This is a genomic window from Salinivibrio sp. ML198, assembly GCF_001996015.1.
GTDB lineage: Bacteria > Pseudomonadota > Gammaproteobacteria > Enterobacterales > Vibrionaceae > Salinivibrio > Salinivibrio siamensis.
This window is the reverse complement of the sequence record NZ_MUEZ01000002.1, coordinates 1-56,191: the sequence shown is the minus strand read 5'-3', so window position 1 is coordinate 56,191 and position 56,191 is coordinate 1. Positions and strand designations below refer to the sequence as shown.

At 49.5% G+C, this 56,191-nt stretch carries 58 protein-coding genes and 1 riboswitch (1 of these 59 cut by a window edge); of the genes, 26 read left to right on the top strand and 32 right to left on the bottom strand.

What is annotated here, in order from left to right:
• From BZG25_RS01665 to BZG25_RS01625, 9 genes are all read left to right on the top strand, one after another.
• Positions 1-312 carry the end of an iron ABC transporter permease gene (locus BZG25_RS01665; protein WP_077638465.1) on the top strand. It extends 723 nt beyond the left edge of the window, so the window shows 312 of its 1,035 coding nt (coding positions 724-1,035); the start codon falls outside the window, past its left edge; its stop codon occupies positions 310-312.
• Positions 312-1,088, top strand: coding sequence for a heme ABC transporter ATP-binding protein (locus BZG25_RS01660; RefSeq protein ID WP_077606242.1), 777 nt, complete (start codon positions 312-314; stop codon positions 1,086-1,088). The genes BZG25_RS01665 and BZG25_RS01660 overlap by 1 nt, the downstream gene beginning before the upstream one ends.
• Before the next feature lie 293 nt (positions 1,089-1,381).
• Entirely contained in the window at positions 1,382-2,386 is a 1,005-nt protein-coding gene (locus BZG25_RS01655) for a substrate-binding domain-containing protein (protein ID WP_077577851.1), read from the top strand.
• A 177-nt stretch (positions 2,387-2,563) separates the two neighbouring features.
• Positions 2,564-2,666, top strand: a riboswitch (cyclic di-GMP riboswitch).
• A 146-nt stretch (positions 2,667-2,812) separates the two neighbouring features.
• A complete protein-coding gene (locus tag BZG25_RS01650) occupies positions 2,813-3,406 on the top strand; it encodes a TfoX/Sxy family DNA transformation protein (RefSeq protein WP_077577852.1) in 594 nt (197 codons plus the stop codon).
• A gap of 282 nt (positions 3,407-3,688) precedes the next feature.
• Positions 3,689-5,824, top strand: coding sequence for a dihydrolipoyl dehydrogenase (gene lpdA, locus BZG25_RS01645; protein WP_077638464.1), 2,136 nt, complete (start codon positions 3,689-3,691; stop codon positions 5,822-5,824).
• A 12-nt stretch (positions 5,825-5,836) separates the two neighbouring features.
• On the top strand, positions 5,837-6,991 hold the full coding sequence (locus BZG25_RS01640) for an ABC transporter substrate-binding protein (protein WP_077638463.1): 1,155 nt from the start codon (positions 5,837-5,839) through the stop codon (positions 6,989-6,991).
• A 12-nt stretch (positions 6,992-7,003) separates the two neighbouring features.
• The gene (locus BZG25_RS01635; protein WP_077638462.1) at positions 7,004-8,713 is read left to right on the top strand and encodes an ABC transporter permease; all 1,710 of its coding nucleotides are present in this window, start codon (positions 7,004-7,006) and stop codon (positions 8,711-8,713) included.
• On the top strand, positions 8,673-9,344 hold the full coding sequence (locus tag BZG25_RS01630; RefSeq protein ID WP_077638461.1) for an ATP-binding cassette domain-containing protein: 672 nt from the start codon (positions 8,673-8,675) through the stop codon (positions 9,342-9,344). Before BZG25_RS01635 ends, BZG25_RS01630 begins: the two co-directional genes overlap by 41 nt.
• Entirely contained in the window at positions 9,337-9,963 is a 627-nt protein-coding gene (locus tag BZG25_RS01625) for a CDP-alcohol phosphatidyltransferase family protein (protein ID WP_077638460.1), read from the top strand. The genes BZG25_RS01630 and BZG25_RS01625 overlap by 8 nt, the downstream gene beginning before the upstream one ends.
• A gap of 1 nt (position 9,964) precedes the next feature.
• Here BZG25_RS01625 and punR read toward each other — a convergent pair whose 3' ends face one another.
• Complete coding sequence (punR, locus tag BZG25_RS01620) at positions 9,965-10,864, bottom strand: DNA-binding transcriptional activator PunR (protein WP_077638459.1); 900 nt, start codon at positions 10,862-10,864, stop codon at positions 9,965-9,967.
• Between the two features lie 106 nt (positions 10,865-10,970).
• Between punR and punC the strand changes: the two genes are divergently transcribed.
• Positions 10,971-12,176: a purine nucleoside transporter PunC gene (punC, locus tag BZG25_RS01615; protein WP_077638458.1), complete on the top strand. Its 1,206-nt coding sequence runs from the start codon at positions 10,971-10,973 to the stop codon at positions 12,174-12,176.
• A 62-nt stretch (positions 12,177-12,238) separates the two neighbouring features.
• On the opposite strand, the gene BZG25_RS01610 is transcribed toward punC, so the two are convergent.
• The 5 genes from BZG25_RS01610 to BZG25_RS01590 form a co-directional block, all read right to left on the bottom strand.
• A complete protein-coding gene (locus BZG25_RS01610) occupies positions 12,239-12,808 on the bottom strand; it encodes an O-methyltransferase (RefSeq protein WP_158010250.1) in 570 nt (189 codons plus the stop codon).
• Positions 12,809-12,813: 5 nt separating this feature from the next.
• Entirely contained in the window at positions 12,814-13,242 is a 429-nt protein-coding gene (locus BZG25_RS01605) for a VOC family protein (protein ID WP_046073317.1), read from the bottom strand.
• A gap of 16 nt (positions 13,243-13,258) precedes the next feature.
• A complete protein-coding gene (locus BZG25_RS01600) occupies positions 13,259-13,969 on the bottom strand; it encodes a DUF4336 domain-containing protein (protein ID WP_077638456.1) in 711 nt (236 codons plus the stop codon).
• A gap of 72 nt (positions 13,970-14,041) precedes the next feature.
• A complete protein-coding gene (locus tag BZG25_RS01595) occupies positions 14,042-14,335 on the bottom strand; it encodes a hypothetical protein (RefSeq protein ID WP_077577859.1) in 294 nt (97 codons plus the stop codon).
• 12 nt (positions 14,336-14,347) lie between these two features.
• Positions 14,348-14,896, bottom strand: a complete 549-nt coding sequence (locus BZG25_RS01590; RefSeq protein WP_077638455.1) for a lipocalin family protein — start codon at positions 14,894-14,896, stop codon at positions 14,348-14,350.
• 227 nt (positions 14,897-15,123) lie between these two features.
• Between BZG25_RS01590 and BZG25_RS01585 the strand changes: the two genes are divergently transcribed.
• Entirely contained in the window at positions 15,124-15,903 is a 780-nt protein-coding gene (locus BZG25_RS01585; RefSeq protein ID WP_077638454.1) for a TerC family protein, read from the top strand.
• Here the strand turns inward: BZG25_RS01585 and BZG25_RS01580 are convergent.
• Complete coding sequence (locus BZG25_RS01580) at positions 15,900-16,226, bottom strand: DUF4144 family protein (protein ID WP_077638453.1); 327 nt, start codon at positions 16,224-16,226, stop codon at positions 15,900-15,902. The genes BZG25_RS01585 and BZG25_RS01580 overlap by 4 nt on opposite strands.
• Entirely contained in the window at positions 16,223-16,585 is a 363-nt protein-coding gene (locus tag BZG25_RS01575; protein ID WP_077638452.1) for a DOPA 4,5-dioxygenase family protein, read from the bottom strand. The genes BZG25_RS01580 and BZG25_RS01575 overlap by 4 nt, the downstream gene beginning before the upstream one ends.
• Positions 16,586-16,753: 168 nt before the next feature.
• Here BZG25_RS01575 and BZG25_RS01570 point away from each other — a divergent pair, with 168 nt between their 5' ends.
• Positions 16,754-17,227 (top strand): peroxiredoxin, encoded by a 474-nt coding sequence (locus tag BZG25_RS01570; protein ID WP_077638451.1) that lies wholly within the window; start codon positions 16,754-16,756, stop codon positions 17,225-17,227.
• Positions 17,228-17,267: 40 nt separating this feature from the next.
• On the opposite strand, the gene BZG25_RS01565 is transcribed toward BZG25_RS01570, so the two are convergent.
• A complete protein-coding gene (locus BZG25_RS01565) occupies positions 17,268-17,783 on the bottom strand; it encodes a YbaK/EbsC family protein (protein WP_077638450.1) in 516 nt (171 codons plus the stop codon).
• A 279-nt stretch (positions 17,784-18,062) separates the two neighbouring features.
• A complete protein-coding gene (locus BZG25_RS01560) occupies positions 18,063-18,965 on the bottom strand; it encodes a LysR substrate-binding domain-containing protein (protein ID WP_197075722.1) in 903 nt (300 codons plus the stop codon).
• Between the two features lie 259 nt (positions 18,966-19,224).
• Between BZG25_RS01560 and BZG25_RS01555 the strand changes: the two genes are divergently transcribed.
• Positions 19,225-21,240 carry a choline BCCT transporter BetT gene (locus BZG25_RS01555; protein WP_077638449.1) on the top strand — a complete coding sequence of 672 codons (2,016 nt, stop codon included), beginning with the start codon at positions 19,225-19,227 and terminating at the stop codon, positions 21,238-21,240.
• A gap of 43 nt (positions 21,241-21,283) precedes the next feature.
• On the opposite strand, the gene BZG25_RS01550 is transcribed toward BZG25_RS01555, so the two are convergent.
• Complete coding sequence (locus tag BZG25_RS01550) at positions 21,284-21,859, bottom strand: nucleoside deaminase (RefSeq protein ID WP_077638448.1); 576 nt, start codon at positions 21,857-21,859, stop codon at positions 21,284-21,286.
• A gap of 205 nt (positions 21,860-22,064) precedes the next feature.
• On the opposite strand from BZG25_RS01550, the gene BZG25_RS01545 reads away from it, so the two are divergent.
• Together BZG25_RS01545 and BZG25_RS01540 are read left to right on the top strand one after the other, a co-directional pair.
• Complete coding sequence (locus tag BZG25_RS01545) at positions 22,065-23,186, top strand: efflux RND transporter periplasmic adaptor subunit (RefSeq protein WP_077638447.1); 1,122 nt, start codon at positions 22,065-22,067, stop codon at positions 23,184-23,186.
• A gap of 10 nt (positions 23,187-23,196) precedes the next feature.
• Positions 23,197-26,289, top strand: coding sequence for an efflux RND transporter permease subunit (locus tag BZG25_RS01540; RefSeq protein ID WP_077638446.1), 3,093 nt, complete (start codon positions 23,197-23,199; stop codon positions 26,287-26,289).
• An 80-nt stretch (positions 26,290-26,369) separates the two neighbouring features.
• Here BZG25_RS01540 and BZG25_RS01535 read toward each other — a convergent pair whose 3' ends face one another.
• The gene (locus BZG25_RS01535; RefSeq protein WP_077638445.1) at positions 26,370-27,263 is read right to left on the bottom strand and encodes a LysR family transcriptional regulator; all 894 of its coding nucleotides are present in this window, start codon (positions 27,261-27,263) and stop codon (positions 26,370-26,372) included.
• Between the two features lie 90 nt (positions 27,264-27,353).
• Here BZG25_RS01535 and BZG25_RS01530 point away from each other — a divergent pair, with 90 nt between their 5' ends.
• Positions 27,354-28,283 (top strand): DMT family transporter, encoded by a 930-nt coding sequence (locus tag BZG25_RS01530; protein ID WP_077638444.1) that lies wholly within the window; start codon positions 27,354-27,356, stop codon positions 28,281-28,283.
• Positions 28,284-28,370: 87 nt separating this feature from the next.
• Here the strand turns inward: BZG25_RS01530 and BZG25_RS01525 are convergent, their stop codons facing one another.
• Positions 28,371-29,618 (bottom strand): FAD-binding oxidoreductase, encoded by a 1,248-nt coding sequence (locus BZG25_RS01525; protein WP_077638443.1) that lies wholly within the window; start codon positions 29,616-29,618, stop codon positions 28,371-28,373.
• Between the two features lie 325 nt (positions 29,619-29,943).
• Here BZG25_RS01525 and BZG25_RS01520 point away from each other — a divergent pair, with 325 nt between their 5' ends.
• The 4 genes from BZG25_RS01520 (at position 29,944) to BZG25_RS01505 (ending at position 34,954) form a co-directional block, all read left to right on the top strand.
• The gene (locus BZG25_RS01520; RefSeq protein WP_077638442.1) at positions 29,944-31,170 is read left to right on the top strand and encodes an acetyl-CoA carboxylase biotin carboxylase subunit family protein; all 1,227 of its coding nucleotides are present in this window, start codon (positions 29,944-29,946) and stop codon (positions 31,168-31,170) included.
• The gene (locus tag BZG25_RS01515; RefSeq protein WP_077638441.1) at positions 31,163-33,142 is read left to right on the top strand and encodes a hypothetical protein; all 1,980 of its coding nucleotides are present in this window, start codon (positions 31,163-31,165) and stop codon (positions 33,140-33,142) included. Before BZG25_RS01520 ends, BZG25_RS01515 begins: the two co-directional genes overlap by 8 nt.
• 130 nt (positions 33,143-33,272) lie before the next feature.
• Entirely contained in the window at positions 33,273-34,280 is a 1,008-nt protein-coding gene (locus BZG25_RS01510; RefSeq protein WP_077577876.1) for an amidoligase family protein, read from the top strand.
• Positions 34,256-34,954 carry a gamma-glutamyl-gamma-aminobutyrate hydrolase family protein gene (locus tag BZG25_RS01505; protein ID WP_077638440.1) on the top strand — a complete coding sequence of 233 codons (699 nt, stop codon included), beginning with the start codon at positions 34,256-34,258 and terminating at the stop codon, positions 34,952-34,954. The genes BZG25_RS01510 and BZG25_RS01505 overlap by 25 nt, the downstream gene beginning before the upstream one ends.
• A 67-nt stretch (positions 34,955-35,021) precedes the next feature.
• Here the strand turns inward: BZG25_RS01505 and BZG25_RS01500 are convergent, their stop codons facing one another.
• The 8 genes from BZG25_RS01500 to BZG25_RS01465 form a co-directional block, all read right to left on the bottom strand.
• Complete coding sequence (locus BZG25_RS01500; RefSeq protein ID WP_077638439.1) at positions 35,022-35,495, bottom strand: 2TM domain-containing protein; 474 nt, start codon at positions 35,493-35,495, stop codon at positions 35,022-35,024.
• Between the two features lie 148 nt (positions 35,496-35,643).
• Positions 35,644-35,859: a VF530 family DNA-binding protein gene (locus BZG25_RS01495; protein ID WP_046073336.1), complete on the bottom strand. Its 216-nt coding sequence runs from the start codon at positions 35,857-35,859 to the stop codon at positions 35,644-35,646.
• Positions 35,860-35,935: 76 nt separating this feature from the next.
• Positions 35,936-36,544 carry a GNAT family N-acetyltransferase gene (locus BZG25_RS01490; RefSeq protein ID WP_077638438.1) on the bottom strand — a complete coding sequence of 203 codons (609 nt, stop codon included), beginning with the start codon at positions 36,542-36,544 and terminating at the stop codon, positions 35,936-35,938.
• A gap of 20 nt (positions 36,545-36,564) precedes the next feature.
• Positions 36,565-37,122: a GNAT family N-acetyltransferase gene (locus tag BZG25_RS01485; protein WP_235606018.1), complete on the bottom strand. Its 558-nt coding sequence runs from the start codon at positions 37,120-37,122 to the stop codon at positions 36,565-36,567.
• Complete coding sequence (locus BZG25_RS01480) at positions 37,115-37,636, bottom strand: GNAT family N-acetyltransferase (protein ID WP_046073338.1); 522 nt, start codon at positions 37,634-37,636, stop codon at positions 37,115-37,117. The genes BZG25_RS01485 and BZG25_RS01480 overlap by 8 nt, the downstream gene beginning before the upstream one ends.
• A 140-nt stretch (positions 37,637-37,776) precedes the next feature.
• Positions 37,777-38,325: a hypothetical protein gene (locus BZG25_RS01475; protein ID WP_077638488.1), complete on the bottom strand. Its 549-nt coding sequence runs from the start codon at positions 38,323-38,325 to the stop codon at positions 37,777-37,779.
• The gene (locus tag BZG25_RS01470) at positions 38,325-38,861 is read right to left on the bottom strand and encodes a GNAT family N-acetyltransferase (RefSeq protein WP_077577879.1); all 537 of its coding nucleotides are present in this window, start codon (positions 38,859-38,861) and stop codon (positions 38,325-38,327) included. The genes BZG25_RS01475 and BZG25_RS01470 overlap by 1 nt, the downstream gene beginning before the upstream one ends.
• A gap of 19 nt (positions 38,862-38,880) precedes the next feature.
• The gene (locus tag BZG25_RS01465) at positions 38,881-39,468 is read right to left on the bottom strand and encodes an N-acetyltransferase (RefSeq protein ID WP_077638437.1); all 588 of its coding nucleotides are present in this window, start codon (positions 39,466-39,468) and stop codon (positions 38,881-38,883) included.
• Positions 39,469-39,679: 211 nt separating this feature from the next.
• Between BZG25_RS01465 and BZG25_RS01460 the strand changes: the two genes are divergently transcribed.
• Positions 39,680-40,324 carry an NAD(P)-dependent oxidoreductase gene (locus tag BZG25_RS01460; RefSeq protein ID WP_077638487.1) on the top strand — a complete coding sequence of 215 codons (645 nt, stop codon included), beginning with the start codon at positions 39,680-39,682 and terminating at the stop codon, positions 40,322-40,324.
• A gap of 59 nt (positions 40,325-40,383) precedes the next feature.
• On the opposite strand, the gene lhgO is transcribed toward BZG25_RS01460, so the two are convergent.
• The 4 genes from lhgO to BZG25_RS01440 form a co-directional block, all read right to left on the bottom strand.
• Positions 40,384-41,619, bottom strand: coding sequence for an L-2-hydroxyglutarate oxidase (lhgO, locus tag BZG25_RS01455; RefSeq protein WP_077638436.1), 1,236 nt, complete (start codon positions 41,617-41,619; stop codon positions 40,384-40,386).
• A gap of 7 nt (positions 41,620-41,626) precedes the next feature.
• Entirely contained in the window at positions 41,627-43,780 is a 2,154-nt protein-coding gene (locus tag BZG25_RS01450; RefSeq protein WP_077638435.1) for a TRAP transporter permease, read from the bottom strand.
• Positions 43,781-43,863: 83 nt separating this feature from the next.
• Entirely contained in the window at positions 43,864-44,874 is a 1,011-nt protein-coding gene (locus BZG25_RS01445) for a TAXI family TRAP transporter solute-binding subunit (RefSeq protein ID WP_077606274.1), read from the bottom strand.
• Positions 44,875-45,168: 294 nt separating this feature from the next.
• The gene (locus BZG25_RS01440; protein WP_077638434.1) at positions 45,169-46,518 is read right to left on the bottom strand and encodes a sigma-54 dependent transcriptional regulator; all 1,350 of its coding nucleotides are present in this window, start codon (positions 46,516-46,518) and stop codon (positions 45,169-45,171) included.
• Positions 46,519-46,662: 144 nt separating this feature from the next.
• On the opposite strand from BZG25_RS01440, the gene BZG25_RS01435 reads away from it, so the two are divergent.
• Positions 46,663-48,867, top strand: coding sequence for a sensor histidine kinase (locus tag BZG25_RS01435; RefSeq protein ID WP_077638433.1), 2,205 nt, complete (start codon positions 46,663-46,665; stop codon positions 48,865-48,867).
• A 21-nt stretch (positions 48,868-48,888) separates the two neighbouring features.
• Here the strand turns inward: BZG25_RS01435 and BZG25_RS01430 are convergent, their stop codons facing one another.
• Complete coding sequence (locus BZG25_RS01430) at positions 48,889-49,383, bottom strand: GNAT family N-acetyltransferase (RefSeq protein ID WP_108744004.1); 495 nt, start codon at positions 49,381-49,383, stop codon at positions 48,889-48,891.
• Positions 49,384-49,571: 188 nt separating this feature from the next.
• Positions 49,572-50,000, bottom strand: coding sequence for an organic hydroperoxide resistance protein (locus BZG25_RS01425; protein ID WP_077638431.1), 429 nt, complete (start codon positions 49,998-50,000; stop codon positions 49,572-49,574).
• A 181-nt stretch (positions 50,001-50,181) separates the two neighbouring features.
• On the opposite strand from BZG25_RS01425, the gene BZG25_RS01420 reads away from it, so the two are divergent.
• Both BZG25_RS01420 and BZG25_RS01415 read left to right on the top strand, forming a co-directional pair.
• Positions 50,182-50,625 (top strand): MarR family winged helix-turn-helix transcriptional regulator, encoded by a 444-nt coding sequence (locus BZG25_RS01420; protein WP_077638430.1) that lies wholly within the window; start codon positions 50,182-50,184, stop codon positions 50,623-50,625.
• Positions 50,626-50,742: 117 nt separating this feature from the next.
• Complete coding sequence (locus tag BZG25_RS01415; RefSeq protein ID WP_077638429.1) at positions 50,743-50,979, top strand: RNA recognition motif containing protein; 237 nt, start codon at positions 50,743-50,745, stop codon at positions 50,977-50,979.
• 57 nt (positions 50,980-51,036) lie between these two features.
• Here BZG25_RS01415 and BZG25_RS01410 read toward each other — a convergent pair whose 3' ends face one another.
• The gene (locus BZG25_RS01410) at positions 51,037-51,357 is read right to left on the bottom strand and encodes a HigA family addiction module antitoxin (protein ID WP_077606279.1); all 321 of its coding nucleotides are present in this window, start codon (positions 51,355-51,357) and stop codon (positions 51,037-51,039) included.
• Between the two features lie 183 nt (positions 51,358-51,540).
• Here BZG25_RS01410 and BZG25_RS01405 point away from each other — a divergent pair, with 183 nt between their 5' ends.
• Both BZG25_RS01405 and BZG25_RS01400 read left to right on the top strand, forming a co-directional pair.
• Entirely contained in the window at positions 51,541-51,792 is a 252-nt protein-coding gene (locus tag BZG25_RS01405; RefSeq protein ID WP_025739952.1) for a hypothetical protein, read from the top strand.
• On the top strand, positions 51,789-52,616 hold the full coding sequence (locus BZG25_RS01400) for a TauD/TfdA family dioxygenase (RefSeq protein ID WP_077638428.1): 828 nt from the start codon (positions 51,789-51,791) through the stop codon (positions 52,614-52,616). The genes BZG25_RS01405 and BZG25_RS01400 overlap by 4 nt, the downstream gene beginning before the upstream one ends.
• Positions 52,617-52,629: 13 nt before the next feature.
• Here the strand turns inward: BZG25_RS01400 and BZG25_RS01395 are convergent, their stop codons facing one another.
• The 4 genes from BZG25_RS01395 to BZG25_RS01380 form a co-directional block, all read right to left on the bottom strand.
• The gene (locus BZG25_RS01395) at positions 52,630-53,139 is read right to left on the bottom strand and encodes a GNAT family N-acetyltransferase (protein ID WP_077638427.1); all 510 of its coding nucleotides are present in this window, start codon (positions 53,137-53,139) and stop codon (positions 52,630-52,632) included.
• Between the two features lie 62 nt (positions 53,140-53,201).
• Positions 53,202-53,681, bottom strand: coding sequence for a GNAT family N-acetyltransferase (locus BZG25_RS01390; protein WP_077638426.1), 480 nt, complete (start codon positions 53,679-53,681; stop codon positions 53,202-53,204).
• 60 nt (positions 53,682-53,741) lie between these two features.
• Positions 53,742-54,017, bottom strand: coding sequence for a putative quinol monooxygenase (locus tag BZG25_RS01385; protein ID WP_077638425.1), 276 nt, complete (start codon positions 54,015-54,017; stop codon positions 53,742-53,744).
• A 113-nt stretch (positions 54,018-54,130) separates the two neighbouring features.
• On the bottom strand, positions 54,131-55,996 hold the full coding sequence (locus BZG25_RS01380) for a P-loop NTPase fold protein (protein ID WP_077638424.1): 1,866 nt from the start codon (positions 55,994-55,996) through the stop codon (positions 54,131-54,133).
• Between the last annotated feature and the right edge of the window lie 195 nt (positions 55,997-56,191).

Below are 56,191 nucleotides of genomic sequence, written 5' to 3'. Positions count from 1 at the left end.
ATTCACCGCCTAAAACGTTTGCTGATCATTGCAACCGCTGCCGGGATGGGCGTATCCGTTAGTGCTGCGGGATTGATTGGGTTTATTGGCTTAGTGGTACCGCATATTGGCCGCCTGATCGTTGGGCCCGACCACCGTATGCTCATCCCTTTATCTGCAGTATTGGGGGCACTTTTACTCACGCTTGCCGATATTATTGCTCGAGTGATTGTCGCACCTGCGGAGTTGCCCGTAGGCATTATTACCGCTTTGATGGGCGCACCTTTTTTTATCTGGCTTCTTATTCAGCAACGACAAACGATGGTGCACTAATGTCTCGTACGGCGCTTCATGTTCAACACCTTCATTACACCCTTGGTCAACGCCCACTGCTTCGCGACATCAATGTCGCGTTTCAAAGTGGACAGTTACATGTCTTACTCGGTCCGAACGGAGCGGGTAAAAGTACCTTGCTCAAACAGCTGATGAGTGAGCAACACCAACAAGGCGACGTATTGTTTTGGTCAGCGTCAAGAGCGACATGGCCTCGTGATACATTCGCGAGACAGGTTGCCTTTTTGCCGCAAACCAGCGGGTTAACCTTTGCGTTTACGGTTAAAGACGTCGTCGAAATGGGCGGCACACCATTAAAAGCAAACCGTAAACAAATCCGAGCGTTAGCCGAAGAGCAGCTACATCAATGGCATGTATCTCATCTTGCACATCGTGCCTACCCCACTCTGTCGGGCGGTGAAAAACAGCGTGTGCATATGGCGCGTATTTCCATGCAATTAGCGCACACTGAACCGACTCGTGCCATGATGATGCTTGATGAGCCGACATCTGCCCTTGATATTAGTCACCAACACCAAACGCTCATGCAGTGCCGGGCACTGGTTGATCAAGGAATGACAGTGATCATCGTCCTACACGACCTTAACCTTGCCAGTCGCTACGCGGATTATCTTTATTTTATGAAACAAGGCGAAATGGTTCTCTCGGGAACGCCTTGGCAATGCTTTACGCACCACCAGATGACTGAGATTTATCAACACCCACTGACAGTAATGACACACCCAACGCATGCTTGCCCACTGATAGTGACGTAATGACAATTTTGCCGACTGTGAAGAAAATGAGATCACGCTGCAAGAGCATAGCTGGGTCACAAAACCACCTGTTGGTGATGGCTTGCTCATCAGACCAATTGCGACTGAGCAGCAACCTAAGTAAACTGAGACCGCAACCGATTAACTATGAGAATGGATGAAATCGGATTCGTTACCTTCGCAACCCTCTGATGAGCCGGGATTGTGAAAGACAACGCCGCTGCGTTACAGCGGCGTTTTTCTGTAAGGTCGCGAGTAACGATCCCAAGGCTTCACAATATAGAAGAATTAAGATGGCAACGATTAAAGATGTCGCGCGTCTCGCGGGCGTTTCAACCACCACGGTTTCACACGTTATCAATAAGACCCGCTTTGTCGCAGAGAAAACAACCGAGAAGGTTTGGCAAGCCGTTGAAGACCTTAATTATGCGCCAAGTGCGGTCGCGCGTAGTTTAAAGTGTAATACGACGCGCACGCTTGGTATGTTGGTGACCAAATCAACCAACCCTTTTTTCGCTGAACTGGTTCACGGTGTAGAAGATTATTGCTATGAGCAAGGTTATACCCTGATCTTATGTAATACCGAGGGTAACCTAGAAAAACAGCGTGACTATTTACGCATGTTGTCAGAAAAACGTGTCGATGGTTTGATTGTGGTGTGCTCGGATCTCAATGAAGATCTCATGCTGCTGTTAGAAAAGAAACGCGATCTCCCGATGGTGGTAATGGATTGGGGGAGTCATCATATCAACACCGATCGCATCGAAGACAATGCCGAGTTAGGCGGATACTTGGCAACCAAACACTTTATTGACAATGGCCATACCCAAATAGGCTGTATTTCCGGTCAAATGGATAAAAATACCTGTAAACAACGACTAGCAGGATTTTACCGTGCACTGGATGAAGCCAATATAACAGCGAACCCTGACTGGATCGTAGAGGCTGATTTCGAGGCAGAACAGGCCAAAGTCGCTGCGCAACAGTTCATTGATATGAATCATCGTCCCACGGGCGTGTTTTGCTTCAACGATATTATGGCGCTCGCCGCAATTAGCACCTTTAACCAAGCGGGGTTGCAGGTACCTGAAGATATTTCTGTGATTGGTTATGACAATATTGATCTGACCGAGTATTACTCACCACCACTGACAACCGTCCACCAACCTAAGCGGCGACTCGGTAAGACCGCTGTTAAACTCTTGCTTGCACGCATTAACGATAATGATACGCAACAGCAAGTATTTGAAATGGATCTCGAGCTCATTAGTCGGGAATCTGTAAAAACGATAACTTAGTGTTTTATAATAACTTTTTAAGCTGCCATACCATTGGGTATGGTGGCTTTTTCCCCTTTCTTGAGCCAAAAAGAGCCTTTACTCTAACTTGTCAATTACAAACTTTTTGAACCAAAATCACACTTTGTGTGGTTAGTGAGGGCGACATCACTGTCTAATTATTATATGCTTATCCCTGTTTGAACAAGGCAAACCATGGCGAAAGCATGGGACGCAAAGCCACCGGCCTATGGACGCTGATAAAATTCAATCAGTTAGTTACGGTAGCGGGGTTGCCAGCATCATTGTTATAAAGCTGAAGATAGCGTCAAAACTTACGATGTATCATCGTTGAGATTTTGATAACTCGCTGACAATTCTGCCTGTTTGCCTTGTTACACTACGGTACTATTTTTTAGGCATTTGCATTCATCGAGATTGTTATTAATGGATAAACCAGCTTTAAAAGACGCGATGCGTTTATTTGCCGATTTTGGCAATATCAAATCCCGATCCATGTTCGGCGGATTTGGCTTATTTTGCGAAGACACCATGTTCGCCCTTGTCGTCAATAACACCCTTCATCTACGCGCCGGCAAAGAAAACGAAGCTTTACTTAAACAACAGGGCCTCGCTCCCTATGTATACAAGAAACGTGGTTTCCCGGTGGTCACCAAGTACTTTGCCATTCCTGATACTTGGTGGGACAATCACCAAAAACTCATCAGTGAAGCTAAAAGTGCACTCGATGTTGCCATTCGCGATCGTTCGCTAAAAACCGAAACCAGTCCGTCACGATTGAAAGATCTCCCAAACCTTCGACTCGCCACCGAAAGAATGCTGAAAAAGGCAGGGATCGACTCGCCTGAATCCCTTCATCAACAGGGAGCAGTCAACGCCTACAAAGCACTCGTCTCTGCACATGATAAAGACCTAAGCTTGGAGCTATTATGGTCACTAGAAGGCGCGATTACTGGCAAACACTGGTCAGTTGTCCCACCCCAACGCCGCCAAGAGTTATTACAACATCTAGAGAAATAACACCTCACAATAACACTCTCTACTCTGACTCTACTTTTTCTGTGAGCAATGTTCGCGTCCAACACCGCCTTAGGGCGGTGTCGCTTCTCTCTTTTCGCTCAAAAAAGCGTCAACCACACTTTTTTTACACTCCATGTGAAAGTCTCCTGCGATCGATCAGGTCTGATTCAAGGTACGATTAAGAGCACAGTTTCTTAATGCAACAGAAAAATCAGCCAGTTAATTAATCTACAGCACCTAATGTTATAACTGGATCCTATTTGCTACCTGACGAGATACCGTATGCCAATAAAAAAGCTCTTACTTGGCTTTGCGATTGCTGCATTTATTACCCTCTGGTTTAGTTTTGATCTCAGCCAATGGCTGACACTTGAAAACGCCAAGGCGCAACAAGCGGCATTGAACGATTACATTATTGAAAATGCGACCACCGCGAGCTTGGTGTTTTTCGCCGGCTATGTGGTGATGACCGCCCTGTCGTTGCCGGGAGCGGCCGTAGCCAGTCTATTGGGCGCGGCACTCTTTGGCTTTTGGTGGGCATTGGTGTTGGTCTCCTTTGCTAGCTCGATTGGCGCCACCCTCGCCTTCTTGGTGAGTCGCTTTATGCTGCGTGACTGGGTCCAAGCCAAATTTGGCAATAAGCTCGATACCATTAATCGTGGCATTGAGAAAGACGGCAGCTTGTATTTGTTGACCCTCCGCCTGATCCCTATTTTCCCGTTTTTTCTGATTAACTTGGTGATGGGGCTAACCTCGTTCAAAACCCGCACCTTCTATTGGGTCAGTCAGCTCGGTATGTTGCCGGGTACCGCAGTCTACGTGAATGCAGGGACCCAACTGGCCCAAATCGACGCACTCGGCGATGTGGTGTCTCCCTCGGTGCTTGGCTCTCTCGCATTACTGGGTGTCTTCCCACTGCTGGCAAAATGGGTCATGGCTTGGATCACGCGTCGTAAACGCTATCAAGGTTGGAACAAGCCCCATCAGTTTGACCGCAATATGGTAGTGATTGGTGCCGGTGCAGGCGGCTTGGTATCAAGTTATATCGCGGCGGTAGTGAAAGCGAAGGTTACGCTGGTCGAAAAAGGTTCGATGGGAGGAGACTGCCTAAACACCGGATGTGTTCCCTCAAAAGCGCTGATCCGTGCGGCGAAAACCATGCGAGAAATTGGCAAGGCTAAGGCCTTTGGCATTCATACCCAAGCGCCAGCGGTTGATTTTCCGGCGGTCATGGCGCGGGTTAAGCAAGTGATTACCCACATTGAGCCTCACGATTCGGTCGAGCGTTACACCAAACTCGGCGTGGGATGTGTGCAAGGCGAAGCGCACATCATTTCGCCATGGGAAGTTGAGGTGAATGGCGAGCGACTGACTACCCGCAACATCGTGATTGCCACAGGCGCACGCCCCATGCTTCCCCCCATTCCTGGTTTGGCAGAGGTGACACATTACACCTCCGATACAATTTGGTCCCTGAATGAACTACCGCCGCGGTTGTTGGTTTTGGGCGGGGGTCCCATTGGCGCAGAATTGGCACAAAGTTTTGCGTGTTTAGGCAGCCAGGTAACGCTCGCGGAAATGGCCGACCAACTTCTCAGCCGCGAAGATAAAGATGCCGCCCAGCTAGTTGAGCAGGCGTTAGAGCGTGACGGTGTCACGGTTTTAACACAGCACAAAGTCAAAGCATTTGAACACAGTGATAATGAGCAAATCGCGTTACTCGATGGCCCTGACGGTGAGAAGTCTGTCTCATTTGATGCGGTGCTAGTCGCGTTAGGGCGCAGTGCAAACACCAAAGGATTTGGTCTCGAAAAGCTCGATATTCCCGTAACCGAGCGTGGCACTATCCAAGTCAATGAGTATCTGCAAACCGTCTATCCGAATATCTATGCGGTAGGTGATGTAGCGGGTCCGTTTCAACTCACCCACGCCAGTGCCCACCAAGCGTGGTATGCCGCGGTGAATGCACTATTCGGTCAATTCAAACGCTTTCGTGCTGATTATTCAGTGATGCCTGCCGCGACTTACACCTCGCCAGAAGTGGCGCGTGTGGGCATCAATGAAAAAGAAGCCAAAGCCAATCAGCAAGAGGTGGAAGTGACCTATTACGGCATTGATGATCTGGATCGCGCGATTGCTGATGGCAATGATCACGGTTTTATTAAGGTGCTGACACCGAAAGGAAAAGATACCATTCTGGGGGTGACTATTGTTGGCGAGCATGCGGGCGACTTGCTCGCAGAATTTACTCTCGCCATGCGGCACGGGTTAGGACTAAATAAAATTTTGGGCACCGTCCATCCGTATCCCACCATGAGTGAAGCGGTGAAGTATACCGCTGGGATGTGGAAACAAGCCCATGCACCCGAGAAGCTGCTTAACTGGGTCGCAAAATATCATCGTTGGATGCGTCACTAATTGAAAAGGAAGATGACAATGAAACACTGGATAGCGGCGTTAACACTGGCAATTGCGAGTACTGCCAGTTTTACTGCCTCTGCAAGCGCGGAAAACAATAGTTGGGAAAGTATTGAGCAACAAGCCAAAGGTCAAACTGTTTACTTTAACGCATGGGGCGGCAATCAAGAGATCAATGCTTACCTGCGCTGGGCAAGCCGCGAGTTACAACGCGATTACGGTGTCACACTTAAACATGTCAAAGTGGCGGATATCGCTGAAACCGTCAATCGCCTGCTTGCCGAAAAGACCGCCGGTAAGGATAGCGGCGGCAGTGTCGATATGGTTTGGATTAACGGCGAAAACTTCAAATCGATGAAGGAAAATGATTTGCTGTACGGCCCTTTTGTCAGCACGCTCCCCAATTGGCAAATTGTCGATAAAAGCTTACCGGTTGAAGAAGACTTCACGGAGCCAACAGACGGCCTCGAAGCGCCTTGGGGGGTGGGACAGCTGGTGTTTATCCATGATCAGAAAACCTTGGCTAATCCGCCTCGATCATTTGCCGAGCTGCTAGATCTAGCTAAAGCATTCCCTGGCCGTATCAGCTATCCCAAACCCCCTGAGTTCCACGGCACCAGTTTTCTGAAAGCGGCGTTACTCGAGCTCACGGACAGCCGCGAGGCACTTTACTTGCCGGTTGATGAGGTGGATTTTGACACCGTGACCGCACCATTGTGGCGCTATCTCGACCAACTGCACCAAGTCGCTTGGCGCGAAGGCGCGCAGTTCCCATCGGGTAGTGCTGAAACTATCCAATTGTTGGACGATGGTGAGCTTCTCGTCGCGATAGCGTTTAACCCCAATGCAGCAAAAGCGGCGGTGGCCTCTGGAAAACTTGCCCCATCAGCGCGTGCGTTTGCCTTTGACCAAGGCGCGCTGTCTAACATTCACTTTATGGCGATTCCATACAACGCTAATGCCAAAGCCGGCGCCATGGTTGCCATCAACTTCTTAATGAGCGAAAAGGCACAGCTGCGCAAAGCCGATACCCAAGTATGGGGCGATCCACCCGTGGTGAAGCTGCCTGACACCGCCGAAGTCAGCCGCTTTAACACCCAACCCGAGCCACACCCAAGCTGGCAAACCGCGCTTGAGCGCGCTTGGCTGAAACGCTACGGCCAATAGAAAGAGGTTGATATGGCACGTTTGCTGTTTGCCATTACCCTAACGGTGTGCTGCCTACCCTTGTTGCCAGGGGTGGGCGGCTTATTCGCGACCGCCTTTGCATTCTTACCCACACTAGGGCTGACAGAGGCTAATTTTAGCGGCTGGCAAGCTGTCATGGCATGGCCGGGGCTATCACAATCTATTCAGCTAACGCTCATCTCGGGGTTAGGCAGTAGCCTGCTCGCGGTAGCACTTAGCTTTATGATTTTACAGGCTACTTGGCACACGCCTATTTGGCAAAAGATCAGTGCACGCTTGCCTGCGCTACTGGCATTACCACACGTCGCGTTTGCGATTGGTCTGGTTTTGCTGCTATCCCCGTCGGGTTGGCTATTTCGCCTGTTAACTCCCCTTCTCGGCGATCAACCCGTGACTTGGGCGCTGGTACAAGACCCTTATGTTATTGGGCTCACCTTGGCGCTGACGATAAAAGAAACTCCGTTTTTACTATTGATGAGTCTATCGGTGCTGCGTCAAATTGATGTCTCTCGGCTGACGATGGTATCAACCAGCCTCGGGTATAACCGCACCGCAACCTGGTTAAAAGTCATTCTTCCGCTTTGGCTGACCAAAATGCGTTTCCCGATTTTTGCCGTCATCGCCTACAGCCTTTCAGTGGTTGATGTGGCGATGATCCTTGGGCCGAATACGCCGCCCACCTATGCGGTATTGGTATGGCAGTGGTTTAATGACCCTGATTTAGCGCTATTGCCTAGAGCCTCAGCCGGTGCCTTGCTGTTGTTTGCTCTGTGTGGCTTGGCCTTATTGCTATTTCGCTTTTTGGTGTGGCTTGGTTGCCAATGTCTCAATCGCTGGCAATACACGGGGCGCCGCCACGCATGGTTACCCGGCAAATCACTCTGGTGGCCGGTGTTTATCACTCCCCTTGCAATTATGCCTGTGTTGCTGATGTGGTCATTCGCGCTGCGCTGGTCATTTCCCGATTGGCTACCCAGCCGATATAGCTTACGGTTTTGGGAGCAAGAGCTTAGCTATGTGTGGTCATTGGCGGGGAACAGTATTGTTCTGGCGGTGATCAGCGCCAGTGTCGCCTTGCTATTTGCCATCGGATGTCTGGAACGGTCAGTCAATCAGCAACGCTCAGTGCCGAGAGCGGTCATCGCTATTCCATTATTGGTTCCTCAACTCTCTATCTTGTTCGGTATTCAGGTGGCGGTGTATAGCCTTCCCGGCCAGTGGCACGTGCCGGCAACCCTTTGGGCTCACATTTTTTTCGCGTTTCCTTACGTGTACCTCGCACTCGATGGGCCGTGGCAGCAATTTGATATGCGTCTTATGCAAACCGCCAGAAGCCTCGGTGTCAGCGCCACGCTTGCATGGTGGCGAGTGAAACTGCCACTCCTTTTGCCCGCCATTATCTTGGCATGGGCGGTCGGCGCAAGCGTTAGCTTAGCGCAATACCTACCCACACAATTGCTGGGCGCGGGACGCATTAATACCCTGACCACAGAGGCGGTTAGCTTATCGAGCGGCCTTGATCGCCGTATCAGTGGCCTGTATGGGCTGATGCAAGCGATGCTTCCACTTGTCGTTTTCGCCTTAGCCACTGTGCTGAGCCGCATCGCTGAACGTCGCCTTTTACCTAAACCCACACCGACTTATTCAGGAGCTGAACACCATGACACTGTGTGTCAACCAACTCACCATAAACGCGCCTGATCAATGTTTGGTGCGTGAGCTGTCCTTTTCGGTCGCTCCGGGAGAAATACTCACCGTGATGGGACCCAGTGGCTGCGGAAAATCGAGTCTGCTGAGTGTATTGGCGGGACACATCCAACCGCCGATGCATTACAGCGGTCAACTGACGTTAAATGGTGAGCCCTTTGATCACTTACCGCCGGAGCAGCGCCGTATCGGGATTCTGTTTCAAGATGATTTACTGTTTCCACATTTAAATGTGTGGCAAAACTTGGCGTTTGCGTTGCCATCCTCGATGAACAAAGCACAAAAACGTGATCAAGCTATCGCAACATTAGGGTCAGTCAATTTGGCGGAGTTTGCCGATTATGCCCCCAGCCAGCTTTCGGGCGGACAGCGTGCGCGAATCAGTGTGTTGCGTGCATTACTTGCCGCGCCCGATACCATCTTGCTTGATGAACCCTTTAGCAAGCTGGATAAGCCGCTGCGACGGGATTTTCGGGCCTTTGTGTTTGAGCAAATTGCGCAGCGAAACATTCCTGCGTTGATTGTGACGCATGATGCCGAGGATATTGCGGATCAGAGCCGCTGTTTAAATTGGCCGGCTCGCCCGACTGACCCCGCACCGCACGAGGAGATGCAGAATGCTTGATCGTTACACCATCGCGATAATCCGCTGGCCATTGAAGCAGGCAGCGGTGCAGCTTACAAAATGGAGGGTAAAACCCGATACCATCACGCTCTCAGGCTTTTTGATTGGCTTGCTGGCCGTGCCCGCTCTCGCGCTACAAATCTATTGGCTGGCGCTTGTGTTTATTATCATCAACCGACTTTTCGATGGCCTTGATGGTGCGCTCGCCCGCGAGCAAGGGCTCACGGACGCAGGGGGATTTTTAGACATCACCCTCGATTTTATCTTCTACGCGGCCATTCCTTTTGGCTTTGCGCTGGCCGATCCGACCAATAACGCCATCGCCGCCAGTTTTTTGCTGTTTTGCTTTATGGGGACAGGCGCAAGTTTTTTAGCGTTTGCAATTATGGCCAGCAAACACCAGATTGATAACCCGGTTTACGCCAATAAGTCGATGTATTATATCGGCGGGATCACCGAAGGGACGGAGACCATTGCAAGCTTTGTGTTGATGTGCCTTTTCCCAACATACATGGCGTGGATTGCCGGCATCTTTGGCGCAGCCTGTTTAATTACGGCAGCAACACGAGTCTGGGCGGGGTACCAAACGTTGCGTACGCTCGATACGCCCTCCTCCTAGCTTATAGCCACTGGTGCTGCAGCTGCTCTTTATCGCCTAAGTAATCGAGCAGCCAGCGCACCGGTGGTGATTCTTTATCCGAGCGCCATGCAATGCAGCACGGACTGCTTAATAGCGGCTCTTCAAGCACAAGCTCCACCAGCTCTCCTCTCGCAATCGCATCTTCTGCCATGTGTGAAGGCATCACACCAATGCCTAACCCCGCCTTAAAACATTGCATGGCACTGTGCCAATTCGGTACCGTGAGGCGGCGCTGATTATCCAATAGCCAAGTGGTACGGCGCGGTAAACGGCGCGAAGTGTCTTCCAAACAGATAGCCGAATACGGCGCGAGCTGATCATTAGCCAGTGGCTGGGCACACTGGACGAGTGGATGCGAGGGGCTCACCACAAACCGCCAACGCAGGGTGCCCATTTCCCGATAGCGAAACGCGCCGCTCACTGGCACGGCAGCCGTGGCACCAATCGCAATATCGGCTCTATCATCCGCCAACGCATCCCATACGCCGTTAAACACTTCCATGGTTAGTAACAGCTCGACATCAGGAAACGCATCGTAGAAATCCCGCACCAGCGTATTGACGCTATCTTCGCGCACGACGTTGTCCAGCGCTAACGCGACACTTTGTGTCCAACCATTGGCCACACGTTGTGTTTGCTGGCGAATAGTTTCCATGTTCTTAATCATCTCACGCGATTGAGAGACAAAAAACTCCCCCGCCGCCGTCAACCGAACCTGACGATGAAGCCGCTCAAACAGGGTAACCGCCAGTTTGTCTTCAATCTGGCGCACCGTGTAGCTCACCGCACTCGGCACTTTGTGCAATTCATCGGCCGCCGCGGAAAAGCTTCCTCGCCGTGCGACCACGTCAATCACTTGAAAATCTTGGTAAGAAAACATTCAAATCAATTTTTTTGAAAGCAATGTTCAAATCATAGCGTTTCACAGCATAGATTGTTAGTCATAAACTGCTTGTTACACTATTCTTTACATCAAGAGATAAAAAATGAACAAAGAAGTGCCGTTTATCACTCTGTTCTGGCTAGCAGGGCTAAGTATGCTGGGCTTTTTAGCCACTGATATGTATCTGCCCGCTTTTGAAGCCATGCAAGTCGATTTTGCTACATCGTCCGCAAATATTGGGTTGACCTTAAGTATATTTTTGCTTGGTATGGCTTGCGGTCAACTGGTTTATGGTCCGCTTTCCGACCGCGTTGGCCGTAAGCCTGCGCTATTGATCGGCTTGCTTCTTTATATTGTCGCGACTGTCGTATGCCTTTTCGCGAGTAATATTTATCTACTACTCGGTGCACGTCTTGTTCAAGCATTGGGCGCATGTAGCGCGATTGTGATTTGGCAAGCGGTGGTCATTGATCGCTATGAGGGTAAACTAGGTCAGAAAGTGTTCGCCACTATCATGCCATTAGTTGCCTTATCTCCAGCTCTAGCACCATTATTAGGTGCCTACTTACTCCAGCATTTTGATTGGCGCAGTATTTTTGTGGTTTTATTTGCACTAGGACTTGTTTTCGTTGCTCTTACTCTACGTGAAAAAGAAAGCTTAGCTAAGCCAGTACAAGACACTAAAATTATTGATAAACTTAAAAGTGACTACCAACAAGTTTTTAAATCAAAAAAATTCATCGGTAATATGCTCATTTTCGCGGGTTGTTCCGCTGCATTTTTTGCCTATCTGACAGGGTCACCGTTCGTGATGTCCGCCATGGGTTATACCGAAGCGGATATTGGTCTGAGCTATATTCCACAAACCATTGCTTTTGTCGTCGGTGGTTATGCCTGTCGTCATGCCCTCAACAAGCTTAAAGATCACAGTATCTTGCCTTGGCTGCTTAAGCTGTTTGTCATCAGTGTCGTGGTTATCTTTTTGATCAGCTGGCGCACCGACGTCACCAACATCTGGGCAATTTTAGGTCCGTTTTGTTTCCTTGCAGCGGCGAACGGTGCCATCTACCCACTGGTCGTCAATCGCGCCTTGGAAGATTTCAAATCCTGTAGCGCGACCGCTGCGGGGCTGTTGAACTTCTTACAAATGATGGTCTGCTTCGTGGCGAGCGCCGTGGTGTCTGCGTTTGCAGCCTCCGGCTTGATCGCCGTCACTACCGTAATGCTGTCAACCTGTGCGGTGGTGATTATTGGCTTTGGCTTGGTCTGGCATGCAAATCGTCAAACACAAACGCTAGCAGCCGCGTAAGGAAACGGGGTTTAGAGACTAAAAAGGCGTCTTTCGGGACGCCTTTTTTATCGTGCCAACTTTCACTCACGCAAATAGGCAACAAGCTCACCTTTGCCAATGGGAAGTACACCCACATCGAATTCGGGCTGTTGCTCAAGCCATCGCTTAAAAGGGGCAACCTCGTCAGCATGGGATAAAGCATTATCGACCACTAACAGGCCCTGAGGCTTGAGAAGTTGGAATAAACGTGGCGCAAAGGAGAGGTACTGACTTCGATCGGCATCGAGAAAAATGAGCTCAAACTGTCCCTCAAAGCGAGCAATCCAGTCACTTGCATCACCCAATTTAGCATCTATCCGTTTATCCATGCCGGCTTGTCTAAAGTGCTGTTGCGCTTGTTGATGTTTTGTTTCATCGCACTCAATCGTTACCACTTGCACGCTATTGCCGCCCGCGCGTGCAAGCCATAACGTTGAATACCCCATTGATGTACCAATTTCTAATATGCGAGTAGGCTGAATTTCATCCACTAACAGCGCTAAGAATTTTCCGGTTCCAGGCGTGATATTCAGCCACTTCTTACTTTTATCGTGTTGCAGGGCATCATTCTCTGTCCCCTGCATTTGCAACTGCTCCAAAAAGACGTCCATGGTCATTAATCCAAGACAAGGCTGCCGTTATCATCAAACTGCCAACAATCGCCATAAGCGACTTCCCAAAGGTAGTTATCCGGATCGGCAAAGTAGCCGCTGTAGCCTCCCCAAAAAACGTCTTGTGCGGGTTTAACAATACGACCGCCACATCGCTCTGCCAACGCCAACACCTCATCCACTTCCTCTTTGGACCGCGTATTATGCGCCAACGTAATGCCACCAAAACCCGTCTCCGCCACAGCTGTGCCAGGTTTAATGTCATCAGCCAAGGCATCAATGGGGTACAGCGCCAAGCGTGTGCCTGCCGTACTAAAAAACACAATCCCCTCTTCGGGATGACTATGCGTGGGGAATCCCAACTGGCGATAGAAATCATAAGAGTGAGAGAGATCTGCAACCCCCAATGTGATGATACTAATTCGTGCTTCCATACCGTTGCTCCTTGGTTTAATCCGTTGGGGCGGTCAGTTTGTCTTTCCCTAACCATGAAAAAGCGCGCAATAAATGGGGCACCGCCTCATCAATGATTTCGCCATGTGCCATGACAAGACGCTGTGGTGCCCAATGAATCAAGGTGCGAATGTGTGTTGCTAATTCGTCTTTGTGAAACCAAAAGCTTAATCGCCAATCAAGTGGTGTCTTACCATTGGGGGCTGTCACACCTGACCACTCGGCAATTTTGCGTTTAAAAGGTGAAAATGCCTCTGGACGAAAATTTTCGATAAGATCAGTGACAATCAGCGTTTGGCTTTGCCGATGAAAAAACACGCATTCTGTCATCACTGGAGACCCTGTAACCAAACACTGGGCAATGTCATCTTGCCAAGCGGGCTCAAGCAGATCTTCAAAATGATAATCAAATCGTAAATCTTTTCGCTTTTTCGCCACTTGTTGGGTGCCAATAAGTTGCGCCTCGGGAAAGGCCTCAACCCATTCGGCTAAGTAGAGGTGGTGCAACTGGTTAGGGGCGATTAAATAGCGAACGGCCCCTAACGACGCCAGTTCACTGCGCAATGCGCCAGTGAGCTTTATCGGGCTGTGAATCCATAGGGACTGATCGGCAAGCCTCACCACCACCATACGTGTGGTGTAGGGCAGCGTGAAAAAGGGAACAGCCTCGCCATCAGCTATCCAAATTGACGTATCGAGTTGATACACAGCACTCTCCTCATGACCGACTTTACACTGTAGCGTGTCAGCCAACCGGTAAGTGTGCGAATAATCACAGCCTTACAGAGTGCCTAACTGGACATGGCGCGTAATGTTTTTCAGTGTGACCCCTGCAGCTGCAAGGCGAGATTGCATATCATCCAGTGCGCGCTGGTAGTCATCACTTTGCTCAAAGCTAGCTAGCGTTTGCCTGTCTTTAAACATCAGCCGCACGGTTAAGCTTTGTGGAAAGCGTTGATAATTCACCTCATGCGTGAGCCATTCAAACCCCTCGACCTTTTCCATTGTCAACTCACAGACGTCAGTCAGTGCTTCTCGAATCGCTTTGTCATACTTCTTGTCTGTTTTTCGCATGATGCTTCTCTTTTACTGCTCATTGGTCTTGCGTTTGGGATCCGTGCGGGTGTGCTCGACAAAAATCAGCTCTTCGGTGGCAAAGCCTCGCTGTTTCGCCGCTGCAATAAACTGCTCCTTCACGGACTCCGAGACAGTTGGCGTGCGCGATAACAGCCATAGGTAATCGTGGTCAGGACCCGAAATAAAGGCATATTGGTAATCATCATCCAAATCAAACACCACATAGGAGCCATAGAAAGGACCAAAGAACGATACCTTTAGGTACCCCGTCTTATCGTTTTCAACGAAGTACGCCTTGCCTTCTGCCTCTTGCCATTGACCCTCTTCACGGCTGTAGCCACGATTAATCACTTTGACGCCGCCGTCTTCACGTAAGCTGTATGTTGCGGTGACATCCGATAAACCCCGCTCAAAAGAGTGATCCAGTCGCGCGACTTCATACCAAGTGCCTAAATAGCGGTTAAGCTCAAAGTCGTTGACGGGAGTGACTTGTTTCGGCATGCCTAAGCATCCGGACAATATTAAGGACAATAACCCAATTATCCAGCCTCTTTTCATTGTTATTCCCTCTTTAAATCCAACATGATGAGTTTTACTCAGCAACAGGTTTGATCGTTTACATGCTTTGTCAATTTTTGGTCAACTCGCTGTTTGTCTGCTTGCCAAGGTGTCAAGTGAGTGCTTTTATAAGCCCTCTTTAGTCACAGAGGTAATCAAAAATCCATGGACAGCGACCGATGTCGTGTTATGCCCTCCCCCGCTTCCTTTAATGAGGAGGCAATCGTATGTTAACACTCTTTATGGAACCCCAAACTTGGGTGATCTTTTTTACCCTTCTGACCCTTGAAGTGGTGTTGGGTGTCGATAACTTAGTCTTTATCTCCGTATTGTGTGAGCGTCTTCCCAAAGGGAAACGCCGCTTCGCGCGTACCTTGGGTATTGGTCTTGCCGTGATCAGCCGGATTGGCTTGTTGTTCTCCATCGCTTGGGTCATGTCGTTGACCGCGCCACTGTTTACGATTGGTACGGAACCGGTTACCGGTAAAGACCTTATCATGCTGTTTGGTGGTGGCTTTTTGCTGCTAAAAAGTACCAAAGAGCTGTGGGCATGGTTGGGCCATGGCGAACCCATTACCCACTCGACACAAGTGCGCACCGGTATGGCAGTGATTTTGCTGCAAATCGTTGCGGTAGATGCGGTATTTTCAATGGACTCAGTGATCACTGCGGTGGGTCTTACCCAAGATGTGCCCGTGATGGTCGCCGCCATTATTACCGCCGCCATCATTATGATGATCGCGGCAGAACCCGTAAATAATCTGGTCAGCCGTTATCCTGGGTTTAAAACCTTGGCCTTGCTGTTCTTGGTGCTACTCGGCGTGCTGCTGATGGCCGAAGGTGCTGGCATTCATATCAACAAAGGCTACGTGTATGTTGCGATGGCATTTGGTTTGATACTTGAGCTTTGCCACATTCGATTGCGCCACAAGCAGCGCTTGAACATCAAGCGTATTGGTCCGCACTTTTCGTTAAAAGTGTCACGTCGCATTGCTGACAGCCGTTAATTCTCAGGGACCGTCGCCACACTCTTGATGGCGGCGGCCCTATCTTTGAATTGAATTTTTCCCACACAGCATTGACCCAATTGCGCATAGTGCGCTTGGACATGTGCCACGAGCTGCTCAAGTGGCATGATTTGCCCACTCGGCTGCCAGTGCTGACCGCCGTCTTGGTTCAACCAGCATACGCCTTGGCTATCCACCAGCCGGTCGTCTTCTGTGATCACGTTTTCGCACAGCGCCTCAAGGGACGCCAGATCGGATACAAACGAGAGTTCGTCATCGCCATGCCAAATCAGGAGCGCCGGATACTCAAGAAACGTATTCATTGCTTGGGCTTAAACATGGCCAGATTGAGTTCAACAGGCGAACCCATCCAACCGACATGGTCAGTATGATCTATGTAGTCATCGCCCGTCACGCCATGCAAGAACACGGTTAAATCGCCCCGGTGCGCCTCAAGCCATGTCATCACCTCATCGAACGCGGCTTTGTCAAAAGCGATCTGAAAACTCCACTTTGGATGTGGGCCAACGCATTTGCGATGAAAGCGGCCAAGGTCGAAGGGCAGTGACGATGCAGCGGCTGCTTGATAGATAATATCCGCCTGCGCTTCGGTATCAGCCTCATAGTAGACATGCGCGTGGTAAGCCTGATGGACATTGGGAAAAGAGTAAGAAGATGACATAAACGCAATGTAAATTAACAGAATGAGGTGAACGATAGTTTACTCTAAGCACACAATGATAAACAGACGATACCGATAAAGAGACTCGGATGGGGACGAATATGTTTGCTTACGAATACGCATGTTATGCTGAGAATGAACAATCATACAACGATTAAAGGAGTCATCATGATTCAGCAAGGACAACCTTTACCTAGCGCGACGCTCAGTGAACTCACCGCAGATGGCATGCAAACCCACGACATCCCTGCCCTTTTTGCCAACAAGAAGGTTGTGCTGTTCGCAGTGCCGGGTGCCTTTACCCCAACCTGTTCCGAGTCCCACTTACCGGGTTTTGTGGTGAAGGCGGATGAGATTAAAGCAAAAGGCGTCGATATGATTGCTTGCGTCTCCGTCAACGATGCCTTTGTGATGCAGGCGTGGGGCGAAGCACAAAACGCCAATCAGATTCATATGCTGGCCGACGGCGATGGCAGCTTTACCCAAGAGCTGGGCCTAGAAATGGACTCAGGGAAGTTTGGGGGTATTCGCTCACAGCGTTATGCGATGGTGATTGATAATGGCATCGTCACGCATTTGAACGTTGAAGCGCCAAAAAGCTTTGACGTCTCCAGTGCCGAGGCGATTCTCGCCCTGCTGTAGCAGTTAGTTAGCGATGGCTGCCAACAGCCATCGCTATCGTTTAAGCGACATGCTCCACCGTTTGATAGTCTCGACCTATAGCGCGTAACCAGCGGGCGAGATCTTGGGTGGCAATAACCCAAGTTTGATCGTGACAAAAAGGCTGGCATTCCACCGCTTGGACTTGCCATATCGCATTCGCGATCACCAAACTGACGCGATGCTCAGGATCGTTCATTACATCAATTACCGATACGGCACCTGATTGTGCCTGTAAATAGGTTTCAAGTTGCTGCGACGACGCAAACGATAGGCGAGACGTGCCCAAGGCTTCACTCAATCCGGCTAAATTGACGGTGGCTTTGCCCTGTAACACCACCAAGAAAAACTGTTTTCCTTTTCTGTCTTTCAACAGCAAATTCTTGGTCGGATTTGCATCAGTATGCAAACCGAGCGCGTCTGCTTGTTCACACGTATAGACAGGCTGATGGCGGTATATATTTACTGAAATACCGTGCGCATTGAGGCTTTGAAACAGCGCCGCCTGTTGACTAGATAGCGGAGGATTACCCGTCATAACGCTCCTGTTTGAAAATAATGTTGACGAAGTTTTTCGATCTCGCCGCGTTCCGCAGCGGACGCTATTTGAGCGGCTCAGAGGTTGCCGACCAAACTTGAAAAGAAAGCATGGTCAGCCAAACGATGGTTAGCCTTCGTACCCAGTTGGTCATTAAGCAGCATTTCACGTTGGTTAATTCGTAATCAGTATAACCGAATGTATTGTCATGTCAGCGCAGTAAAACGTCCATGTTTGCGATACGTCATACCCTCAAACATCAAACCGAGACACGCTCTTCTATTTATTGACGAGCGCATCTTGATGTGGCTTGAAAATGACACTGTCACGCAACTGTTGTATGAGTGCAATCGCAGCCCCCGATAAGTCACCTTGACGCTGATGTAACGTAATTTCAGTATTGGGGAGTTTCGGTAACCCTTCCTCTTCACCAAGTACTCTAAGCCCTTCCCCCATCATCGATGGCGTTAACACCGTAATCGCCAGCCCTGCACGAACGGCTGACGAAAGCCCTGACAAACTTGCACTCGAATACGCAATTCGATGGGTAATACCGGCTGATGTTAAGGCCGCCAGTGCACGCTCTCGGAAAATACACACCCCTTGCTTAGACAGCGCCAAAGGTAGGGGTTGGCGCTGATGCGTATCGTGCCCTACACCCGTGACCCACGTCATTGGCTCGGCGCGCAATACTTCGCCACCCGGGCTGTTAGGCTGACGTGTTGTTATCGCGATATCTAGCGCACCGGCTTTTACTTCTTGTACCAGTTCGACACTCAAACCACAGCTCACCTCAAGCTCTACTCCTGGGTAACGAGCCTCAAACATAGAGAGCGCCTCAGGAAGATAGATTAAGTAATCATCAGGGATCCCTAAACGAACGACGCCGTCTAGCCGTTGGTCGGTCATCTCTTGCCAAGCGAGTGCATTTTGCCTAAGTAGCTGTCTGGCATGCGCCAATAAACGCTCACCTGCAGGAGTAGGCAGTACAGCAGTTTGCCCTCGTTGCAACAACGGTTTTTCGAATAGTGCCTCGAGCCGTTTCATATGTGCACTCACGGTAGATTGCGCAAGGTATAAGCTCTCTCCAGCTCGGGTAAAGCTACCCTTTTCTACCACGGCGACAAAGGTTTTAAGAACCACGAGATCGAGCTCTCGCACAGCGCCTGACTCACGCATCATAATTTGTGATGACCCTATTATAAAAATTCGTTTTCATGATTGTAGCGTTTTCGCCAAAGTACACCAACACATTCACTGAAAACAGAGATAAGGAGAGACGCGATGAATCAGAAAAAATCGCCTCAATATCAGTCATCTCGAGATTCGTTTCCCGCACTGTATATGCCTGCGATGCCACCAATGGCTTGGATTAACGGTCGCTCGAAAAAAAGAACACGTTAACCCGATAATTTCTCACTCACAGGCAAATAAACTCATTATGCGTCACGAACACTCATCAATAAGCGCGGGCATTAACCCGCCGGTATTTTATCCTGCCGCCGCTTTAATCGCGGCTTTTGTTATTTTTACCATTAGCGTGCCAGATACCGCCGGCGCGCTATTTGGTAGCGCGCAAGCTTGGATCATCGACACCTTTGGCTGGTTTTACTTACTCGCGATGGGGCTATACCTTGGCCTGGCCTTGATTTTTGCACTGAGCCGCTATGGCCAATTTAAGCTGGGCCCGGATCACAGTGAGCCCGAGTTCAGCTACCACTCATGGTTTGCGATGCTTTTTTCTGCTGGCATGGGGATCGGGTTAATTTTTTACGGGGTCGCCGAGCCAGTATTTCACTATGCGACCCCAGTAGTTGGCGAAGGCAATACCGCAGAAGCGGCTAAAGCAGCAATGCGCATGACCTTTTTCCATTGGGGATTACACGCATGGGGCGTTTATGCGATTGTCGCCCTTGCCCTCGCCTATTTTAGTTTTCGCCATCGTTTACCACTCCGCATTAGCTCAGCGCTTTATCCTCTAATTGGTAAACGTATTCATGGTCCACTTGGTTATACCGTCGACGTATTTGCTGTTTTTGGCACCATGTTTGGTATTGCTACTTCTTTGGGCTTGGGCGTGATGCAGATAAACGCAGGCTTGAACTATTTATTTGATATTCCGACAACAACCAGCGTGCAGTTAATACTGATTGCTTGTGTGACGGGACTCGCCACCATCTCAGTCGTACTGGGGCTCGATGGAGGCATCCGTCGATTGTCTGATTTAAATCTCTGGCTAGCGATTGCCTTACTGCTCTTTGTCGTGGCGGTGGGTCCTACCCTCTTTATTTTCGAAACATTGGGGCAAAATATTGGCACCTATTTGTCATCAATGGTTGATATGACATTTAATGCCTACGCCTATACGGGTGATGAAAGTACAGATGGTTTTTTAGGGGGATGGACACTCTTTTACTGGGCGTGGTTTATCGCTTGGTCACCGTTTGTAGGGATGTTTATCGCAAGGATATCTCGCGGCCGGACGATCCGCGAGTTCATTCTTGGCGTCATTTTTGTCCCTGTCGGTGTCACCTTTATTTGGCTAACTGTGTTTGGCGATACCGCGCTACACGGTATTCTTACCAACACCATGCCAAACTTGGTAGACCAAGTGTTTGCCAACAGTTCAACATCGTTATTCCACTTTTTGGATAGTTTCCCATTGGCAGGTGTCTCCTCCGTGATTGCAACTTTATTGGTGATCACCTTTTTTGTCACCTCATCCGATTCGGGCTCATTAGTGATCGATACCTTAACGTCCAAGGATGATGGCGAGTCGCCGGTAAAATTGCGTATTTTCTGGGCGCTTGCCGAAGGTTTAGTCGCCTCAGCGTTGGTCGTGGCTGGCGGTAGCAATGTCCTATCTGCACTGCAAGCAGCCTCTCTGACCTCGGCACTGCCTTTTGCGGTCATTTTACTCGCGGTTGGCTTTGGTTTGCTTAAAGCGTTAAAAATGGAGGCTCTCAAACGCGATAGTCTCCAACATCTAGCGACGATACCGGGCAATGTGACGCGCCATAGTCCACATTACGCAGAAAACTGGCAAAATCGCCTACAAACCTTGGTGGCTTCACCTGAGTGGCAGGAAATCGCTGTAATGTTGGATAAAACCATTGAGCCCGCGATGCGTGCGGTCGCCGAAGAGCTTGAGAAGCAGGCGCTGGATGTCAGTATCAACCGCGAACACGATCGCTGCTATCTGCGAGTTCACCACGGCAATGACCCTGATTTTATTTACGGAGTACGAGCCCGTGCCTATGCCAGCCACACGTTTAACCTAAAAACCTTAGCGGATAATGAGACATTGGATACGCCACACCATTATCGTGCAGAGGTATTCTTACGGGAAGGCGGCCAGCAATACAATATTGCGGGCTACAATCAAGCGCAAGTGATTGAAGATATGCTGGATCACTACGAAAAGCATCTACACTTTCTTCACGTGATCAATAGCTAAATCTTATTTTGTCGAGTAACTAGCGCCGCCTTTGCGCGGCGCTTCATCCTTGTCGAGCGTTTACGGCACTCACACCTTGCCAATCTTCCAACTCTTGTTCGGGGTGCTCGGCTCTAAATTGCTGATACAGCGCAATGCCCTGCGGATCTTCCAACACATCGACCGTCACCCCTTTCTCTTGCAGCGCCGTCTCGTTACCGCTCGCACTGGTGATATCCCCTACCACCACTCGAGAGAAACCGCGCATGCCGATCAATGCCGCGCACACATCGCATGGGCTTAAACTGGTAAACAAAGTTGTTTGGCTGAAGTCGATTCGCCCGGCATCACGTATCGCAGCCGTTTCACCGTGGTTGTAGGGATGATTTTCTTGCACCAAGGTGTTGTGTCCTTTACCCACTATATGACGTGTTTCATTGTCAATAATCACCGCGCCGATGGGGCATCCTCCTTCCTCAGCGCTTTTTTGGGCTAGCAGCACCGCAATGCGCATCAAGTCCGCATCCGTTAGTTTTTGGCTGAAGCTGTTATCCACCAGCACCGGCAAACTGCGCGTTGGCATATGCGCCATGGCACGCAGCGCCGCTTCGTTCACCGTACTGTTTGCATTTAATAGCATCCGCTCTCTCCTTATTCCATCTGACAGATAACGTTAAGCTGCGTCATACCACAAGATCATCAATTTACTCGCAATTAATGAACCAAACAGTGATAAGGTTTGTATTGGTCAATTCGATATTTGTTATTGGTTTAATCGACCTTTTGCGCCTTCGTCTGTACTTGTTAGCCAAGGGTGGTGATAGCAACTCTGTTCAGGGATTTTTATGATAAAACGTTTGATTATTATGTTAGTCGCATGTGGTCTCCTTTTTGGGGGAATTTTTGCTTACAAAGCGGTAGGCAACCATTTTATGAACCAATTCTTTGACAACATGCCTGCCCCTACGGTCACCGTGATGGCCACTACAGTCACAACCCACCCTTGGCGTGAACAACAGACCACTATTGGCAGTTTTGCGGCCATTAATGAAACCCAGCTAACCACCGAGGCAAGCGGCATTGTCAACGATATTATGTTCGATAACGCGACATCGGTGAAAAAGGGACAATTGCTCCTCACGCTAGATGCCAGCGTTGATGAGGCAGAATTACGTCGACTCGAGTCCGTGGCAGAACTGGCACAACTTGAACTGCGGCGTTATCAGCGGCTATTTAGAGATAAAAACATCTCCGAGTCAGAGCTAAAGCGCAAAGAAAGCGAAGCCAAACAAGCAATTGCCGCTGTCGACAGCCAAAAAGCGCGCATTGAGCAAAAGTCATTAACCGCGCCTTTCGACGGCATCATTGGCATCCGAGAAGTCAGTCTTGGCCAATTAATGTCCCCGGGGACAGCGGTTGCGACACTCACGTCAGTGACCCCGATTCACCTCAACTTTACCTTGCCGGAACAGCAACTCAGCACGTTGAAAAATGGTCAAACCGTTTCTGCCACGATTAGCGCACAGCCTGATGAGGTCTTTGCCGGCACAGTGACTGCAATTTCGCCGGTGGTGACGCCGTCGAGTCGCAGTGTCGATATTCAAGCCACCTTTGACAACCCAGATGCCGTTTTACGGTCAGGTATGTTCGCACGCGTGAGCCTTGATCAAGGTGAAGAAACGCAAAATGTCTTGCTGGCACCACAAAGCGCGATTCAATTTAATCCGTATGGCAACGCGGTATTCGTGATCCAAGAGCAAGACGATGCATTGACGGTACAACAGCGCTTTGTACAAACGGGCGCGCGCCGCGGTGACATGATTGTGATTAAAGACGGCCTTCAACCCGGTGACCGTATCGTTACCTCCGGCCTCCTCAAGCTCCGTAACGGCAGCAACATCAAGATCAGTGATAATGAACGTGTTCAGCCGAGCGAAGATCTTGATCCCAACGTTGTGAATCAATAGGAGCCATTCGATGCGATTTACCGACGTCTTTATCAAGAAACCCGTCTTGGCCTCCGTAGTGAGCCTATTCATTATCTTGCTCGGCTTACGCGCCATCACCGACATGAATGTGCGTCAATTCCCCGAGATCAAAAATGCAGTGGTCAATGTCTCTACCACTTATATCGGTGCAGATGCCGACCTGATCCAAGGCTTTATCACCACGCCGCTGGAGCGTGAAATCGCTGCCTCAGAAGGGATTGATTACTTAGTCTCCACATCAACCGCTGGTGTGAGCACCATCGAAGCCTATTTACGCCTTGATTACGATCCGAATGAAGCACTCACGCAGATTGCTGCACAGGTGAACAAGGTGCGCTCAGAGCTACCTGATGATGCCCGTGAGCCCGTCGTCACACTGCAGGTGGGGGAAACGGTCGCAGCCATGTACCTCGCGTTTTATTCTGACGTCCTCACTGATAATCAAATTACCGATTACTTGGTCCGGGTGGTCGAGCCACAACTGTCGACGATTCCCGGCGTGCAGCGTGCTGATGTGTTGGGTGCCAGTAGCTTTGCCATGCGAATCTGGCTCGACTCGGTCAAAATGGCCGCGTACGATCTCACCGGTACGGATGTGATTACCGCCCTGCGCAGCAATAATGTGCTTGCGACGCTAGGGCGCACCAAAGGCCAAGACGTGGCGATTGATTTAAACGCCGCCACCGACATTCATGACGTGAAACAATTTGAAGATCTGGTGATCAGCAGTGATGGCCAATCTGTTGTGCGTTTGAGTGATGTCGCGACCGTTGAGCTCGGCGCGGAAAGTTACCAAACGTCGGTGAACTTTAACGGGCTCGATGCCACCTTTATCGGCATCGAAGTTTCGCCAGATGCCAATGCGCTGGATGTGATTGAGGCGGTGAATCAGGTGTGGGATGCCGACATTACCACCCAGTTGCCTCAAGGGTTGTCGGCGTATATCGCCTATGACTCAACCGAGTATATTGATAACGCCATTGATGAAGTAGTTATATCGATTATTCTCGCCTTAGCCATCGTAGTCTTTGTGATTTATGGTTTTTTAGGGTCGTTACGCTCGGTAATTATTCCTGCGGTCGCGATCCCCGTATCGCTCATCGGCACCTTCTTTTTAATGTGGCTGTTAGGATTTTCCATCAACCTACTGACACTGCTTGCCATGGTGCTGGCGATTGGTGTGGTGGTTGATGATGCGATTATCATGCTTGAAAACGTGCACCGCCATATCGAAGAAGGCAAAAGCCGAACACAAGCCGCGCTGGAAGGCGCGCGCGAGCTGGCGTGGCCGATTATCACCATGTCGACTACCTTGGTCGCGGTGTTCCTGCCCATCGGCTTTGTCGGTGGCTTAACCGGGGTGTTGTTTGTTGAATTTGCCTTTACTCTCGCCGCGTCGGTGATCTTATCCGGCGTGGTGGCGCTTACGCTCTCGCCCATGATGTGTGCCTATGTGCTCAAGCCCTATCAAGCGGACAAAGCGACCCAAGAACGCTCCCTTGAGCATTGGCTGGATAAGCAGTTTGACCGATTGCATCATCGCTACCAACGCACACTCCATAGCTTGTTGAATACCAATGCAGTGATCCTCACGTTTGGCGCGATTGTTTTAGTGTCTTGCTATTTTTTGTTTATCACCAGTCCTTCTGAGCTTGAGCCCGCCGAAGACCAAGGGTTTGTGTTCTCCATACTCGAAGCCGACAGCCAAACCACGCTGGATGCGTTGTCTGCCAGTACCGACGAGTTAAACCGACTGATTGACGATGTACCAGAAATCGACAACGTCTTTATTATCAATGGCTCTGGCGGCACCAATAACGCAATAGCCGGTATTGTACTCGCGCCATGGGATGAGCGAGAGCGCAGTACCCAAGCGATCTTGGAAAACGAGATTCAACCCTTTATGGACAGCCAACCGAGCTTAAGCAGCTTTGCCTTGGTGCCCCCTTCACTGCCGTCTCCGGGCGGCGGCACACCGGTTGAATTTATTATCGGCTCAACACAACCCTTTGAGGCGATTAATGAAGTGGCGAACAATATTGTGGGCAAAGCGATGCAGACTGGGCGGTTTATCTTTGTCGATACCGATCTAAGCATTGACCGCCCCAAACAAACGGTCAAGATCGATCGTGAAAAGGCGGCTTTGATGGGCGTCGATATGCAACAGCTCGCCGCGGATATGGGCTCATTGTTATCCGGGGCGGATGCGGGACGCTTTTCACTGGAAAACCGCTCTTATCGAGTGATCCCCCAAGTGGCGCGTAATGAACGCCTCACACCGGAACAATTGCGCCAGTTTTATACCCGCAACCAAGACGGCGAATTGGTTCAACTATCAACGTTAGTGACCTTAGAAGAAAGTGTGCAGCCTCAAGCATTACGCGGTTTTCAGCAGCTGAATGCGGTGAAAATTTCCGGTGTACCGCGCCCTGGTGTTCCCTTGGGGGAAGCGCTGGGTGTGCTCGAAGAGATTGCAGCAACAGAATTGCCAGCAGGCTTTAGCGTTGATTATGCCGGACAGTCACGTCAGTTTATGAGCGAGGGCCAGCAACTGGTCGTGACCTTCTTCTTTGCTTTGATTGTGATTTTCTTGATCTTAGCGGCGCAGTTTGAGTCGTTTAAAAACGCGATCATTATTTTGGTCACCGTGCCAATGAGTGTCTGTGGCGCGCTGATATTTATCAGCCTAGGATTTACTACCTTGAACATTTACACTCAAGTTGGCTTGCTCACCCTCGTTGGTCTGATTGCTAAACACGGGATATTGATCGTCGAGTTCGCCAATCAGCTCCAACAAGAAGGACGGACCAAACGTGAGGCGATTGAAGAAGCGACCGCCATCCGTTTACGCCCTATCTTGATGACCACGGCAGCGACGGTGCTCGCCATGATCCCGCTATTGATTGCCTCAGGAGCCGGTGCTGGCGCCCGTTTTGCCATGGGCCTAGTGATTGCCAGTGGGATGACACTGGGCACCTTGTTCACCCTGTTCGTGGTGCCTGCCATGTATCTGTTCTTAGCCAAAACCATCACGCCGGCATCCACCGAGTTATCGCCAGCGCAGACGCATCATAGCGATTAATCGAAAAATCGTACCCATTGGGGCCACTGTAACGTGGCCCCTATTGTCTCGGGCAACAGCCTTTTATATCCGGTTACGCGCTAAGAGGACATAAAACGCGCGAGAACAAATTCCACCAGCAATCGAACACGCAAAGGCACTTGTTCTCGGTCTCGATAGAGTAAAAATAGCGTGCGCGCTCGACTGCACCATTGCGGTAACACGCGCTGTAATTCACCCTTTTCTATCAAAGGTAGCGCGGAATAATCAGGAATATAGCCGATGCCAAATCCAGCCTCCACCGCATGGGTTAACATCTGAATTTCATCCACTTCTGCACGTATACCCGTGGTGGCTTGATAATCAAACGCCTCCCCCGTTTGATGGTGTGTGAGCTCCCAAACTGTCATTGGATGACAAATCACCACCGGTTTACCTCTCAGATCACTAGGAGAGCGCACATCGTGATAGTCACTGTCAGGGCTGGCGCACAAAATGAAGTGAATATCGGTGAGCGGCCGTGCAATCCAATTTTCGACCACGGGGTTCCCGACTCGAAACACCACATCCATGCCTTCCGCTTCAATATCTATCAAGCTATTGGAAAAGTTAATATCCAGTTGAATCTCTGGATACTCACGCATAAAGTCGAAAAAGACGCGGCGTAAAAACTGCTTACCGGCATTGATCGGTGCGCTGATACGAATTTTGCCCTGAGGGTGATGTTTCTCGCTCACCAAATCATCGTTCAGTGTCTGCAACTCATCGAACAACCCTGCGGCACGTTCAAAATAGCGATGGCCAATTTGGGTCAGAGAGATACGATGTGCATCGCGATTGAGTAAACGCAGGGCAAGATCCTGCTCAAGCTGGCGAATTCGACGGCTTAGGGTGGATTGCGGCATGGCAAGCTGCTGCGCCGCGGCTTTAAAACTCCCCAACTGCGCCACGGTACAAAAACAGCGCAAATCGTCTAACGAATAGCTAGGTTTCATATTTGGAATCTACCGTTCTGATATTGTCGGTTTATTCATATTTTGAAACTTATACACTAGCGCCCATCACTCAACAAGTCAGGTCTTGCTATGACAACTACTGCTTCACTGTGGAAAGCCGTTGCCCTTCTCATTTTATGTGCCTTTTTTTGGGGTAGCACGTTTCCAATAGGTAAAGATGCGCTAAATGAAGTGAATGCGCTCACCTTGGTCTTTTGGCGCTTTGCCGTCGCCGCGATTTGTCTAGGCTTTTATCTCAAACTCACCCGTACCCGCGTTCCCACACTCAGCGCCAAGCAGTGGCTGTGGGCAACCACCGTCAGCGCTGTGGGGATTGGCGGCCTTAACCTCTGTTTGTTCACCGGACTCGAGTATACCCAAGCGACCAATGGGTCATTAATCATGGCGCTCAGCCCGTTAGTGACTTCACTTATCGCCTGTATCGCGATTCGTGCATTGCCGCGTAAGGGACAAGTTTTCAGCTTGGTGGTGAGTTTATCGGGCGTGCTCGTGGTGATCACCAATGGGCAGTGGCAGATGCTCAGCCAATTAAACTTTAACCAAGGTGATCAGATGATTTTCACTGGCATGTTTGCATGGAGTGCGTACACCTTCTTCAGCCAAGGCATTGGCCGCTGGATGCCGGTGATCCCCTACACGTTTTTAGGTATGCTCAGTGGTGCGACTGTGATTGGCATCATGTGTGCACTTACCCCAAAGGTTCATCCGTTTGGCGAAGTGCTCGCAGCCACCCCATTAGCCGTCTCCGAACTCCTTTATATCGGTGTGCTGGGTACTGTCGCTGGTTACTTACTCTGGCTCAACGGCGTGCGCCATCTCGGCTCTGCCAATGCAGCACTCTTTTTTAACTTTGTGCCTGTGTTCGCGGTACTCACCGCGTTTTTGATGGGACAAGCCGTGAGCCAACTTCAGGTGGTGGGCATTGTCATTGTAATCGCAGGACTGTTGCTGCCACGCCTTCCTCACCCACGCCAATGGCGCGTTGCACGCTCTGCTTAGCGGTGTCGCTATTATACCTCTGAGTGCATCATGAGTCGCGCGCGGTGACTCGTTTTCATCGCGTGCAACTCATGCCTCATCATAGGGTTATCCGCCGAATCGGGTGACACGATAGGGTTGCATATCCACATCCGTGGCCTCCCCATCCATCATTTGCCCTAATAATTTCCCGGTGACCGGCCCTAACGTAAATCCTTGGTGGCCGTGACCAAAGGCAAGCCATAACCCTGTACGTTGCGGCGCCTCACCTATCACCGGTTTCATGTCCGGCATACACGGACGTCCGCCTTTCCACGGCGTTTCATCAATACGCGCGCCAATAGGATATAAAGCTTTCGCTTCATGCTCTGCTGCTTGCAGCTGGCTTTGATCCGTGGGGGCGTCCAAGGCGGTTAACTCTGCGCCCGTGGTCAAGCGGATACCTGCACGCATAGGTGCCAGCAAATACCCCACTTCCGCATCCATAATCCAGTGATTAAGTGGCTTTTTCTCATCGCATTGGTAATGCATGTGATAGCCACGCTTGGTAAACAAAGGGACCTCTAGACCTTGTTGACGCAACCAGTAAGAGGACCAAGGGCCCATTGCCATTACGACTTGGTCAGCATGTAACTGACCGTCATCGGTTTCGATAACCCACTGCTCGCCTGCTTGTTTCAATGCCTGCAAGTTCGCGCGTTTAATCTCGCCGCCTTTAGCAATCACATCGTCAGCATAGGCCTTGACCAAAGCGCCTGGGTCGGTGACTGTCCAAGGTTGTTTCCAGTGGATCGCGCCCGCCAGCGAAGCCGTTAAATTTGGCTCCATCGCCGTGATCTGTGCTGCGTTTAGCACCTCATAGTCAACGCCATAGTTGGCACGATCTGCGGCGGCACGCGTGCATTCATCATCTAAGGCTTTTTGCGTGCGGAAAAGCTTGAGGTAACCTTCCTTACGAATCAAGGACGCTGCGTTCGCGGAGGCAATCATTTCCTCATGAGTGTCTAACGACTGCATAATTAACGCCGCGTACTCTGGCACCAATTGTTTGTATTTACTCTCACTGGAATAATGCCAGTATTGTAATAACGGATGGGCGGCTCGGATAACGCTCGTAGGACGGTAACGAATATCGACCGAGCGATTCGGCAATACGCGCAATAAGGTGGCAAGGTCGCGGGGAAATGCGTAGGGTCTAACCGCCTCGCGCTGAATAATCCCGGCATTACCAAATGAGGTTTCTTGTCCGGGGCTTACCCTATCGACCACGATGACCTCATACCCGCGCTTTAAAAGGTGCCATGCCACAGAGACACCTACCATGCCTGCACCTAATACCACTACCCGCTTTGCCATACTTCACTCCCTGAATAACTTGAAATTATGTTTTTAGTGTACTTTGCTTGTCATTATGCCGTTGTGTGCTTTTTGCACATAAGTTACAAGCTTTTAACCAATGCAGGTAGAGGTATTTAACAATCAATCTCACACTTTTTCGACCATCCCCGCCCCTGTCAGACAAGCTCAAGCAAGTAAGTCTTTGTCAATGAAACAATTCATTGTTCTTACTGATTCCAGCTAGCTAGCGCACACTTCCAGCAGAGAAACAGGGGCAAGTGGTTACTATTTAGACCTAGCTATGTGAGAGTGACAAAACACATTCGACGTAAAAGGAAGCAATATGGCTGACTATGATCCAAACAAAGGCTTCGTCGCCATTCTAGGATGGAGCCTCAATGCAATTGATGCGATTAGCCGTTTCGATCGTAAATATGTCGTTGTTGCCCCAACATGGGCAGAAGAGTATGCCAAAGAGCATGATATCCCCTACCTTCCTTGGGACTTTGAGCGCCTCAATGACCGTTCCTTTGAAATTGCCACCACCCTACAAGAAATGGGGGTCGATGTGGCGATTCCTCTGTTCGAAGAAACCGTAGAGTGGGCCGGCGCCATTAACGCCGTGCTGCTCAAAAACCCTAAGCTGATGGGACAGTCTCTTCTGTTCCGCGATAAATCCTTAATGAAACGCCGTGCACAAATCGGCGGTATTCGGGTTGGGATCTTTGAAGAAGCGCAAGATAAATCCGACGTGGTACGTTTCCTGCGCCGGGTTAACCAAGCCTTGCTGAAACTTGACGGCGACCCAAATGACCCGATCCACCTCAAAGCCTTTGACAAAGCAGGCTGCGAAGGCCACTGGGTGGTGCGTGAGCCTGATGATCTCGATCGTGTTTCCGATGAAGAGTTCCCGCTATTGATGGAAAGCCACCTCGATGGTTGGGAGTTTGCTGTCGAAGCATTTATTAAAAACCGCAAAATCCAGTTTTTAAACATCTCCGAGTACGTCACCCTCGGCTACTCTGTTTTCGTCCCGGCCTCCCCCGAGTTGGAAAAATATCGGGAAAAAGTGACCCAGGAAATCGAGAAGCTGATCGAAGCGTTTGATATTGATTTCGGCTTTATCCATCCAGAGTACTTTGTTACCAACGATGGTCAGATGTACTTCGGTGAAGTAGCCTACCGCCCACCCGGTTTCCAAGGCTTTGAAATTATTGAACGTGTTTATGACTTTAACTGCTATCAAGCGATGGTGGTAGCGTTTGACCCTAAAACAACTGACGAAGAACTCAACGCTTTCTTCCCAACGCCTATCAAAGATGCCAAAGGCGTCGCCGGTACCTTTGGGGTATATCCAAGACGCCGAGTGGTAAGCCAGCTAGCCATACCTGAAGAGACCGAGAATCACGAGTACTTTGAGTTTCATGAGCTGCAGTCGCCTATGGAGGGGAAAGTGCCTAAACGCAGTGCATTTGGCACACACTGGGGTTTGCTACACTTTTATGGTGACGACCCGCATGTTATGCGTGACTTATTAAAAGCACAGGAAGACCTTGATTTCTATGTCTAGCTTACTCAATAAGCTTGATCATGCCGTTGAACAACTTGGTCAAGTAAGCTCCATCGCCAAGGCACGCCACCAATTTCACGTGATTGATATTTGTGGGCGTGTATTGGCACAGGATGACGGCATTAATCAACTGTACTCACGGATTGTCACTCTCACTGAGGCAGGCCTTTTTGAGGGAACAGATTGGGGGCAGCCCGAGTATCTCGTACCGAATCTCGTGCCAGATACGCTCGCGCATGCCGACAAAGCCACCGTGGTGCTAGATTGTCTCAGCCAGCTTCGAATGCTGGCTATCGTCGAGGGGAAGCTCTCTTCCCCGCCTTTTTCCCAACAAGAAGCACATCAATTTCTTGCCAGAGTATTAAGCCTCAATTTATCACTCGTAATGGGTCTTACCGATGAGTCGAGCCGTATTCGACTCGGTGCAACGGCGCCCGCTATTAGTACTTTATATCGTTTTATTCTCAGCCACTTGGGCTATGAAACCATTCTCAGTGAACTGGTTGATGAAGTTTGGCGTGTACTCGCGCAGCGCCCCATTCAGGTCAATCCAATTAAGGCGATGATCAATCAGATCTCTATTTTGGTGTCGCAGGAGCAGATTAACCTCGGTGAAGCTAAGCTCGGCATCGATCGTCTTGTCAGTGCGTTATACGGCCCAACCCAGGGCTGCTATGACGATCCGGGGTTGGACGCGTACTGTGAGCGTCTGAATGCAATGGACAGCAATGCTTTACAACAAGAGGCGTTGGGATTTGCACGTGCGATGCATGATGTCGGTTTAGCATCTGATTACCACGCCATATTTTTACGATGGTTATTGGACAATGAGGGAAGCGACACACTCCCCACCGCGCTAGGTTTAAGTAATACTGGCTTAGACTGCCTAGTGACCTATCGTCAGCTGGTGCACACACTGGTCCAGGAAGCCATTTATCCGCAAACCGCGCAAGCTGTGTATGGTTTGGCAATGATGCTTGAACGGGGTGTTCTGTTCGATGCGCCTGTCGCCCCGAGTCTGTGGCGTCAGATTCATCTCAACCTACACCCAGACGTCGCCCATACACTGACCTTGGCCTTTGGTGAGCAACTCCCCGCTCGCGTTCATCTGTTAGCGGGTGTCATGTCAGTGCTTGGCCAGCCGCTAGGTGTGGCTCAAGGCAACAACCCGACTTGCCAATCGGCACGTGCAATATCCATGTGGGCGTATAATGACCCTGATTACTTACTCAACTGTATCGTTCAAGTTGCTTGTAATCAGAGCCTACGCATGCATTTTGAAGGACAGTCGTTAGACTCTCACACCCTCTTACAGGGGCTGAGTACCGCACTGCCATTCGATACTGACCCTGTGTCAGTCGTTCTGGTGCCGCATTTGGATAAACTTTACATCGAAATGGGCCGGCTTTGTGTCAACCGAGAGGAAGACCCCCATAAGTGGATCAATCCAGAATTTCATGGTTGGTACGTGGGGCGTGAGTTCATGATTGCCGTTGACGTTAAAACAGGACAACTGAAAGAGTTTGATAGTTTTATCGAGCGCTTCTATCGCAGTTATCATCCGCTTTATAACGGCAATATTCCCGTTATACATCCCCAGCCGGTTGGGATCGCAGTCACCAGCAGCCAGGGCCGATTTGTCGGCTGGCACGCGATCACCTTGATACGTATCGCCCTTGACCAAGACAGCGTGATGCGGGTTTATTTTTACAACCCCAATAACGATAGTGGTCAAGATTGGGGACACGATGTGGTGGTGTCAACGCAAGGGAAAGGAGAGCAATACGGGGAAGCTTCCTTACCCTTTGAGCAATTTTTATCTCGACTATATCTGTACCATGATGACACGATTCAAGTTGGTATAAAGAGTCCTCTACCCAGCGAAGCTCTCAATAAAATCAAGCGCATGGCGTTTGAAAGCTGGGCACAAGAACGCATAGAAAACAGCACAGATGCCGTTGTTAATGGCTAAGCATCAACCTGTTCAGTGGTCTCGAAACCACTGAACAGGTGTTTATTATTTATCCCCTCAGGCCTTTAAGTGTCAAAGGTTTATCCCCACCTCTTATCTATCGTTGATAAAAAATGAGGCTTAAAAAACCATGGATGCGCCAGATTCATCACTGAAAACACCGCCTCAGATCACCAACGCTGAGGGGAAAACGCGTCGTGTAGGCGTTGAGATAGAGCTCAGTGGCTTAGAGCTGGATACCATTACGCGTTTAGTGGCGGATTTTTTCTCCCTACACATCAAGCGAGGGGGTCGATATGATCGCCGCTTGAGCGGAGACAAAGCCGGAGACTGGGTAGTGGAACTCGACTATGCCAAGCTCAAGCGCTTGGGACAAAGCGATCGTAGTGAAAACACCGTGACCAATCGACTGGATCAATCCGCCGAAGATCTATTGGCATGGGCGGCAAAAGCCTTTGTCCCCGTGGAAATTGTCGGCCCGCCTCTGCCACTTGACCGCCTGCAAGAGGTTGACCAACTCATTGCTCATCTGCGTCAACAAGGTGCCGAAGGAACCGAGGACAGCCCAGTTTATGCGTTTGGCATGCAGCTCAACCCAGAGCTGCCTGATTTAACCGCCAAAACGATTTGTGCTCATTTAAAAGCATTTTTATGTTTGTATGACTGGCTTTTAAAGCGTGCTGATATTGATTTATCGCGGCGTCTAACCAACTATGTCGACCCTTTCCCGAAAGCCTATATTGAACGCGTGCTAGCCGCTGATTATTGGCCGGATCTCGATACCCTAATCGACGACTATCTGATTGATAATCCTACACGCAACCGTGCGCTAGATATGCTGCCCTTATTCACTCACCTTGATGCTGAGCGAGTGAATAAAGTGATTGATGATGGGCTCACACAAGCGCGGCCAACGTTTCATTATCGGTTGCCGGACAGCAAAGTCAGCCGACCCCATTGGGGCATTCACGAAGCATGGAACGATTGGGTGGAAGTCGAAAAACTCGCCGCCGATCCTGCACGACTGGAAACATGCTGCAAAGCCTATTTGGGCTATCTCAACGACCCATTGGCGCGTATCGTTAATAATTGGGCGGAAAAGGTGCACAATTTATGGATAAACCCGTCATCGCAATAACCGGCCCTAGCAAAGGCGCAAGGCTGCCACGTTTTTTTGTCGCCGCGGCAGTCAAACTTTATGGAGGCAAACCGTTACAACTGCACCCCGGCACCACCTTAGATCCAGACGCCTATCAAGGCGTGGTGATTACTGGCGGGCACGATGTTGAGCCTGTGCTGTACGCCGCCGAGCCCGAAGTGAAACCCAACTACGACTCTGAACGCGATGCGCTAGAGAGCAAAGTTATCAAAAGCGCATTGGCGAGCCAAAAGCCCTTGCTGGGCATTTGCCGTGGTGCGCAACTTCTCAACATCTGTTTGGGCGGCACCTTGCACCAAAGCTTGCGCGAGCAACGCAAAAAAACCTCTCATCGCTGGACAGTGTTCCCGATGAAAACCTTGTGTATATTGCGTGATGTCAACGGCCATATACAGCAACGGTTGGGGCAAGGCAGACGCAAAATAAACAGCCTACACAACCAAGCGATTAACGCGTTAGGCGAGGATTTGACGGTAAGCGCACGTGATTTAGATGGCATTGTACAAGCCATTGAGTCGCCCAACCGCCCTTATACACTGGGGGTACAGTGGCATCCAGAATTCTTGCTTTATCTTCGCTGTCAGCGTGCGCTGTTTAAGGGCCTAGTCGAGCACGCAACGCGCTTCCAGCAGCGACAAGCGGCATCTCAGTAAAGATGTCTGTTAGTTGGTGAAAAACAAAAACGCCGAGGCACATTCGCTCGGCGTTATCAGGTAGCGACTAACGCTTTGACCGCGCATTCAGTCGCTTCTCTATTTGGCGTTTTTCCCACTTATCACCAAAGAGATCGACAATGCCCAGAGCACTGACGCCGTGGCTGACCACTGCAATCCCCCATCCCATTGCTGCCCACCAAGCCCAATAATAGCCTGGGTTAGTTTGCCAGTTGATAATAAACAAAATCACCATCACGACCACATAGCGCGTCAAATGAGAATAAAACCCGCCGAGGGCACGGACGCGATTGGCAATCACTCTTTCTTCTGGACTCATTGAAGTATCTGCCTGCATGTCTGTCTCCTTTTGCAAATCACTAATGTCGATATCAAACACAGCAGCCAACGATTTCAGCGACTCCAATCCGGGTTTGTGGCCGCGTTCGATACGTTGAATCGTTCGAACACTTAGTCCACTAAATTGTGCTAATTGGTCTTGCGACCACCCTTTTTGAACTCTGAGTGCTTTCACGTTCATCCTTGCTCCTTTGTGCTCTTCCCTAGCGACACTATGCAAAATGGGGGCGACATTACCACGACAGCACCCCGACACCTTAACGACAGTTGTTTAAAATCAATCACTTAGAAATAAACACCGACCGATAGCCAATCCGTATATTTTACCCTTAGCAAAAGGTATCAATATACAAAGCTTCGACTTTATCGCGCGCCCACTGCGTTTTACGCAAAAATTTCAACGATGATTTCATCGAAGGATCGTTAGAAAAACAGTTCACATTGATATGTTGGTAAAGGCCTGACCAACCATAGTGTTCAACCAAACGGGTCAAAATGGTTTGTAGGGTTAACCCGTGCAGCGGGTTATTGGGTTGTGTATCCATAAGGGTTCTCAGCAACTCGAGCACGCGCTCGTCAATAAAAGCGCTACTTTACGTGACGATATTGCAAAACGCGAATTTAACCACGGTAGCGCGCCAGCTTATAATCAAGGTTTAGCTTAATCGCCGGCCATTCGCTTTCGATAATCGAGAACACAACGGTATCACGGTATACGCCATTCACGATCTTGTGGTTACGCAACACACCATCTTGTTTGGCCCCTAAACGGGCAATGGCCGCACGCGATGCCTGATTCAACCAATGGGTGCGAAACTCAACGGCAATCACCCCCAAGCTTTCAAATGCATAAGCGAGTAATAACCGCTTACACTCGGTGTTTACCGACGATCGGTGATAACTGCTGGCGTACCAAGTGTAACCAAGTTCCACGCGCTTATTGGCGGCATCCGCATTGGCCAATCGTGTTGACCCAATCACTCGCCCCGATTCTTTCTCAATCACGGCGAACGGCAATGCTTTATCTTTCGCTTTTTCGTCCAAGGCGCTAGCGATGTAGCCTTCCACCGATTCTGCGTTCGGGACCGAGGTATACCAAAGCTCCCAAAGCTTTCCATCGGTAGCGGCTTCAACTAATGCATCCGCGTGCGAGGCAGATAAAGGAACCAAGGAAACCGTGTCACCGTGCAATATGATGTCATCTTGAATAAAAAAGCGTTCCATGCTCATTATTTAGTCCTCACTATTTTTCATTCCGCCACTTTTGCATAAACCACAGTGCTAGAAATCGCACCGCTCGGCAGGATACGGTCATTGATAAGTATCGCTTCTTGATGATAACCACAGCGCTCGGCTACCGCACGGCTGCGGGTATTTTCGTAGGCAGTTTTGATTTCGACACGCTTGGCATTAAGGTCATTAAACGCGTATTGCTCTAGCGTTCGCACCGCTTCACTCATATAGCCAAGGCCTTCTTTGGAGCTCCGCAGCCAATAGCCTATTTCAAAATAAGGAATCGCGATGTTGCGGATGATTAAGCTGATCACACCCACCAATTGCCCCGTCGATTTTTCAAAAATCGAGTAGCGTAGTTCATTGATAAACATGTCGAAGTCATCAATCGCTTGTTGGGTGTTTTCAATCGAGCTCGATTCGGTCAACGCGTGCGGAAGCCAATCCATAAAAGGCGCAAGGGTGTGCTGACTTTCCAACACGGCTTCTAAAATGAAAGGCTGATGGGTCATATTGGGTGCCACCAGCAACAGACGGTCACTGTCCAATTGGTCTACGCGCGGGGAATCATCCATTAATATCCACCCAGTACCGAGCCAATGATTCATTGAACACTTCACCATTGATGATGTTTTCCAACGTGCCGCCATTGGCTTCAATTACTTGGCGCGATGCCATATTGTCTTCATTCGCGGTAATTAGAGCGCGAGTGATCCCCAGCTCTCTCGCCTTGGGCAGTGCTAAGGCTAACATTTGCTTGCCACATCCGCGTCCACGATATGATGGCGCAATGTCGTAGCCAATGTGTCCAGCTTCTTGGGTTAGAAATGGCGTATTGATGTGATGACGGATCCGAATCGCGCCAATGATTTGTTGCTCAGCATCAAGCAGCCAAAAATGACTACACGGCACATACCCTTTACGAAGGTTTTTACCCAATGACTCATCCGTTAACCGCGTCACGTAAGTGGGGAAATCGTCTTTCCCCGACCGATAGTAATCGGCATTGTCGGGGTCAAACTGAACAAAATCATCATAAAAACGTGTAAAGGCTGCTTGGTGATTGAGTGCGGGGACGACTAATTCCATGTGCTTGTTCCAAGTCCTATAATAGAACTAGGCTATCTCATTGATATTGAAAAATAAACACTTATTGGCCGCCTATCATCCGCCGCCTTAGCGCGCCCTGCTCGCCACACAGGAGTGATTGAATGGTTGATTGCCGCGCATCACTGCCAACGCATCACCGCATCAAACGTTTGACAATGTTGAACCGCTTGCTCCGCCTCTTGCAGATAAACTTGCTGGGCACTTGAGGTTGGATAGGTTAAATACTCGGAACATTTCGCGCTTTGACCATTACCCACCACAATCTTGGCGCCTGGTTGCAAGGTGCACTGTACCAATTTATCGAGCGGCGACCATTGATAACAAATCTCATAGTCTTGGCGATAATCCGCCACCAAGCCAGACGGGTGTGATAACGCCCACCAGTGACCAAACTGACTATGCGGGTTGGTGCTATTCCACGCACGATACACTGTTACCCCTTCAGTCGCCTGATATACCTTGCCTTGGCAAAGCTTCCCTTCCAATGGCTGACCCAGCGACGCCGCCAGTAGCGCTGGATCGTCCACGGCTACAAACTTATCTGCCCATGCGCTTGGCAACGCCGTGCTACCGACACATTCTGCAGCGTCGGTCGTTTCATTACCAACGGGCGTACTGGTACACGCTTGCAGTGTAACGATCAGTGCGCCAAGCAGTGCTTTTTTCATCATCCTTGCTCCCATTCGTGTCGTAATATGGCGTAAACCACCGTATCCCACCACCGTTCTTTAAAGAAACGATGCTGATGAAAATGGGCCTCTTGTCGCATGCCAAGTGAACGACAAAGCTTGGTTGCAGCGAGATTATCGTTAATGGTCTCAGCGTATAACCGATGCACGCCCAGACACTCAAAACCGAAGTTGGCCAGTGCGACAGCCGCCTCTCTCATTAGCCCCGCGCCTTGCGCCTCCACAGCTAAGCCGCACCCGATGGATGCTTGATGGTTGTCCTCAAGCCTTAAACCGACAGTGCCAATACATTTTTCTGATTGCTTGCAGATAACCGCCAACTGATAAGCCACGCGTGGATTTGCGTTGGCTTGTTCGATAAAGCGCGCGTGTAAGTCTCGGTATGTCTCTGGCTGGCAGTCCGTTTCGCTATAAAAACGCTGGTACTTCTGGTGTTGCGTTAAGTGAACAAACGCCTCTTCATCGCTTGGCTGCATGTCACGCAGCACTAGTCGACGTGTTTCAATCATAAACATCCTTGTCTCTCTTGTTGTTTTAGCTCAGCGCCTTGACCATGGTGGTGGCGCCTGAAAAGCCGACTAACCATTTTAGGTGCGGAAAGCGCTCTTCTTTAGTGGCGACAAAGCCTTTGGCTTGATAAAGCTTGCGGGCTCTGGGGTTACTATCAATCACATCCAACCGAACGCTTTCAAAGCCATGCGCTTGGGCATAATCCATAATGGCATCCAACAATTGGGAGCCAATCCCCTGCCCGCGTACCGCGCTATCAACAGCAATGCCATCCATCACCAATTCATTGGGTGCCGCTTTACGCTCAAACAGCGCCAATACTGCACAGGCCCAAGTACCCTTGATGAGCCCCAAGCTATCGATCAGTTGTTTTGCGCCCATACCCTGTGTCAACGCGCCGGCTTGGGTTTGAAACCCGGCCAACCCCACTACCTTGCCGTTTTGCATAGCAGCAAACGAAAAGTTTGGGACAAAACATCGGGACAGCATCGCCACGCGCGCTGCCTGATTAGGGATTGCCCGTGCGAACTTCATCCCAAACGCCTGCTCATAGAGCTCAGCCACTTTTTGTGCTTGCTCAAGCGGCCATCCTTGCTGGATCGCTATATCCATTGGATCCCCCAGTTTTTTCCTAGATTAAAAAAGCCACACATTTATCTTGACGTAAAGATTAATGATGTTTATCTTTACGTCAAGATAAACAATTAATAATAACTTAATCAGTTCAGCATGGTTTAACCACAACCGTATGACCGCCGCATCCTTTTACTGGTTATCGCGCGGCACAAGGACACACAGGAGTCATGACATGGAAACTAACACAATGAATATAATCGTATTTGGTGCCACAGGCGATATTGGCAGTCGAATTGTGGCAGAAGCGTTGCAACGTGGGCATAAGGTCACGGCAGTAACACGTAACGAGGCAGCATTCAGCAAGCTACCCGACACCGTAACGCCTGTCGCCGTCAATTTGAACGATGCGGACAAGGTGGCATCGGTAATGGCTGATCATAATCTTGCCATTACGGCGTTACGCCCACCGACAGGCGAAGAAGCACAGTTACCCGTGTTAACCCAAGCCGTCGTCCAAGGCGCAGCACATCATCAAATGCGCGTTCTGATTGTCGGCGGTGCCGCTCGACTGATGATTCCCGGCACTGACGGTGAAACCGTGTTAAACGCAGAGGGCTTTCTTCCCGCCTCAGCCGTTGAGATAGCACGCGCGTGCCAAGTGCAATATGAGCAATGTTTAGCCAGCCAAGATGTGATTTGGAGCTACCTCTCACCTGCCGCCATGATCGCACCTGGTACTCGCACCGGTCAGTACACATTGGGGACAGACACCTTAGTGACAGATAGTGACGGACAATCTCGCATTTCGATGGAAGACTTCGCGGTCGCTATGCTTGATGAAGCCGAAACACCTAAGCATCTGCAGCAAGCATTTACAGTCGGTTATCAGTAATCAAAGCAAAAGCCAGCGGCCGAGTGTAGGCGCTGGCTTTCACTTTCCGATATGTAGCGCTAATCAGCATCATTGCTGAGCCACTGCTGTTTTTGCGTCACCTTGTCACAAATGTATTCACCAATCGGCATCGCAGAGGTCGCTGCCGGCGATGGCGCATTACACACGTGTAAACTCCGCGCACTCTCAGCAAACAGAAAGTCATGGACCAAGGTGCCGTCATTTAACACGGCTTGAGCACGGATCCCCGCTGGATACGGAGTCAAATCCTTAGCTTTTATCGCTGGGCAATACTTGTTCACCTGCTTGACATAACCCGGCTTCCACCAGGAATTTTTCAGCTCAACCAAGCCGGCTTTTAGATTATTGATGGTGACTTTCCAAAACCCAGCAAAGGTCAGCATTTGCCAGGTATCTTTTAGACTGACATTCACCTTGCCATAGCCTTCACGCTTCCAGCCTTGCACCGCGTTAGGTCCAACCGTAATGGAGCCGTCTATCATCCGCGTGAGGTGAACGCCTAAAAAAGGTAAATCGGGATCGGGAATCGGATAGATAAGGTGATTAACAAAGCCTTGGTACTGGCTCGCAAGTTGATAGTATTCCCCGCGGTAAGGGATAATTTGAAACGCTGTCGGGATCCCCATCATTTGGGTCATTCTATCCGCCATCAACCCACTGCATGTCACCACAAATTGACATTGAATCGTCAGACGCTCCCCGCTTGCTTGGCAATGGAGAGTGACTTGTTCAGCCGCTTCACTGGCCCCTATCACTTCTGTACTGAGTTGGGTGACACCGCCGAGCGCTTCAAACTCACACACCATTTGCTCAGTCACCCGCCGATAGTCAACAATGCTGGTCGCACGAACCGCTATGGCACCCAAGCCTTTAACATTCGGCTCTTCAGCATGAAGCTCCGCCGCATCCAGCCAGCGCACGTCGATATCATTGGTTAAGCATCGCTCATAGAGCGCCTGCATCCGAGCCATCTCTTGCTCGTTGGTGGCGACCAATAGCTTGCCACAGTTCTCCACCGCAATATCGTGTTTGGCACAAAATTCAACGGTCAGCGCCGCTCCTCGTTTACAGAAATCGGCTTTTAAACTGCCTGGTGGATAATAGACACCCGCGTGGATCACGCCACTGTTATGCCCAGTTTGGTGCTGGGCAACACTTGCCTCTTTTTCCACCAGCAATACGGAGCAGTCTGGGTATCGCTGCTTTAATTGCCAGGCTGTGGATGCGCCAACAATACCACCACCGACAATCACATAATCATAAACAGATTTCATATACGCCTCATGACACTGGCAGTTGAGATTGTTGCAACTGATACTTGCGCCCACTGTATATAAACAGGCCCACAAACCCAACGACGCTCACTAAGCGAAGCCACAACGGGATATCGTGCCACACTAACAAGGCACCAATCATTAATAAGCAAAGGCGGCTTACCCAATTAATCGGGCCTTCAAGATATCCTTCAATCGCGCCAATTAAGGCATAAGTGCCAATAATGGCAAAAAAGCCAACCTCTAACACCGAGACGATATCCCAGCTGACCAGGCCAGTATAAGCAATGAGCAAAGGCACGAGATACAAGCCTTTAGCAATTTTCCACGCCATCAGCCCCGTGCGCATCGGTGGGGTTTTAGCAATGGTGGCCGCGGCAAATGCCGTCAAACAAAACGGCGGGGTCACGTTACTGTCTTGCGATAACCAAAAAATAATTAAGTGGGCGGCGAGCAGGGCCAAACTGACGGCCTCCAGCCCTAAGCTTTGCTCTAACAAGGTTTCCATAAAGTCAGCCGGCACTAAGGCAACCATTTGCTGCGCGGTTTCCATGGTCATTGGCGCATTTAAAAGATCGAGTTTGTCTGGGGCAGCCAACATAAATATCGCCTTGGCTTGCTCGGGAAGTTGGCCTGATACCAGCAGCTCCAACAATTGGTTTTCAGCGATCAGCTTATACAGAGCCGGTGCCGACAAGGTGCCCAGTACGATATAGGCAGCGGTCACTGGTAATCCCATCCCTAACACTAACGAGGCGATAGCAATTAGCACCAGCATCATAAAAAGATCACCGTTCGCCCAACCATCAATCATCAGCGAGAAAGTATTGCCGATACCCGTGGTACTGATCACATTCACCACCAAACCAATGCCCACGAGTAAGATGGCAGTGGTGGCCATATTTTTTGCCCCTTGCGCCAAGGCCTCGATGATCGCTTTCGGCCCCATCCGGTGCTCTTTGGAAAACCAGGAAGCGAAAATCACAGAAAGAATCGAAATACCCGCGGCATAGGTGGGTGTGAAACCTTTAATCAGCAAGGTGACAAGCACCGCAAGCGGGATAAGGTTATGCCAACCGCGGAGAAGCACCATCAATAAAGAGTCCTCGGTGGTGACAATCTTTTGCACGCCACTGCGCTTTGCTTCAATGCGCACAAAAAAGCTCACAGAGAGAAAGTAGATCAGCGCAGGAACCAGTGATACAGCAATAATGTCAACGTAAGGAATTTGGGTGTATGAGGCCATGATAAACGCCCCCGCCCCCATTACGGGCGGCATTAATTGCCCCCCAGTTGAAGCCGATGCTTCGACCCCAGCAGCAAAGCGCGACGGAAAACCGGCTTTTTGCATTAAAGGAATACTGATCACCCCAGTCGATACGGTATTCGCTACGCTCGAGCCTGACACTGACCCCATTAACCCAGAGCCAATCACCGCAATAAAACCCGGCCCGCCAATAATCTTACCCGCGGCCGCACGGGCCACGTTGATGATATAATCTCCAACCCCAGAGCGGACAAGAAAGGCGCCAAATAAAATGAACATAAACACGAACGTCCAGCTAATCCGGGTAATCGCGCCAAACATGCCTTCCGAGGAGTAGTAACTGCGATATAACAGGGTTTCAAGGCTCAATCCGGGAAAGTGAAAAATCCCCGACGCCCACTCGCCCCACAGCACGACATAGCTCAAACACACCATAATCAGAATGGGAATAAACCATCCCATGGTACGACGAATCAGCTCCACCACGATGATGATCGCTAAGCTGGCGAACACCCAATCGGCAGTGACAAATTTTACCCCACGCGCGTACAACGCGTCCTCGGCATAAGGGATATACAACAGACAAGCCACTGCACCTAACGCAATAAAAATATCGACCGCCAGCGCTATTTTATTCCGCTTCAAAGAGATATGGCCCGGATACCACAGTGCACAAATCACCGCAAACCCCGCAAAGTGGGTCGCCGAAATCCATAACTCCGGTAGTGTTGATAACGTATTGAACCAAATATGCAATACAGACAACACCACGCCCAGCACAGTGATGGTGGTGGTCACCCACGGAAAATCATCGCGCGTGGGTAATTCAAATTTCTCCAGCGCTGTTTCATCAGGCTCTTGCTCAACAGGTTCGTGCTCTCTTGGCTCGCTCATCCCTTTACTCCAAGCAGTATCCGCGTTTCCATGCAGTATTTGATCTCGATAGGCGCTCCGAGCTATCCCGGAGCGCTATCGCCTTATTCCATTACCAGTTCAGACGGGATATCGATACCCACTTCTTGGTAATAGCGTGCTGCACCTGGATGCAGCGGCACAGGCAAACCAGCGATCGCTTTTTCAATCGCCATCGCTTTGGTGGCTTTATGAATGCCTTGAAGGAAAGACAAGTTCTCGTAAATAGCCTTGGTGAGCTGATACACATCCTCATCGGAAAGATCTTTACGCACGGCCAAGAAGTTAGGTTGAGCAATGGTGGTGACCGGCTTATCCAGCTCAGGATAGGTATTAGCAGGAATTTCGTACTTGGTCCAAAGGTTGTATTTACCGTTAGCCGCTTTGATTTGCTCGTCAGTAAAAGACAGGATAGAGATATCATTCCCCAGTGCGGCGAACGCTTGGGTAACTGCGCCAACCGGCACCCCCGCTGGGGTATTCATGCCATCAATGGTGCCATTTTGTAGTGCGCTGGCACTGCCACCATAACCCATGTAAGCCAAATTAAAGGATTCCGGATCCACGCCGAGTCCCTTCATAATCTGGCGACCTGAGTTTTCGGTACCTGAATTCTTCTTACCAATCGAAAATTTTTCACCTTCAAGGTTACTCAAATCACTCACGGTGCCCGTTTCTGCCAGCTCACTGCGCACAATAAAGTGCTCAACGTTTTGCCAAAGCATAGACACAGAGCGCAGTTGATCTTGGCGGCCACTTTCAGCATATGGCCCCTCGCCGGACCAGGCCCATGCGCCGTATAAGCCCTGCAAGATCGCAAATTGCGCTTCATCTTCGTTCAGTAGCTTCACATTCTCGCCGGAGCCAGCGGAGCTGATTGCCGACAACGAAAAATGGTGCTTAGGCGCCAGCTTGACCTTACTCAGCGTCGCCAAGGCGACACCAACGGGATAGTAGGTGCCACCGGTTGAAGCCGTTGCGAGGATATAGCTTCGGTCTTCTGCGACAGCGGTCGAGGCGAGGCTAAACGAGGCCGCGGCAAACGTCAGTGCTTTAAATAGCTGATTGATCTTCATCTTTACTCTCCATGTAGGGCTGTATTATTGGTTTACATAAATTACAAAATTATTTAACAGCAAAGCATAGATAGCAAAGGGAGTGCCAAATCTTATACCCCTGTTATAAAAGGAAATATAAGAAGAGGCCATGGATAATCAGCAAGATTTTTCTCATTTATGGCTGGGTCAATAAGCAAAATCTTGCTGATGATAGCGCCTCACTAGGCAGTCAGTCATCACAAAATGTAACCAAAGTGTGATCAACGCTTAAACGCGGCGCGTTTCGCCTTAAGCAATTTTTTGCCGATTCACTTAGGTATAGTCAGCACGGTGTAAGCCAAACTTTTTCATTTTTTGGTTTAAGGTACGGCGAGGCAAATCGAGTGCTACCATCACTTCATGAATTCGCCCTCGATGGGCGACCAAGCACTCATGCAATACCTTGCGCTCAAAGTTATGCAGTTGGATTAGAAGCGGGACATCCGACTGGATGGTTTCCATGGTCGATGAGGGACGATTCGATAAGATTTCCATCACTGAAATACTGTCATCCAAGGCAAACCGCACTGCTACGTTACGCAGCTCGCGAATATTACCCGGCCATGAATAAGACAAAATGGCGTGCCGATCAGCCTCACTGGCCAAGCGTGTCTCCGGATTGGTCTGACGGGTAAAGTGTTCAAACAAGATTAACGCATCATCGTCACGCTCTCTCAAGGGCGGAATATGAATTTGTGCCACGTTTAAGCGGTAGTACAAATCTTGCCGAAAGGTTTCATGACCACTGAGATCTTCTTTCGCTGCCGCAATCACCCGCGTGTCGATCGCTATTGACTGATTTCCTCCCACTCGCTCAACCCTTTGCTCCTGAAGCACACGTAAAACCTTTACTTGCATGCTCATCGGCATGCTCTCTACTTCATCGAAAAACAAGGTGCCTTTGTGCGCGTATTCGAGCTTACCAATCCGACGCTGATTGGCACCGGTAAACGCGCCCGCTTCATGGCCAAACAGCTCACTTTCAAATAAGTTTTCTGGGATCGCACCGCAGTTAATCGGCACCAAGCGTTGTCCACGACGTACACTCTCATTATGCAAGCTGGTCACCACCAGCTCTTTGCCACAGCCTGTTTCCCCATAAATGATCACATTCGTGTCAATGCGTGCCAGTTTTGCCACTTGCTCACGTAACTGTTGCATCACACGACTTTGCCCAATCAATACCTTTTCTAACCCGCTGATACGCGCTAAATACGCTTGCCGCTCTTGCGTCGATGCTTGCTGGCGATAAGTATCAACCGCCTCGGTAACACGCTGAGACAAACGCTCGGGCTCAAAAGGTTTTTCGATAAAATCAAACGCCCCGTTTTGCAACGCCCCCACGGCCATATCAACATCACCGTGTCCGGTAATAAACAACACAGGCGTGGCCACCTGGTGCTGCTCAAGCTCACTCAGGATCGATAATCCATCAACATCAGGGAGTTTGACGTCGCTGACCACCGCATCAAACGGGTGCTGTAGCACGGCATCCAACCCGGCTTTCCCATGACTAAATGCTGCCACCTCAAACCCTGCCAGCTCTAGCCACTGGCAGGTGGTCTGGCGAACAATATCGTCATCTTCAATCAAGGCAATGCGTGGGGGTGTTTCAGCAATCATGAGGGTTCATCCGTGATACGTTTTTCATTACGGTAGCAAAAGCCACCGATCAGAAAAGGAGCTAGCTCTCACTTTCTCATCACACTGCTTTAACATTTTTTCGGCGCACCGCAGTCTAAAACAGAATAAGAATGAGAGTGTGTTATGCATCAGGATCACCACAGCCACCAAGAAACCAGCATCAAGACGACATGGGCTCGATTAGTATTCGTCGGCATACTGGTGATTTTCTCATATGGCATCAGCCGTGAAGCGGCTTATCAGTGGTTAAGCGTACAACATCATACTGAGGTGCAGAACAAGCTTTTGGACTACATCGGTGAGGTCCGCCGTGCATTAAGACGCTTCTATCATCTGCCTTATTTGCTGACCAACCATCCTGACACACTGGCGATTGTAAAGGGCGAGCAGCATGACCCCGCCGCCTTCCAAGCAAAACTCACACAGCTCGACAAAGCAGCCAATACCGAAGGCTGGACACTGCTCTCCACATCAGGCGATGTGCTGGCGTCGAGTTTGATTGATGAACGCTTTAGCCGCCCCGATCGGTTGGCGATCGTCGAGCAAGTATTGCACCAAGGTGAAGGCGTATCATTGGTAAATAAAACCAAAGGCTATGGCCCACTCTATTATTTATCCGCCCCGGTTTTTGAGGGGCTTAACATCGCCGCTATCGTGGTGGTGCAGATTGACCTGAGTTTTCTCACCGAACAACCCATTACCAGTCAAGACATCATTCTGCTGCAAAATCGACAACAGCGCTTTTTCCTTTCAAGTAGCAGCGAGTACAACGCAGACTGGCTGAATGCAGCCCAGCTGAATGCAGCCCAGCTGAATGCAGCCCAGCTGAATGCAGCCCAGCTGAATGCAGCCCAGCTGAACGCAGCCCGGCTGAACGCGACACAAACGCCAGAACACGATAAGACACAGACGGTTAACAGGGAAACGCGTTATCTCTACGACAGTACCGCCATCAGTCAGTGGCGGCTGAATGCCACCTCCTTTCTTGGCCACACGGTAAAACTGGACGATCTAAAGTGGTCAGTGAGCTACCTTACGCCCTACAAGCCTATCAAAGGCGCGGCAAGCCTGTTCGCATGGGGAGTGGCCGCCGCACTGCTCGTGGTCATTCTGCTGTTGATTATCGGTCAACAACGCCGGCAAAAACACCGTCACCAGCAGCGTATTCAAAGCTTATTGCAAGAGTCGCAGCGCCGACTTAAACAAATGATCGATAAAACACAAGTCGGGTTACTGTTAATTGATCAGCAAGGAGCGCTGTTTGATCTCAACCCGATGGCCAAGCGGTTATTTGGCTTGCCAGAAAACAATCATCACCGCATTTTTGCTTGGGAATTATTTGATACCGGCAATCCCCATTCCACCACCCTCACCTTGCTCAAAAACCTCGATAAGCACAATGAACTGGCCGAGCTCAATGCGGTTGAAACCATGGCGCGTCGCAGCGACGGGAGCGTCTTTCCAGCGCTTTTCTCGCTCACCCGATTTCCTTGGCATGATGAGCAATACTACCTAGCGACGTTGATTGACATTAGCAAACGTAAAAAAGCCGAACAGTCACTGCAGCAGATGAACCAAGCACTTACCGAACGGGTGGAAGAGCGCACCCAAGCGCTGCAACAAGCACAAGCGCAACTGATTGAAACCAGCAAAATGGCCGCCTTAGGGAGAATGTCGAGCGCCATTACTCATGAGCTTAATCAGCCACTTACCGGCCTTCGTACCTTACTCACCACCAACACCTTGCTTGCTGAGCGCGGCGAGACAGAAAAAGTTAAAGCCAACAATCAGCTGGTGCAAAAGCTGATTGATCGTATGACCAATATGACCAGCCAATTAAAAACCTTTGCCTACAGCAAACCACAGCATCTCCATCCCGTGTCGCTGGCTGATGCCCTCAATGAGACCTTGCGTGTGTATCAAGCTCAGTTGGCAGACATTGATGTGCGAGTGCGGATGCCTCACGACACGCCCCTGATTGAGGGTGAAGGACAACGACTATTACAAATATTGGGGAACTTGGTGTCTAACGCGTGCGATGCGATGGCAAATACCGCGGCGCCGACCTTGGTGTTTGTGGTCACGCCTGCCGAAAGGACAGTCGAGTTGACAGTCAGTGACAACGGCTGCGGTGCCTCAAAAGACGTTCTTGAGACCATGTTCGAGCCGTTTGTCACTTCTAAAAAAATCGGCGACGGACTGGGTTTGGGGCTCGCGATTACCGCCAATAACGTGCGAGATATAAATGGACAGATAAGCGTCGCTCCTAATGCCCAGAATGGACTGACCTTCACACTTACTTTTAAGTCAGTCATCCCTGGTCACTAAACCGCTCGCCTCCGCGCGCAATTACAGTGCGGCAAACATAATATGCTGAGGGCCAGCCGCACCGCCCCAATACAGCTCGCCTGTATCGGTAAAGCCACCTTTTTGGTAACAGGCTTTAGCGGCCGGGTTTCGACAGTTAACGGTCAGATACACCCAATTGAAATCACCATAAGCAACGGGTAAATACGCCAGCAAGGCTTTAACCGCACCGGTACCTAATCCCTGCCCTTGATACCGCGCATCCACCACAAACATGCGCAGACCCAGCACCTTTGGCGGGCAAAAGTCATACTGAGACGCATAGTCAGTATCGAGTTTAAAAAAGCCCACCGTCTTGCCCGCTCGCTTGATCACATGGCGGTGAATGGTCTCACTGTCCTCGGCAAGAAATTCGTCTGCAGTCCCCGCAAACTTTACTTGTTGGTCAGGTAACGATACCTGGCGAACCCCCTCTGTGTCTTCATTAGTTAGCGGGGCGACACTTATATCGGTAAGCTTACTGGTGGCGTCTGGCATGTTAGCTTTCATCATCCTTGTTATTGGTATAGGGCTTGCGCGTTAGTCTTCGTGGTCAATAGCCTTTGCGGTCAATGCTGAGCACTCGAGGTTAGGGAGCACCGAAAAACGCGCTGCTTCCATAAAAAGCGGGCATAAAAAAGGGAGCCCTGCTACCCAGCGCTCCCTATCATAGCGTGCCAGTTAGGTTAAATCACTGACAATTCAACCTTAATATTGTCACGCGTGGCATTGGAATACGGGCATACTTGGTGTGCTTGTTCCACCAGTGACTGCGCGGTCTCTTTATCCAGATCGCCAACCGATACCGCCAATTTCACCGCAATGCCAAAACCGCCATCAATGGGACCAATCGACACTTCTGAGTTGATATGCGTGTCTTCCGGCAAGGTGACGCCTGCTTTACCCGCCACTAGACGAAGCGCGCCAATAAAACAGGCCGCATAGCCGGCAGCAAAAAGCTGCTCAGGGTTGGTGCCTTCACCATCGTTCCCGCCAAGCCCTTTGGGGGTTGAAAGCGCAACATCTAAACGCCCATCATCGGATTTTGCAGACCCTTCTCGGCCTCCCGTAGCGGTCGCTTTTGCTGTATAGGCAACACTTTGTAGCTCTTTCATTTCACTCTCCTGTGTTCCAGTCCGCTTGCGGCTCACTGCTTCGCACCCAGCAGGTGCGGTGAAGCCGCTTGCATCAGGTTTATTTATTTTGCATGCAAAATACTAGATCGCATGACCCAGCATTGCAAATATTTTGCGTACAAAATAAAATACTCATTAGACACACAGACAATGACAAGCCATGACCTATCCCCAATTACAGCTCAATAGCCAAATTTGCCACCGCTTGTATAAAGCCTCTAATGGGATTTCGCGCGCCTACCGTACCTGGTTGAGCGAGCTTGATCTCACCTATCCGCAATATGTGGTGATGATGGCGCTGTGGGAAGAAAATCAACTATCGATCGCCACGTTAGTCGAGAAAACGGGGATCGATGGTGGTGCGATGACGCAGATTTTGAAAAAGATGAGCGATAAAGGCTTGCTCACCATCGTGAAAGACCAAGACGATAAGCGAAAGCGATGGGTCACCCTCACGGGCAAAGGCATTGAGCTGCAGCACCAAGCCGCTGCTATCCCTGAGAAAATCCGCTGCAAGTTTCCCAGCATTGATGATGAGCAAGCCCAGCACCTGATTGCGCTGCTGGATATGATTAATCACGACTTAGGAGAAAGTGACGCATAACCGTCCGGAAAACGGCGCCCGCGCAAGACGCATCGGCAACAAAGGCAAACTATTGCTTGGTCGTGGCCCCCTTTACTGACACAATCGGCGTTGTTACCTCGATATGAACGGACAACAATGAAACTTTTAGCTCGCAACCTTGCACGCACCACCACGGAACATGAACTCCGTCAGCTGTTTTCTGAACACGGCGATGTCACCGAATGCACTCTGGTGCTGGACCAAGAGACTGGCGAATCCAAAGGCTTTGCTTTTGTGACCATGCCTGACGAGACACAAGCCAAAGCCGCAATGGCCGCCTTAAACCTCACCAGTGTTGCGAAAAGCAAAATCCGCGTGAAAATCGCGAACTAAGCAAAAAGCCCCCTTGCACTTACATCGGCTATGGGGCGGGAACGATAGCCAACACGATCATACGTGCTGGCTTTTGTTTATGGTCGAGACTTCTGTCCATGGGCGAATACTATTCAGCTGATCTTCGAGCTCATGTTCAGTAATTTCAGTATCATAGGCGATTTGAGCACGCAGCCAATAGCCCTTCGATAATCCAAAAAAACGGCATAAACGCAGGTCTGTATCAGCCGTTATAGCCCGTTTACCAGCAATAATTTGACCAATACGCTGTGCGGGCACTCCGATTTCTTTAGCCAAACGATATTGCGAAATCCCCATGGGAGTCAGGAATTCCTCTTTTAGCAACTCGCCCGGTGTGACAGCTTCTACAGTACGCATGAGCGACCTCCTAGTGATAATCAACGATTTCGACATCTTTGCACTTAAACGATCGAATCATCCTTCAGTAGTAACGCATTGCGTTAATAACGTAAAGCGTCATGAAACGATAGCTGATTGACAGCCTACGCCCGACTCGTCACTATCAAGTTTTCGGCATGTAATGACGCTCGAGCAGTAAAAATGGCAAAACCGAATAAAAAAGGCCCCACCAAAACCATCGATATTTTCTGTAAACGCTGTAATGCGCCACTGTTTAAATACCGCAAAGGCGGCAAAGGTGCATTGGTTAAGTGCTTTAAAGAAAGGATTGTTGAAGATGCCACCACCACGCCGTGTCACTGCCCTCAGTGCGAGCAGCCCTTTGCGCGTGACACCCTGGTGCGAGGCACACCAGCCTATAAATTCATTGGCGGTAAGGTATGGTTCAAATGAAGATAACCCCTTTAGGCGATACGTTCGGGGCGCAAGTCGATAATATCGACCTATCCCAGCTTTCCGAGGCTGAGTTTGCGGCGCTGTACCAAGCATTTTTACGCTACAAAGTGCTTTTCTTTCGCGAGCAGCCTCTCTCGACCGACAACCATGTCGCACTGGCAAAACGCTTCGGCGAGCTTGAGCCACCTCACCCGTTTTTCCCACATCTGTCCGACAACGACCAAGTGGTCGTAATTGAAACCAGCCGCGGCAATCCACCCAGCCAAAGCTATTGGCACACCGACATGACATGGCAAGCGGTGCCGCCCAAGTGCTCGATTTTACACGCGCAATATGTACCAGAACATGGCGGGGATACGATTTGGTGTGACATGGCAGCAGTATGGGCCAATCTAACCGACGAAGAAAAAGCCGAGCTACGCCAGCTCAACACCATTCACGCGCTACACGCCTTTGAAGGCAGCCGTTACGATCATCAAGACGCCGACGGCCAGAGTGTTGTCTCGAAACGCGCTCAAGACTACCCGCCCATTCGCCGTGCCATGGTGCAAACCCACCCTGAAACCGGCCAAGAGGTGCTATTTATTAACGAGCAATTTACTCGCGCGATTGCCGATTGGCCAGTGGCGGCTAGCCAACAACGGCTCGCGACACTGTTTAGTCAAGCACGCCAATCAAAATATCACGTTCGCTTTCGCTGGCAAAAACACTCGGTGGCAATCTGGGATAATCGCGCCACCCAGCACTACGCGGTAACCGATTATGGCGACGCGCCCAGACGATTGCACCGCGTCACCGTTCAGGGTGACAGTGCTCAGTAACATCTCATGGCGCTCAGACGCGGGTATATTGATACAGATTGTTGCGATGCCCATAAAGCATGATTTGGCTTTGTAGCCGAAACCCTAGCTTTTCAAGCAAGCGGTTTGAGGGTTGATTGTCCGGTAAGGTAACGGCCTGAACAGTACTCAATCCGGTCGCTAACAGGGTTGCTTCAAGCACCGCCTCGGCGGCTTCTGTGGCGTACCCTTGCCCGGTATAACGCGATAAAAACGCGTAGCCTAAATCTGGATATGCCAACTCATCGCGCTTAAGCACACCGCACATACCGATGGGCTCACCATCTTCCCGCCGTTCCACCAGATTTAAACCGAAGCCATGTGCTTGATAACTCGCGAGCGGCTCGTGATGGAGATACTCGATCGCATCTTGCTCAGTACGCACCTTTTTATCTGCGATATAGCGTATAAACGACGCCTCATTAAGCAGCTCAACAATAAATGGCGCATCGTCGAGTGTAAACTGTCGCACATTGAGCCTTTTTGACTGGCATATCAGAGTCATAAACCACTCGCCTACTGAAACCTTCTATCGCGCCATAATCGCATATTGGCGCGAATAAGTATCTACGCTGGCAACCAACACTGATAAAAATCGGTCTTCGCATGTTTGGGGTTGGCGCGAACAAATTCCCAGCCGTGCTGGCGATAAAAGGTTAACGCACGATGGTTGTCACGGCTCACAGAAAGCATTGCTCGCCGACACCCCGCGTTTGTTAAGGTGGCTTCGATATAGCGCTGCAGTAAAGGGGCCAGCCCTCGACCACGAAAAGCAGGTGCAAGGTAGATGAGATGCACATAACCCGTCTCAGGCTCCGGCGACGTGCTGCGAAATTCAAGCTGCCCAGCCCATTCTCCATCGACAAAAATATGCCGATAAAACCACTCGGGCTGATTCATGCGTTCACTCACCCGTTCATAATAGCCAGTTAGAAAGTCTTCAAACCCCTCATCGGAGCCAAAGCTACAGACAAAAGCGTCCCGACGTGCAGCCACGCAGTAAGCAGAATCGGTTTCAAGATTGATGGGACGGAAAGTCAGGTGCATGGGGTATTCTCAAACTCTAACGACCATATGCGCTGCATAACGATAATATACACCTAGGCTTTACTCGATGATCTGATAGTGACGCGTGACATTTTTCGTAACTGCTCCCCAATAGGATGATTTAACTCTCTCTTGGTGCTTATCAAAAGCTGAGCGATCGACAAACTCTTCATAAACATCAAACCGCAGCGGATTCTCCGAATGTTGCTGAACCTTAAAGACCAAGCAACCCGGCTCTTCCAACGTCAACTTTTTATGATTAACAAGCTCTCGCGTCACAGCCTGAAGATCAGAGCTTGGCACGAGAATAAAGCCTTCTAGAGTGACTTTTGACATATAGTTTATTTTTTGAAAAATTCAGTTAGCATTAAGAAAATGCTCACTAACTAAACAGTGATATTCGTGGCCAGTAAAACGGATCAAGTCCAGAATCCGCCTTGAAGCGTTTGTTAGTTGTCTGTCTCGAGAGACTTAATGGCAGGCCTTATGTAGCTATCTAATAAAAGACTTATTCTGTAGCCACTTAGCTTGCCCTTTGATTCGATCCGATGCTGTTCCAATAATGATTCGACCTCTTTTAGCCACTCCAATTCATTGATAAGGTGTACATGAAATTGTTTAACCGAGTAGCGCTCTTTAAACATATACCCGACTCGTCTAAACTTTTCACCAGGAAGAGAAAGTAGTACTTCAACGAATTTATTAGAATCAATATCTTTCAAAATTGGAGTTTTGTAATATATATTCTCTTCTCTATTACATAGTATCAATTTTAGAGTAAACAAGCCTACATCGTGTTTCATTAGCTCAAGCAAGTCGCCAGCAATATTAGGCATACACTCTACTTTATATTGCTCTATTTTCTGATTAAGGTATTCTTCAAATTGTTCAAACTCCTTAATGCCTCTTCCTGCAAACCCTAAACCACCCCAACTATCAGTGTCAAAGTCAAACCTATGGTCATTTAATTCAGATGGAAGATAATCATTATCAAAAAGATAGTCCACATAGCTTTTAAAAGTGCTTAAAGCCTTTGTTTTGTCGATAGGAATTAACGCTATACCCGACAATCTAATGAACAAACCCGCCAAATGTTTAACTACTTGATGATCTGTATATTTATGCTCTTTGACTTCCTGATTCACAGCTTCAAAAAGCTGCTCAAACTCTGAATCTGAAAGATCGTGGTAATGCCACAACTTAACCCAGTTTTCAGTGTTCATATCTTGATAGTATTTATTACGCTCAATTGATTCTTTGATTTTCTCTTCATCAATTATACCTTTATCAAAGAAATCAACCCATACAGACTCTTCTACCAAGGAGTCGCTAAAATTGATCATCGGGTACTGTGATGACAACACTGAATATAGTGATTTTGGCTTATCCTCATCCTTATCGTACATATCTTCGTAGATACTATCTTTTACTCGTGAGATGGTTTGAATTGAGTAATTCGCACTTCTCGTTTCAAATGCGAAGCATAAGAAAACATTAAGAAGTTCTGCTTTCAACTCAACTTTATCAAATGTGGAACGTGGCAACGCATTGTAAAAACGTTCAAAGTCCCATAGAGCCTGCTTTAAGTGCCTTAGATTCTTGCATTGCGAACTTGAACAAACTGAAATTATATTATTTAAATTATATTCATAGAACCCTTTTAAAGACTCTGAAGAAGCGGACTTTATAAATGATTCAAGTGCTAAACTGGTATTTGGAACCAGCTCGAAAGTTTTTCCAATTAGTTTTTCTTTTGCTCTTGAGTAGCATTTATTATCATCAGACTTATCAAGTATTTCATCCTCATTTGAAATTATTAGTACTTTATAACCTTGATGTTCAACAAACTGATTTATATAACCTAAAATATCACCAATATTCATGGAACATCGTTCTAAGTCATCAAAGACAAGTACAAAGCTATCTGTATCTTTTAGATAATCCGGTAGCTTTAGCTCTTCAGTAGGAATTTTAGCTGTTGTTTCACTCTTCCCATCATCATCTAAATCTAATTTTATTGTTGACTTTAATAGCCCTTTAGCAATTTTTGACGTCAGCTTCATGCCTTTTGAAGAAAGTACTGGATGCATTTGCTCAAAGAATGAATTTTCAATATCTTCAAAGCAAACCATACCGTAAAGACTTACATACAAATATTTACCTGAATTTTGTTCTAGACGCTCAAGCGCCTTTTTTACAAACCACGACTTACCAGATCCCCATGCGCCTTTAATCATAACCGCATACTCTGGAGCATGTTCAAACCCAAAATAATAATCTAGGAAATCATTTATATTATCGTTTTTCTCTGACATCTTAATCCTATGAGGTGAAATTTATATAGACAACTAACGAATGACATGGATTCCCCCTCTTGAAGATCTGCCACACTTAGGTGCGGCCTTTAATAACGGAGGTAACCATGTCTACTCAATTCTTTTGTGGCGTTGATCTCGCCAAGCACCACTTTTCTCTTCACGCGGTGGATGACCACGGAAAAGTCATTCTCC

What these genes read in the sequence shown, in the direction of transcription:
- BZG25_RS01660 (WP_077606242.1), top strand. Translation starts at nt 312, where the DNA reads ATGTCTCGTACGGCGCTTCATGTTCAACACCTTCATTACACCCTTGGT.
- BZG25_RS01655 (WP_077577851.1), top strand. Translation starts at nt 1,382, where the DNA reads ATGGCAACGATTAAAGATGTCGCGCGTCTCGCGGGCGTTTCAACCACC.
- BZG25_RS01650 (WP_077577852.1), top strand. Translation starts at nt 2,813, where the DNA reads ATGGATAAACCAGCTTTAAAAGACGCGATGCGTTTATTTGCCGATTTT.
- lpdA (WP_077638464.1), top strand. Translation starts at nt 3,689, where the DNA reads ATGCCAATAAAAAAGCTCTTACTTGGCTTTGCGATTGCTGCATTTATT.
- BZG25_RS01640 (WP_077638463.1), top strand. Translation starts at nt 5,837, where the DNA reads ATGACAATGAAACACTGGATAGCGGCGTTAACACTGGCAATTGCGAGT.
- BZG25_RS01635 (WP_077638462.1), top strand. Translation starts at nt 7,004, where the DNA reads ATGGCACGTTTGCTGTTTGCCATTACCCTAACGGTGTGCTGCCTACCC.
- BZG25_RS01630 (WP_077638461.1), top strand. Translation starts at nt 8,673, where the DNA reads ATGACACTGTGTGTCAACCAACTCACCATAAACGCGCCTGATCAATGT.
- BZG25_RS01625 (WP_077638460.1), top strand. Translation starts at nt 9,337, where the DNA reads ATGCTTGATCGTTACACCATCGCGATAATCCGCTGGCCATTGAAGCAG.
- punR (WP_077638459.1), bottom strand. Translation starts at nt 10,864, where the DNA reads ATGTTTTCTTACCAAGATTTTCAAGTGATTGACGTGGTCGCACGGCGA.
- punC (WP_077638458.1), top strand. Translation starts at nt 10,971, where the DNA reads ATGAACAAAGAAGTGCCGTTTATCACTCTGTTCTGGCTAGCAGGGCTA.
- BZG25_RS01610 (WP_158010250.1), bottom strand. Translation starts at nt 12,808, where the DNA reads ATGGACGTCTTTTTGGAGCAGTTGCAAATGCAGGGGACAGAGAATGAT.
- BZG25_RS01605 (WP_046073317.1), bottom strand. Translation starts at nt 13,242, where the DNA reads ATGGAAGCACGAATTAGTATCATCACATTGGGGGTTGCAGATCTCTCT.
- BZG25_RS01595 (WP_077577859.1), bottom strand. Translation starts at nt 14,335, where the DNA reads ATGCGAAAAACAGACAAGAAGTATGACAAAGCGATTCGAGAAGCACTG.
- BZG25_RS01590 (WP_077638455.1), bottom strand. Translation starts at nt 14,896, where the DNA reads ATGAAAAGAGGCTGGATAATTGGGTTATTGTCCTTAATATTGTCCGGA.
- BZG25_RS01585 (WP_077638454.1), top strand. Translation starts at nt 15,124, where the DNA reads ATGTTAACACTCTTTATGGAACCCCAAACTTGGGTGATCTTTTTTACC.
- BZG25_RS01580 (WP_077638453.1), bottom strand. Translation starts at nt 16,226, where the DNA reads ATGAATACGTTTCTTGAGTATCCGGCGCTCCTGATTTGGCATGGCGAT.
- BZG25_RS01575 (WP_077638452.1), bottom strand. Translation starts at nt 16,585, where the DNA reads ATGTCATCTTCTTACTCTTTTCCCAATGTCCATCAGGCTTACCACGCG.
- BZG25_RS01570 (WP_077638451.1), top strand. Translation starts at nt 16,754, where the DNA reads ATGATTCAGCAAGGACAACCTTTACCTAGCGCGACGCTCAGTGAACTC.
- BZG25_RS01565 (WP_077638450.1), bottom strand. Translation starts at nt 17,783, where the DNA reads ATGACGGGTAATCCTCCGCTATCTAGTCAACAGGCGGCGCTGTTTCAA.
- BZG25_RS01560 (WP_197075722.1), bottom strand. Translation starts at nt 18,965, where the DNA reads ATGATGCGTGAGTCAGGCGCTGTGCGAGAGCTCGATCTCGTGGTTCTT.
- BZG25_RS01555 (WP_077638449.1), top strand. Translation starts at nt 19,225, where the DNA reads ATGCGTCACGAACACTCATCAATAAGCGCGGGCATTAACCCGCCGGTA.
- BZG25_RS01550 (WP_077638448.1), bottom strand. Translation starts at nt 21,859, where the DNA reads ATGCTATTAAATGCAAACAGTACGGTGAACGAAGCGGCGCTGCGTGCC.
- BZG25_RS01545 (WP_077638447.1), top strand. Translation starts at nt 22,065, where the DNA reads ATGATAAAACGTTTGATTATTATGTTAGTCGCATGTGGTCTCCTTTTT.
- BZG25_RS01540 (WP_077638446.1), top strand. Translation starts at nt 23,197, where the DNA reads ATGCGATTTACCGACGTCTTTATCAAGAAACCCGTCTTGGCCTCCGTA.
- BZG25_RS01535 (WP_077638445.1), bottom strand. Translation starts at nt 27,263, where the DNA reads ATGAAACCTAGCTATTCGTTAGACGATTTGCGCTGTTTTTGTACCGTG.
- BZG25_RS01530 (WP_077638444.1), top strand. Translation starts at nt 27,354, where the DNA reads ATGACAACTACTGCTTCACTGTGGAAAGCCGTTGCCCTTCTCATTTTA.
- BZG25_RS01525 (WP_077638443.1), bottom strand. Translation starts at nt 29,618, where the DNA reads ATGGCAAAGCGGGTAGTGGTATTAGGTGCAGGCATGGTAGGTGTCTCT.
- BZG25_RS01520 (WP_077638442.1), top strand. Translation starts at nt 29,944, where the DNA reads ATGGCTGACTATGATCCAAACAAAGGCTTCGTCGCCATTCTAGGATGG.
- BZG25_RS01515 (WP_077638441.1), top strand. Translation starts at nt 31,163, where the DNA reads ATGTCTAGCTTACTCAATAAGCTTGATCATGCCGTTGAACAACTTGGT.
- BZG25_RS01510 (WP_077577876.1), top strand. Translation starts at nt 33,273, where the DNA reads ATGGATGCGCCAGATTCATCACTGAAAACACCGCCTCAGATCACCAAC.
- BZG25_RS01505 (WP_077638440.1), top strand. Translation starts at nt 34,256, where the DNA reads ATGGATAAACCCGTCATCGCAATAACCGGCCCTAGCAAAGGCGCAAGG.
- BZG25_RS01500 (WP_077638439.1), bottom strand. Translation starts at nt 35,495, where the DNA reads ATGAACGTGAAAGCACTCAGAGTTCAAAAAGGGTGGTCGCAAGACCAA.
- BZG25_RS01495 (WP_046073336.1), bottom strand. Translation starts at nt 35,859, where the DNA reads ATGGATACACAACCCAATAACCCGCTGCACGGGTTAACCCTACAAACC.
- BZG25_RS01490 (WP_077638438.1), bottom strand. Translation starts at nt 36,544, where the DNA reads ATGAGCATGGAACGCTTTTTTATTCAAGATGACATCATATTGCACGGT.
- BZG25_RS01485 (WP_235606018.1), bottom strand. Translation starts at nt 37,122, where the DNA reads ATGGATGATTCCCCGCGCGTAGACCAATTGGACAGTGACCGTCTGTTG.
- BZG25_RS01480 (WP_046073338.1), bottom strand. Translation starts at nt 37,636, where the DNA reads ATGGAATTAGTCGTCCCCGCACTCAATCACCAAGCAGCCTTTACACGT.
- BZG25_RS01475 (WP_077638488.1), bottom strand. Translation starts at nt 38,325, where the DNA reads ATGAAAAAAGCACTGCTTGGCGCACTGATCGTTACACTGCAAGCGTGT.
- BZG25_RS01470 (WP_077577879.1), bottom strand. Translation starts at nt 38,861, where the DNA reads ATGTTTATGATTGAAACACGTCGACTAGTGCTGCGTGACATGCAGCCA.
- BZG25_RS01465 (WP_077638437.1), bottom strand. Translation starts at nt 39,468, where the DNA reads ATGGATATAGCGATCCAGCAAGGATGGCCGCTTGAGCAAGCACAAAAA.
- BZG25_RS01460 (WP_077638487.1), top strand. Translation starts at nt 39,680, where the DNA reads ATGAATATAATCGTATTTGGTGCCACAGGCGATATTGGCAGTCGAATT.
- lhgO (WP_077638436.1), bottom strand. Translation starts at nt 41,619, where the DNA reads ATGAAATCTGTTTATGATTATGTGATTGTCGGTGGTGGTATTGTTGGC.
- BZG25_RS01450 (WP_077638435.1), bottom strand. Translation starts at nt 43,780, where the DNA reads ATGAGCGAGCCAAGAGAGCACGAACCTGTTGAGCAAGAGCCTGATGAA.
- BZG25_RS01445 (WP_077606274.1), bottom strand. Translation starts at nt 44,874, where the DNA reads ATGAAGATCAATCAGCTATTTAAAGCACTGACGTTTGCCGCGGCCTCG.
- BZG25_RS01440 (WP_077638434.1), bottom strand. Translation starts at nt 46,518, where the DNA reads ATGATTGCTGAAACACCCCCACGCATTGCCTTGATTGAAGATGACGAT.
- BZG25_RS01435 (WP_077638433.1), top strand. Translation starts at nt 46,663, where the DNA reads ATGCATCAGGATCACCACAGCCACCAAGAAACCAGCATCAAGACGACA.
- BZG25_RS01430 (WP_108744004.1), bottom strand. Translation starts at nt 49,383, where the DNA reads ATGCCAGACGCCACCAGTAAGCTTACCGATATAAGTGTCGCCCCGCTA.
- BZG25_RS01425 (WP_077638431.1), bottom strand. Translation starts at nt 50,000, where the DNA reads ATGAAAGAGCTACAAAGTGTTGCCTATACAGCAAAAGCGACCGCTACG.
- BZG25_RS01420 (WP_077638430.1), top strand. Translation starts at nt 50,182, where the DNA reads ATGACCTATCCCCAATTACAGCTCAATAGCCAAATTTGCCACCGCTTG.
- BZG25_RS01415 (WP_077638429.1), top strand. Translation starts at nt 50,743, where the DNA reads ATGAAACTTTTAGCTCGCAACCTTGCACGCACCACCACGGAACATGAA.
- BZG25_RS01410 (WP_077606279.1), bottom strand. Translation starts at nt 51,357, where the DNA reads ATGCGTACTGTAGAAGCTGTCACACCGGGCGAGTTGCTAAAAGAGGAA.
- BZG25_RS01405 (WP_025739952.1), top strand. Translation starts at nt 51,541, where the DNA reads ATGGCAAAACCGAATAAAAAAGGCCCCACCAAAACCATCGATATTTTC.
- BZG25_RS01400 (WP_077638428.1), top strand. Translation starts at nt 51,789, where the DNA reads ATGAAGATAACCCCTTTAGGCGATACGTTCGGGGCGCAAGTCGATAAT.
- BZG25_RS01395 (WP_077638427.1), bottom strand. Translation starts at nt 53,139, where the DNA reads ATGACTCTGATATGCCAGTCAAAAAGGCTCAATGTGCGACAGTTTACA.
- BZG25_RS01390 (WP_077638426.1), bottom strand. Translation starts at nt 53,681, where the DNA reads ATGCACCTGACTTTCCGTCCCATCAATCTTGAAACCGATTCTGCTTAC.
- BZG25_RS01385 (WP_077638425.1), bottom strand. Translation starts at nt 54,017, where the DNA reads ATGTCAAAAGTCACTCTAGAAGGCTTTATTCTCGTGCCAAGCTCTGAT.
- BZG25_RS01380 (WP_077638424.1), bottom strand. Translation starts at nt 55,996, where the DNA reads ATGTCAGAGAAAAACGATAATATAAATGATTTCCTAGATTATTATTTT.